This window comes from Psychrobacillus sp. FJAT-21963, from assembly GCF_001420585.1.
In the GTDB taxonomy this organism is placed as follows: Bacteria; Bacillota; Bacilli; order Bacillales_A; family Planococcaceae; genus Psychrobacillus.
This window is the reverse complement of the sequence record NZ_LJIY01000003.1, coordinates 115,343-173,013: the sequence shown is the minus strand read 5'-3', so window position 1 is coordinate 173,013 and position 57,671 is coordinate 115,343. Positions and strand designations below refer to the sequence as shown.

The window sequence follows — 57,671 nt, the reverse complement described above, 5'->3', positions numbered from 1 at the left end:
TGAAAATCCTTTAACTCTTCCTTTATTAAAAACATCATATAATCAGTTAGAGTTAATGACTTGCTACGAATAGCATCTATACCGACCTCCGCAAACATTTGTAACGAACCATATAATGGGGCAGCACTTAATATATTCGGTGTCCCAATTTGATATGCACCTGCATTTGATGACGGTGACATTTCTATTGCCAGGTCAAACTGCTTCTCTTTATGGGAGCCGAACCAACCTGCGAGTCCAGGTCTCTTTCCAAAATGCTTCTGATTCACGAACAATCCCCCAACTGCACCTGGTCCTCCATTTAAATGCTTATAATTACACCAAAACGCAAAGTCTACATCCCAATCATCCAAATTGTGAGGGAGAGATCCAATAGAGTGACATAGATCAAATCCAATGATAATATTTCGTTCGTGCGCAGCTTTAGTAAGCGCTTTCAAATTTAATATTTGTCCACTCCGATACAGCACACTTGGTAACACGATTAGAGCTATATCGTCTGTCATCGATTCTATTATGTCTTCTTCTAGTAGAGTATTCCCATCATGGCTTTTCACGAACTTCATATGTTCTTCTGGGTTATATCCATGCAACGATAACTGACTACTAATGGCATACAAATCAGAAGGGAAGTTCAATTCATCCACCAATATTTTAGTCCGTTTTCCATGGGGATGATAGAAACTAGCAACTAACTGATGTAAATTCGTAGTAGTTGAACCTGTAATCATCACTTCTTCTTTCAATGCTCCAACAAGAGGTGCACACATTTCACTCAACGTTTCCGAAAAATAAAACCAAGGATGCTCACCTTGTGTCCACCCATCTATTCCGTATTTCTTCCATGAATCAAGTATAGATAACAGCGACTGCTCCGCTCTCTTAGACAATAAACCCAAGGAATTCCCATCCATGTACATGATATCTGGCAGCAAATAAAATTCATCTCGATAGTGTTTTAATATATCCTGTTTATCTAATTTCCTCGCATATTCCAATGTAATATCCATTCGTTGAGACACCGTCCCTTATCTAAATTTTCTTTCTATTAAAATAAATCATAGGCATTAAGATAAGTAGTGTCAATAAGACAAGGTAAACTATCAAGTCCATTTTACATAATGAATTCTTGCTACTTCTAAATCTAAAAGAGCAATGGTGTAAATTGTATGTTTCAGAAAAAGTTTTTTGTGGAAAAATAAAGCTAAGGGGAATCTAAAACTAGTTTTAACGCATACTTATTATATCGTTTCAACAGAGCCTTAAATTTATGTGAAAGAGAGGAGTTCAAAAAATGAGTTTAACTCCTAAGCAAAGAATTGAGTTACATGGGTTTAATAACCTTACAAAGACCTTAAGTTTTAATATGTATGATATTTGCTACACAAGAACGAGAGAAGAACGAGAGGCTTATATTGACTATATCGACGAACAATATAATGCGGAACGTTTGACAAAAATTTTAACGAAAGTGTCGGATATTATTGAGGCAAATATTTTAAATATTGCACAGCAAGATTATGAACCACAAGGAGCAAGTGTAACCATTTTGGTTTCTGAAGGACCTGTTGACGATTCTCCAGCGGATGCATTTAAAGAATCACCAGGTCCACTACCTGAATCAGTAGTCGGCCATCTGGATAAAAGTCATATAACCGTTCATACTTATCCTGAGTATCACCCGGATGAAGGAATTAGTACATTCCGGGCGGATATTGATATTTCCACCTGTGGAGAAATTTCTCCTTTGAAAGCGCTGAATTATTTGATTCATTCATTTGAGACAGATGTTATGGTGATGGACTATCGTGTACGAGGCTTTACTAGAGACGTAACGGGACATAAATTATTTATCGATCATGACATTAATTCCATTCAAAACTATATTCCAGTCGGCTTACAAGAGTATTATCAAATGATCGATGTAAATGTATACCAAGAAAATATTTTTCATACAAAATGTAAACTTAAAAAATTTGATTTAAATAACTACCTATTCGGTTACACAGAAGACGAGTTAACCGATGAAGAAAAGATATCCATTACGAAGAAGTTAAAAACAGAAATGGATGAGATTTTTTACGCTAAAAACATGGCAAGAACAGAATAAATGTGAGGACCAAATTTTTGGTCCTTTTTTTATGCTCCAGCTACCAATGATTGAATAAAATTTTTATCTACATATGTAAAATATAATTGACATATTGTAAAGTTAACAATACACTGTGTATAAGAAATTTTACTTTTTTAAATTTTCAGTTAAATGAGGTAATGTGGATGTCCTATCAAGAAAAGAAAAATATCGTATCTTTAATTAGCACTTTATTAATTTTTTCGCTCTATTCCTTGTATGTGTTTTATATGTACGAAGAAGGAAAATTTCAAACAACAGATGTTTTCAGCTTTTGGGGTACCTTCATCGTCATTTTGATAGCAATATCGATTGTAGCAAAAATCATTATTTATATAATTTTCAATATCATCTATCGAATAACTACCAATGAAAAAGAGCCTACTTTTTCTGATGAACTAGACAAATTAATAAAAATGAAAGCAACAACAATCTCGCACTATGTTTTTGTAGGAGGCTTTTTTCTAGCAATGGGATCATTGGTGTTGAATGTCTCACCGTATGTCATGTTCATCATACTTATCTTTTCAGGGGTTATCTCTGAAATGGTTGGGATGGTCACGGAGATATATCTTTATCGGAGAGGATTCTAAGATGGGAAAATGTTTAATAAGCAATAACCTTCGGAGCTTGCGTTTTAACCATGGTGAAATGACGCAACAACAACTAGCAGATTATGTAGGTGTTACACGACAAACCATCTTTGCAATCGAGAAAGGAAATTACTCCCCTTCTTTGGAATTAGCTTTTCGCATTGCTTTTGTCTTCAACTTACCGTTGGAGGAAGTATTCTCTTTTGAATTAAAGAATAATAATTTGGAGGAATTGAATTGACTAATGGTATAGCTGAAAAATCACTAGCAATAGTGGCTTTTATTTAATAAAATCCTAAAAAATCCAGTGTTCTCATAATATTAATAAAGGAGGAATAGTTACGAAGGCAATAATTTCTAACAAATATGGTTCACCTGACATTCTAGAAGTGAATGAGGTAGAAACACCGATTCCGGATGACAATCAAGTTCTGGTAAAAATTCATGCAGCATCTTTAAATTACGGAAACTTAGTTCTTTTGAAAGGGGAACCGTACCTTGCCCGCTTTGCGTTTGGTATATTGAAACCAAAATACTCCATACCTGGAGGTGACTTTGCAGGGAGGATAGAATCAGTCGGCAAAAATGTTAACCATTTTAAGCCAGGTGATGAAGTGTTTGGAGACTTATCCGGTTGTGGTTGGGGAACTTTTGCTGAATATGTCGTAGTACCTGAACATGTATTGGTATTAAAACCGTCTAATCTTTCATTTGAGGAAGCTGCTGCAGTGCCTATGGCAGCTACCACTGCCCTTCAGAGTTTAAGGAATAAAGGTAAGATTGAATCAGGACAGAAAGTTTTGATTAATGGTGCATCTGGTGGTGTAGGGACTTTTGCAGTCCAGATTGCCAAATCATTCGGGGCGGAGGTGACTGGGGTATGTAGTACGAGAAATTTAAATATTCTCCAATCAATTGGTGCAGACTTTGTCATTGATTATTCAAAGGAAGACTTCACCAAAACTGCACAACGTTATGACCTAATTCTTGCTGTGAACGGGTATCAACCTATTTCGGCTTATAAACGTGCTCTTCGTCCGAAAGGAAATTATGTTATGGTCGGAGGTTCCGGAGCCCAATTAACTCAAGCTATGGTTTTAGGACCTTTCTTTTCCATGACTGGGGGTAAAAAGATGGGTAGCTTTTTACAAAGAGCAAATCAAAAAGATTTGGTTTTTATCAAAGAACTAATAGAGGCCGGTAAAGTTAAACCTGTAATTGATAGAAGTTATAAGCTGAATGAGGTTCCCGAGGCTTTTAGGTATTTTGAAGAAGGTCACAATCAAGGAAAAGTAGTCATTACAATGTAAAGAGAACATCCAACCTCCAAGCAGCTATGCAAATTATTAAACTAGCTTGCGAGCTGCTCGAGGTTGAGATTCATAATCATAGTTTAATTGTACTGTTGAGTTGAAGAGGAACTACTTGTTGTTGCGGTGTCATACGCAATAAGCGTAACTCCAAGTTTTTCTTCTAGCTCATTTAGTTCCTGCAACTGCTCACGGTCTAGTTCTGCAAATTTGGTCTCGTTCATTTCATCATTCATCCTTTCTTTAAAAAATAGTTTATCCTGGATGAATTCGATTATACAAAAATGTATCCTTTCACCATAACTGAATGAAGAGATTTCTACTGTATATATTTAAAAATAATACTTAAATTTAAAAACGATNTGTATATATTTAAAAATAATACTTAAATTTAAAAACGATTATATTCTTTCAACATAGTCAATTATGTAAAAAACGGCACCCATTATAATAGTAAAGAATCCAAAGCTTCTTGCTCCACTTCCAGGATTTAATATAAAGGCAATACCAAAAAAAGTCATGGCAATTGCTATTCCTAAAAATCTTATATGTATTTTACCATCTTTAGTTTTCTTGTTACTAAGTACTAAAGCACTCAATATACATAGAACAATTCCATATAGATGCAATATAACATTACCTATTTTTCCGAAAGAATCAATAGATAAACTTACGAAGAAAACACCAAATATAATTGTTATCACACCAATAAAAATTCTCATGCTTCCTCCGATAAATTATTGTAGAATTCAAAGCAAACTATCATCCTCTAACAATTATCCCATATTTAGGAACTGTTTACATTATAATTTTAAAATACAATAAAAGACCTGTCACAAAGACAGATCTCTCTTACTTTAAGCTTCCTCTCCAAGCCCTTTCGAGATAATAACCTCTGTCACCTTACTTAACAGTTCCTCAGCATCTTCTCCTTCGGCTGAAATAGTGACAACTGATCCGGTAGTAATAGATTGAGCCATTACACCCATAATGGATTTTAAGTTTACCGATTTTCCATTATACGTAAGTTGTACCTGCGAATTAAAAGGTGTAACCGCTGAAACTAATAACGTGGAAGGTCTTGCGTGTAGACCTTCAGAAGTTGTAATCTTAAAGATTTTTTCCATTTATCAAGTCTCCTTTTCGAATACGATTTGACCTCTGCAAATTGTTATTTGAACATGTAAGTCCTTGTTAAGCAATACTAAGTCTGCATCTAAACCTTCCGCAATAGATCCCTTATTGGAAAGCTTTAATTGTTTCGCAGCATTTGTGGAAGACATGGAGACTAACTCCGTAAAAGAACAATTAGTTGCCTGTCGGAAATGACGAATTGCTTGATCCATCGTCAGCATGCTCCCAGCTAATGCTCCGTTCGAAAGATGCGCTCCCTTCTCTGTTACACTTACCATTTGTCCTCCTAAATCATAGCTTCCATTAGGTAGCCCTTTTGCTCTCATAGCATCTGTGATCAGAATTATTCCGGAGGCTCCCTTTAATCGATATGCCAACTTAACTGCATTCGGATGACAATGAATAAAATCTACAATAAGCTCCGTTTTTATTTCATCCAAAATTAATGCACTTCCTACCACTCCAGGTTCACGGTGGTGAAATGGGCGCATTTGATTATATAAGTGAGTTGCTTGTTTTACACCTAGCTTTACCGCTTTTTCTACTTCTTCGGATGAAGCATCGGAATGTCCTATGGAAACAACGATCCCCTGACTACTAGCTGTCTCTACAAATTCAAGACCCCCTGTTACTTCGGGAGCAATGGTAATTTGCTTGATACGGTTATTACTTAGAAGCTGCCAACGATCAAACTGCTCAAAAGTTGGTTCTATTATATATTCAAGTGGTTGTGCCCCAGCTCGTTTAGGAGAAATATATGGGCCTTCCACATGTATTCCTAGAACTTCCGCTTCATCGGTCTTACTAACAAAACTTGCGATATTCTTTAGTGCAGTCTCTATGGCATTAGTTGTTTGTGTCATCGTAGTAGGTAAAAAACTTGTGGTCCCTTCTTTAACTAAAGAACGTGCCATCCCTCTTAGCGCTTCCTCTGTTGCGTCCATCGTATCAAAACCAGCGGAACCGTGAATATGCATATCTATAAAACCCGGGAATACAATCCAATCATTAGAAGCTCCGTTTATATGAATATCTGCTTCGTTCGATAACTGTGTTCCTATTTTTTCAATCTTTCCATCTTTAAGAAATAAGTCCGCAACTACTTCTTTATCATGATTTACGATTGTTACGTTGGAAATGAGTATAGTTTTTGGCATGATTCACTTCTCCTTGGTATTAATATGTATACCAATTATAATAAATGTTTAGTAGAAAAAAAGCTGTTTATGAAAGGAAACATCTCCTTAAACAGCTTTTTCTACTATTTCTAATTCCTAATTTTTTCGATTTCGTCCGCCACAAATTGCACACTAGTTCCTACAATTACTTGAATACTCGTTGGTCCGACAACGTTGATACCAGGAACGCCAGTATCTTTTATTTTCTTTTGATCTACCAGAGCCATATCTAATACCTCTACACGTAAACGAGTAGCGCAATAGTCTACAGAAGTGACGTTTGCATCCCCACCTAACCCATCGTAAATAATAGATGCTAAGATGGAGAATTTACTACTAGATGAGTTGTCAACAACTTCCTCGATTTCTTCCTCATCCTCTTCTCTACCTGGTGTTTTCAAGTCAAATTTCACGATTAAGAATCGGAATAAGAAGTAGTAAATAACAGCAAAAACTAAACCTTGAACAACTAACATTAAAGGTAAATTTGCAATTGGAATTCGAAGACTTAAGAAAAAGTCTATGAACCCTGCACTAAAAGTGAATCCTGCTGTCCACTGGAAGGATGCAGCAATGAACAATGATAGACCAGTTAACGCAGCATGCACTACATATAAAGCTGGAGCTAAAAACATAAATACAAACTCAATTGGCTCTGTAACCCCTGTAAAAAAAGACGCAAAGCCCGCTGCAAGCATTAGGGAAGCCACTTGTTTTTTTCTTTTCGTCTTTGCTGTATGATACATCGCCAGTGCAGCTGCTGGTAATCCAAACATCATTATTGGGAAGAACCCAGCCTGGTACATCCCTGTAACACCTTTAACACCGGAACCATCCCAGAACTTCCCGATATCGTTTATACCAATTGTATCGAACCAAAATACTGCATTTAATGCATGATGCAAGCCAGTTGGTATTAACAGACGATTGAAGAATCCATATATACCTGCACCTGCTGCACCTAGGCTGCTAATTGACTCACCAAACGAAACTAACCAGCCATATACGATTGGCCATATAAAGAATAATGCTACGGAAACAACTAACATCGCTACCGCAGATACAATCGGAACAAGCCGTTTTCCACTAAAGAATGCTAAAAAATCAGGTAGCTTTACATGACTGAAGCGATTAAACATTGCAGCTGCAATAAGTCCAGAAATGATACCAACAAAAGCATTATCAATCTTCGCGAAAGCTGCATTTACATTAGCAGCATCTATACCTTGTAACAAAGCAACCGAATTAGTGGATAACATAGTCGTTACAACTAGAAAGGCAACTAAACCACTTATTGCAGCAGAGCCGTCTCTTTCTTTGGCCATTCCAAATGCAACGCCTACCGCAAATAGGATTGGAATATGGTCAAGAATAGAAGCTCCTGCTTTAATTAGAAATGCGGCTAATACATTTCCAGAACCCCAGCCTGTAGGGTCAATCCAATAACCAATACCCATCAAAATTGCAGCTGCCGGTAAAACAGCTACTGGTAGCATTAAAGAGCGTCCGAGCTTTTGAATATATTTCATCATGATATGCCCATCCTCTTTTCTTATTTATAAGATAATTAAGATATAAAAAAATAAAATGATTGCAGTCTACAGAATAAAGTCTCTTAATCTATTAAAATTACACCTCCTTTTTCGCTTTATTTTGGAAATACTGTCATCAATAATGTTTCACCCACAATACCTTCTTTTGAATCTTCGAATCGTATAACTCTTTCTGCACTATTTGTAATAACTATTGGTGTGACTATTTTTTTATCTTGAGCACGAAGCAAATCCCAATCCACTTCTACTAGTGGTTGCCCGACAGAAATCGATTCATCCAGTTTAACCAAAACCGTAAAGCCACTTCCCCCTAATGATACCGTTTCCAATCCAATATGAATCAAAATCTCCGTTCCATTTTTTGAACGAAGGCCGATTGCATGTTTGGTATCGGATAGAAGAATGACTGTACCTTCTATTGGAGAGTGAACCTTGCCTCCAATTGGTATAATAGCAAGCCCTTCTCCCATCATCTTTTGACTAAAGACGGGGTCTGGAACTTCTTCGATTGGAATTATTTCACCGTTTAGCGGGGCATAAATTAGTAGTTTCGATTTAAAAAAATTGGACAGCATTTGCATTGGCTCCTTTGTTATGAAGACTCAAAAAAATTGTATTCCTAATATATATTGTCCAAACTTCAAAGGCAGAACATAAAAAGCATGGGGCAAATGAAAAGAATAAAAAATTCTTTTCAATTTACCACTATGCCAGAACAAGCAATGTGTATATATAATTCTAGGCTTTGACGTATGAGAAATTAACAGAAGTAGTAGAAAGACTTTATAACCCTGTCACTGTGGATCATGTCAATCATATTGGCTTAGCCAATACACATAAAAGGCTGAAAGTTACGTATGGTGAACAATATGGACTAGTTATACGTAGTAAGGCTGGATGGGGTACAGTGATTCGAATAGTAACTCCGAAATAATATTTACTTTAAAAACCTACTAACTCTTTAAAAGTTAGTAGGTTTTTTATCTATTAACATATCTTTACTATATAGAATTGTTATTTATCTATCTTTCGATGTTTAAATTTCCATTAATTCCCGTGACAAAAGCATAAATAACTATCGTACAATTAGGTGAAACGAGATAGGAGGATATCAGTGGATAGTTTATTTTTAGTAATATCGATCGTTAGTCTGTTTGCAATTTTTATTTTCGGAATAATTTCATTCGTTTCGTTTATTAAGAAAAACGGGACAAAAGGTAAAAAAATGCTTATATTTAGTGGTATTTCTGTATTAGTTATGATTATTTCATTTTTTGCTTTTGGATTAACTACCGATACCACGACAACAGCCGAAACGGAAAGTGCAAAAGAGGTTGAACCAGTTAAGGAAGAAACTGCGGAAGAGAAAGCAACTCGTGAAGCAAAAGAAGCAGAAGAAAAAGCTGCTGCAGAAGAAAAAGCTAAACAAGAAGCAGAGGCAAAAGCTAAAGCAGAAGCGGAACAGCTAGCAAAAGAGGAAGCGGAAGAAAAAGCAAGACAAGAACAACTTGCAAAAGAAGCTGCAGAAAAGAAAGCAAATGCCCAAACAATTGAATACGCTCAATTGAAAAAGAATCCAGACCGTTATAGCGATGAATACGTGAAATATACGGGCGAAATCGTACAAATATTAGAAGGCGACGGTATGACGAATATTCGATTGTCAGTAACAAAAGAGTCATATGGTTATAGTTTTAATGACATTGTATTTGTCGAATATGTAGGCTATACAGATTTCGTTGATAATGATATTGTCACGATTTATGGAACAGTATATGGAGAATATACATATGAATCACAAGCAGGATATAATATTTCTCTTCCAGGGATTATAGCAGATGAAGTACTACCAGCTGAGTAAACTAATTTAATGCACCAAAACAAAACCCTCTCCCGTCTTTGAACGGGGGAGGGTTTTGAAATGGTTTAGTAACGGATGCCATTTCCTTTTTCAGCTATTTCGTGAGCTAGAAGAATGGTTGAAACAGCCAACTCTGCGTAAGTCACTTCTTGAGCAGGATTGAATTGATTTTTTTCAACTTTAAATAATCCCATGGAGTTTGCTAAAGCTACATATCCTATATACTCTTTTTGTACCTTACTTGCATCTGCAAAGTCTAGTTTATAGATGTTACTATGTTTAGCTGCATGCTCTAAACCTAGAACTCTAATATACCACGCTGCTAGTTCTTCTCTTTTGATAGGTGCATCCACATCAAAGTTCTTGCCAGATGGTTGAATTACTCCCATACTTACCGCACGTTCTACTGCTGAATATAATGGATGTTTAGGATCAATATTATCAAAAGTTTGTTTCATATTTTCGGTACTTTGATTGTACATACCATCATAAAAATAAGTAATGGAATTTAATAATACTTTTAAAGCTTCCCCTTTTGAAATTGAAGCATCCCCGTTAAAGCTTTTAGCATCCTTAACTTCCAGGACTTTTGCGCTAATGAGGTAATTTAACTCCTCTTCAGCCCACGGATGGGAAATAACAACAGGACTTTTCCCATTTTCTATGCTTTTCCATTCACCTGTAGTAGCATCTAAATAGCTATACATGTCTTCATTAAATACTGGAACATATACGATGTCATAGTGATTTTTCTCTTTATCGTTACCTTGCTTTAGATAATTTAATTTTAAGTTTAGAGCGTTATTTAATTTAGTTAAAGCATCTTTTTCAGAGATGACTTTATCGACTGCTGGCCATTTTTCTATTTCTGAATAATTGATATATAAATTGCTTAAAGAACCATCACCTGCAATACTAATTTGAATTTGATCTCCAATGACAAGAATGCCATTTACAACCCTTGGGAATGAGAAATTATATGATTCTGACATTTCATCATAATAAGCTTCTTCTATTGGCATTGCATAATTGTGTAGATAAGAAGGTATCATATCTTTTGCATATTTAACTGCTTGAGCGAGAGCATCTTTTTGAGTTAGCTTGTTCTCAACAGGTTTTTCTCCAAATTGTCTTGAGATGTCTCGATCAATATTGTAGTACTGTATGATTTCGCCAGTATCTTTATTAATTACTAAACCAGCTCCGTGACCGCCATTCCGATATTCGTACATATAGTCAACACTAATCACTGACTGACCATTACCATTATAATTTTCAACTTCATTTATTGATTGTATCGTTACTTTTATGTCGTCTGATTTAGATTTAATAAATTTTTCTGCAATTTTTTTAGCTTCTTCTAGAGTGACCCCATTATGTTTAGGTGGAAGCGGAGTAGATGAAATCTTCTCAACTTTAGTTTTAGCCGGAAACTCTTCCGAGAAATCGTTAGCAGTCATCCATTTTCCTGTTAACGCATGAACTCCTCGTACTTTAGTTGATGGTTGATATACTAGCTTCACATTACGGTCACCATTTCTATAATCGTAATCAATTTGATATTGCAGATTAATCGATAAATTTTCCTTATATTTTTTCAGCAGCTCTTCTTTATCTAATATTTGTTTCATATCATCAAAAGTAGCCGGTTTTTGAGTATTTGTCTTATAAAATTGCACCACTTCTCCATTACCTAAAACAGTCACTTCAATCCTTTGATCCGAAATAGATACTTTATCCTTGGTGCGAGTAAAAGTAAAATTATAGCGAATAGGCTCTGTTAATATTTGCTGAGGATAATAGTTATACGGGTTTTTTTCTAATTGATACTCTCCAACACCATCAAACTTTTTCAAATATTCGTCTGCAATCTTTCTTGCTTCCTCTTCAGATACTTTAGCAGGAAACAGTGCCTCTTTTTCATTGGTTGGTTGGAAGTAAAAGTTCTCTAATTCTAATTTTTCTCCCACAAATCCAACGCTTCCATGCATATATTTTCCATTAACTTCTTTGGAAAAAGATAAGTTATAACGGACTTCCTTGTCTGTAGCATAATAATATCCACTACCCATGTGAAAATCATTATTGGATAAAAAATCATACTTCTTAGGGAATAGTTCTTTAAATCTCTTGATTAAATCGTCTTTTGTAAAAACTTTTTCTGTTTCTGCAACTTGAATTTGAATTTGGGGTTGCTCATTTGCTGTAGTTGAAGCACTTGCAATGGATGAAAACATTCCTAACGTTAAAGCTGAAGATGTTAATACAATTCCAAATTTCTTTAATTTAGCCAAAATAATCCTCCTAAAATTGTAATAGTTAAAGTGTACACTAAATTCTGTAAATTGTGAACAATATTATTCCATTTGGAAATTGTAAACAATTCTATAGAGTCTATGTTTAGTTTAGGAGGAAAATGCCTTATAATATTAAATCAGGATTAAAATTAGTTATTTTTACATTACTAATAAGACTTTATAAGCAGGCAAAAAGTTTCTTTCTAAATATTGTCCTTACTTATATAAAAATAAAAAAGATAGGATAGCATTGTATTTGCTATCCCTATCTTTTTTAGGTTGATGATATTTCTTATGTTCCACAAAACGTACGATAAGAACTGTTTTCTTGGTCAGGCAGTTTAGTGAATTCATCTTGTTCAGGAGTATGGGCGTATGGTCTTGATAAAGCGTTTAGTAGCCGCTCCATCACACTGTAGTCACCTTGTGCCACAGCTGCATCCAGAGCCTCTTCTACCCGATGGTTTCTTGGAATTACAGCAGGATTACTGTTTCGCATCAAGTCATGAGAGGATTCTTTCGATTCCTGCTGTCTACTTAACCTTTCCTGCCACTTCTTTTTCCACTGAGTAAATTCAGGTGCTCCAAATAATTTAGTATCCTCATTCGTATCGAAAGTTAATGCACGAAAAGTATTGGTAAAATCTGCACCATTCTTTTGCATCATACGGAGAAGTTCATCCACGAGTGCCTCATCTTCTTTTTCCTCATTGTATATCCCCAACTTAACTCTCATCCCTGATAGCCAATTAGTGAAATACAATTTAGGAAAATCTTCAATCGCATTCTGGGCTAGTTTAATTGCTTCCTCTTCATCTTCATGGAGTATCGGTAATAGGCTTTCAGCAAATCGTGCTAAATTCCATCCAGCAATATTCGGTTGATTGCCATAAGCATAGCGGCCATTAACATCTATAGAGCTAAAAACAGTTGATGGATCATAGGCATCCATAAACGCGCAAGGACCATAATCAATAGTTTCTCCACTAATGGCCATATTGTCTGTATTCATGACTCCGTGAATAAAGCCAACCAGTTGCCATTTTGCAATTAGCGACGCCTGACGTTTAATCACTTCCTGAAGAAGGAAAATATAACGATTAGGGGAAGTTTCCCCTCCTGGATAATGTCGTTCAATTGTATAATCAGCCAGGTCTCGAAGATCTTCAAAAGTTCCCCATTTCGCTGCGAATTGAAAAGTACCAACACGCAGATGACTTGCAGCCACGCGGGTCATAATTGCACCAGGTAGATTAGTTTCACGAATGATTGATTCACCGGTCGTTACCACCGCTAAACTCCGTGTAGTAGGTATACCAAGCGCATGCATGGATTCGCTAATAATGTATTCTCTTAGCATTGGCCCTAGTGCCGCACGTCCATCTCCCCCACGAGAATAAGGAGTTCTACCAGAACCTTTCAGTTGAACATCAAATCGCTCACCTTGAGATGTAATTTGTTCTCCAAGCAAAATAGCTCGGCCATCTCCTAACATGTTAAAATGTCCGAATTGGTGCCCGGCATAAGCCTGAGCAAGAGGGAAAGCACCTTCTGGATTTCGGTTTCCAGCAAGTTGTGCAACACCTTCTTCACTTTTCAGAGAATCTATATCTAACCCCAAGGATTTAGCCAACGAATCATTAAGAATGGACAATTTCGGTGAGCTCACAGGGTTAAGGGAGAGGCTAGTAAAAAATATGTTTGGCAGACGGGCATAACTGTTATCAAAGTTCCATCCTATTAGTTCTTCTCGGTTTGTCATCTTATCTCCTTTGCTTCTTCTGTCATTAAGTCTATGTTTTATCAATTTTCATATGCTCACAATACTTCTATTTTAGTGTCCTCTGCTGCTACTTTATTATACCCTTCCGACACCAATAAAAGTTTTGACTTGTGTATTTCCACTATCCGTTTCCTACTATTTTTACAATGAATTTTGCAAACATTATTGATCCCATTGCAAATGGAGTTTGTAAAATAAAACCTAGTGCCAAATAAATTAATATTTGCTTACATGTTATTAAATTTACTAAGAGAAGCTTTTTAATACTAAACAAACAAAAAGGGACTAAAATAAAAATAGAAGTAATGACACCAGGTACATATTTTTGAAAGAAAATACTTTGCAAAATATGCCCAATACCATTAGCTAAAAAAATACCAGCTACTAAGATCGAGAAGTATTGTATAGGTCCTAACCCTATAAAGTCTTTATTCGTTGCTGCAAACATACAACCAATAAAAACAATCAACCATAATATACTAAAAGCCAAAATGAATTCTACTGTTGTAACTTTAAAAGGGAGAACCATCGAAAAATATTCAACAGTTAAAATTTCTTCAAGGTCATGAATAAAAAATACAATTGGAAACAACCATATTAACCATCTAATTTTTAATAGTTCCATCATACACCCCATTATTCTTTCGAACAAATAGCTATACTTCTCTATAATTGACTGTATATTTATTATATCAATAAGGTCATATTTAAGAGATAACTATAAGCAAGTGAGGTGAGAAACATGTCCATTTTACGTTCTATTCGAAAAGCCTATCAATTTTTTGTAGATATACCATTGAAAGCAGGTACAGTCTTGAACCAACAATATGAGGTTTTAAATGTTATTGGTACAGGAAGCTACGGCATACTTTATCGATGTAAAGACCTAAAAACGAATGATTACAAAGTAGTGAAACAGCTAAGACTAAGTAAGCAACGTTCTAAAAAAGAAATAAAACTATTTGAAAATGAAATCTCCATTTTACAAAAGTTAAACCATAACAACATGCCTAAATTTTTTGAGGCTTTTACACATAACGAGCTACTATTTTATGTTATGAACTATATAGAAGGAGACAATTTAGAGGACTTGATTTTTTATAAAAAGGTTACTTTTAATGAAGAACAGTCTTTAAATTTGCTAGCGGACCTCCTTGTTTTAGTTGATGATTTACATAATAAGAACGTCTATCACGGAGACTTGCGTATTCCGAACATTATGATGAATAACAACCATTTATTTTTAATCGACTTTGGACTGTCTGAGCAGAATCCCTCCAGTGGTGAGATGAAAGAACAGGACTACTTTGATTTAGGTGAGATACTCTTATATTTACTTTACACAACCTATCCTACAAGAAATAAAAAAGCTCTTCCTTGGACAGAAGAACTTTCTTTAAAAAATGAAACAATTTATTTACTTAAAAGACTTTTACAAATAAAAGAACCTTATACAACTACTAAAGACATCTTGAAGGATCTACAAGCTGCCCTTCTCGCCAATAAATAGTGAAAGATTAACTACTGCTTCGGCCCTTGCGTTTGTAGTAGTTACTTCCACTCATTGGATTTCTTCTATAATTACTGCTACTGCTTCCACGCTTATAATAACTCTTTCTTCGATCGCTGCTACTACCTCGACGATAATGACCATGTCTACGCTCGCTACTACCTTGAGAAAGTTGTTTGATTTGCTTTAATATTTTTTTAAACATATTACCCTCTTTTCATGTTTTTATTTGTTTTCAGTCTAGCACAGAGGAATGAGAAATCTAAATAATTTGCCTTTTGAAACCGAAAGTAAGGGAGAGGTGATTAGAATTGGATTTGTTTCTTGAATATATTCTTTGGATTACTCCTGGATTTTTAATTCTTTTAGTGACATATTTACTATTACCTAAAAATGCATTCTCCACAAAAATATTTATTCTCATTCTAGGTTTTATCTTAATTAGAGACAATATGACTACGTTTGATTTTTGGCATTTTGGAACAACAAACAATCTTCCTTGGATGAGATTCACAGAGAAGAGTAGCTTACTTATTTTAATGGGTGTAGTTTCACTAATAATAACAGGTGGAATCATCTATCTACAAAAAGACATGCGACACTTACTTTTCTGGATAGGAAATAAAAAAGTATTATCTCTTTTTATGGGAATCTTAGGCGCTATCATTGTGGTACTTCCTTTCTTCTTTATATATCAAGGGATTCCTCTGGAAAAAAGAGGCGGTTTTTTTCCTACAGAGGTTCTACCCTTATTATTCTTTTTCGCATTATCCGGTAATTTGATGGAAGAAGTACTATTCCGTGGTTATTTACAGGGATATTTGGAGTCAATCACTGATTCTATTCGTGCAGCACTTCTTTCAGGTCTGATGTTTGGAGTAGGTCATGTTTTTCTTGCAACAACAGTTACCACTTTAGGATTACCAGTCATTTTATTTACTTTTTTCGAGGGAATTATTTGTAGCTTTGTTCGCCTGAAATACGGTATTTTTCCTTCAACACTTACTCATGGTCTCTCTATCTTTGTTTTAGCTTCAAGTATTTTTTAGTTATTAACAGCGTTTATAAAATTTATATGAAATGAAACAAGTAAATATCTCATTTTTGCTCATCCTAAATCAATAACGATATAGGAGGCCTAAAATGCGAATATCTATCAATAAAATCATTCTGACAATTATCCTTGGTATTGCTACAGTAGTCCCAATTGTAGCGTTTAGTCCACACTTTGCTTCCACTGAATTCGAAAAAATGAATGCACTTGAGACACAAGTTTTATGGGGTATCGATGCTGATAATATTTACGACAATATTAAGGTTTTATCAAAAACTCCTCGTGTTGCTGGTACTGCTCAAGAGAATAAGGCAGTTGCATATATAAAAAAACAGTTTGAATCATATGGTTACGAATCTGAAGTTCAATCTTTCCATTTTAATAGCTATACACCACCCCAGACTCTAACTTTATCTATAAAGGGTTACTCCCAACGTTTACAGCCTATTGCATTTGAATATTCAGTGAATGGTGATATATCAGGTGAAATTGTGGCAGCTGGACTTGGAAAAATGGAAGATATAAATAAACTAGACTTAAAAGGAAAAATTGCACTCATCCAACGTGGAGAAATTACCTTTGCTGACAAAATATCAAACGCCACTGCCAAAGGTGCAATAGGTGTCATCATTTACAACCAAGAGTCAGATACGATTAATGCAAGTTTAGGGGACACAACTAAGACAAGCGTTCCAGCTGTTTTTTTAACAAAAGAAGAAGGGGACGACTTAATAAGCCATCTGAAAAAAAATCCTGGGTCTATCGGGCAACTTAACATAAAAGGAGCAAGTTTCAATCAAAATACTTCTCATAATGTCATCGCTATAAAAAAACCAGTGAAATTAAACAACTCAACGAATAATATCATTGTGATCGGTGCACATCACGATTCCGTTGCAGGAGCACCTGGTGCAAATGATGATGCTTCTGGTACTGCGATGACATTGGAACTCGCTCGTGTATTAAGAAATATTTCTTCCGATACAGAGATTCGTTTTGTCACGTTTGGTGCTGAAGAGTTAGGTTTACTAGGTTCTTCTCACTACGTAGAAAGTTTGTCGGAAGATGAAAAAAATCGAATCGTTGCAAATTTTAACCTAGATATGGTAGGAAGTAAAAATGCAGGTAATTTAATTCTTCAAACGATAGACGGTAAACCTAATCTTGTTACAGACCTTTCCCAGGAGGCTAGTGAAAAGTTAAATGGAGAACCAACTCCATTTAACCAAGGAGAACGAAGTGATCATGTGTCATTTGCTGAAGCTGGTATTCCTGCAGCACTCTTCATCCATCATCCAACAGAGGAGTGGTATCATACACCACAGGATACAATAGATAAAATAAGCAAAAGTAAGTTACAAGATGTGGCTGAAATAGTTGGTTTGGCTATACTAAATCAGATTGTTTCTGAAAACCAAAGTTCAAAATAATCAATATCTCTGAAAGATAAAAATTTAGTTTAAGCATCAAGAAAGGGTCATACTTAACCTCTAGTATGACCCTTCTTTTTATTTTATTAAAACCTTCCTAAAAGATCTCTTTATTAAATATTTTTTAGAAGGTCATCAAGTCGTTCGTATTGCGAAGAGGTTCCTTGGACTACCCCCATATCTAGTACTTGCTGAAGATTTTCTAAGGTAGCGAATTCAGACCGAGTAATGAGTTTTGTCTTATCTCCATCTTCAGTAAAAATCATTGAAACTAGTAGTTCAGGCATGCCAGCAATCGCATTTCCTTTATCATCTGCAAACATGTCTGTGTAAACAATTTTTTCAGGAGCAACTATCTCATGATAGATAGCCATCCCCCAAGATTCTTGTCCATAAAAGTCTCCTTGATTTTCATCTTCGCATGTCATGCAATAATGCCATACTCCTTCTGGCTTAAACTCAAATTGGCGATTTATGGTCTTCCATCCCTTTGGTCCCCACCAGCTCTCCAATCGTTCTGAATCTGAAAATGCTTCAAACACAAGAGAACGCGGTGCGTTAAAAATCCTCTCCATGACAAGAACTTTTCCTTCCGTGAACGTCGTTAACTCGTTTGTTGATTTATTCTCTGACATTTTAATCCCTCCATCTTTTTCGTAGATTTTTGCAGAGGCAAGGTTGGTAGAATAATGAATTCCATCCGACCCTTCCATATTAAAGCGCTGAATACCGCCTTGGTCTTATACTAATTTCTATAGTTGCAACAGAAAATCCTTTTGGTCCCCAAAATAATCTTTTGAATTATTTATTCATAATAAAAAGCATTACTTCAATTGAAATAATGCCCTTCTATAATTATTGATTTCAATCTAATTATTATCCTCGTTAACTTCAAAAATGTATGCTTTTTCTACTTTAGAAATCCTTACTGAGAAGTTTTTATACCATTCAGATTTACCTTTTTCCTGCGCCACTTTATGCGCAGAATTGTCTTTCCAGCTTTTTATTGCTTCTAAAGAGTCCCAGTAGGAAATGGTTATTCCCAATTCATGATCACGAGCACTTTCTATACCTAAAAAGCCTTTCTGCTGTGATGCCAATTCTTCCATTTTTTCTGCCATTCTTCCATAGCCCTTATCAACATTTGTACGCTGCGATGTAAATATCGCTGCATAATAAGGAGGTTGGGGAAGCTTTGCTATTCCACTCATCTTTGGACACTCCCATCATTTCTTGGAATTATAAGTATGATGGTACATTAATAATCTCTATTTAGATACATAAAAATAAAACAGAGGAGAAAAAATTCTCCTCTAACGTTATAGTGGCAGGCAGCCCAGTAATCTATTTCTACTTCTCGAAAGATTAGATGTTCTTCTCGGAAACGGGTTGCCGCTTTCAAAAAAAAATTGAATTCAAAAAAGAAGAGCTAATTTTGCTCTTCCTCTTGGTTTTGATTTTTTATTTATTGCTAGCTTCAGCAAATGCAGCAGATACTTTTTCAAATTCCTCGTCAACCTCAATAAAAGACAATTCTCCCTCGTCTTCTATACGGAAAAAGAAAACATCAATGTCATCTTCCGTTTCTGCTTGAATATCTTCTACAAAGCCGACTGCAGCGTAATCAACTTCCTCGACAGTCAACAGACCAAGCACTTCCATATCTTGCTCCTGATCATTTTCATCTAGCACCGTAAAGATATTACCTACTTCAATTTTCCCTTGATTTTCTTCCATTCTAAAAACCTCCTTCAACTATTTTTTTCAAATTAATCTTTCGACTTTCAACTAATTATCCGTTAAAAATGAATTATTAGCAAAAAGAAAATCTATTTAGTTTTCTCATGGATAAATTTTATACTAGCGCCTGTTTTTAATCTTCTATTAGCTCTTCATTGACGCCTTGACCATAAGAGATGCGAAATATTGCAGAATTTACATGTTCTTCTTGAGCATGTCCTCATTAAGGTCGGGGACCAATATAAAAATCTCAATTGATCCCCATTGAAATACCTTTTTAAAAACTGTCATTCTGTTTATGACGAACAAAGTTCAAACCCATTAGTACCGTTTATTCTAAATCTTCTCTTGCTTCAATAAAGGCAGTAGATACTTTTTCAAATTCCTCGTCATTATCGATAACACACAATTCATCCTCTTCAATTCTCAAAAGGTATACTTTTAAGTCTTCTTCGGAATCCTCTTGGTTATCTTCCGCAATTCGGACAGCAGCGTATTCTGTATTATCGACAGTCATTAGATCCAGCACCTCGATCTCTTGCTCTCGATTATTTTCATCCATCACTGTAAGAATTTCCCCAACTTCAATATTATCTATTCTCTCTTCTATTTCTTTCAGCTCCTTACATTATTTAAGACATCGATAATCATCCTACCCTTTCGATTACCGCTTTACTCATTGTTAATGTATTCTGCATGATAGGAATTTTCTCCATCATGAACAAATAAGAGTATATCTGCATATCCAACAAGTCTGTTCACTAGTTCTTCGTCGATACTATAAACGAGATAGCTGAGCGCTCGATTATTCCTTTACTGCGCATCTTCTAAAAAGCAATTCAATTGTGTACTCTCTTATCCTTTACAAAAACAAAATGAATTACACTCGCCATTGCTCCTATTCAAAAAAGTGCCAGTTGCCATGTCAAAAATGAATTTGATGATTTGGCACTGACACTTTAATTAGTTTGAGTTTTCGGCTAACCAGTTACCAATCATAGGATGAATTTCATTAATCGCTTTACTTCCCGTCACTACAGAAACATGGCCAGTATTCACTAAGTGATATGTCTTATTTTTACTTGAGACTTTATCATTGAGCGGTTCGACTTGCCTTGGATTAACAATGACATCCTTCTTCCCAGCAATATTTAAAAGGTTTGCTGTAATATTTCCTAATTCTACATTCTGCCCTCTTATATAAAGATCGTCGTTTATTAACTTATTTTGTTGATATAATTCACCAATCCATTGTCTATAAGCTTCACCAGCAAAAGGGATTCCATCCGCAAGCCACTTTTGCATTAGCTTCCAATTTGTAACGAACTTTTCATTTTCCCCACGATCGACAAGACTAATATATGGTCCGTAATAATTGCCAATCGGGTTCAATAATTTGTTTCCAAAATCAATCATATCAGGAGGAATTAAACCAAGTGTGTCTACTAACTTATCCACATTAAAATAACGTTCATCCAACCAATTTGTATATAATCCTGCATCAGAAAAATCAATAGGACTCGTCAATAATACTATGTTTCGAATAGGTAATTCTGGGTGTAGTGCCGCAAATATTGTAGTCATCGTTCCGCCCATACAATAACCTAACAAACTGATTTCACTAGCATTAGACGTTTTGAGAACTTTTTTAACGGCTTTCGGAATATAATCTAAAATATAATGATCTAGCTTCATATGCCTATCCTCATAACCAGGTGCTCCCCAGTCAAGTAAATAAACGTCGTGGCCTTGATTAGTTAGATATTCAATTAAGCTGTTACCAGGAGACAAATCTAAAATATATGGCTTATTGATCAATGCATAGATCATCAGAATTGGTAAACGGTTCGTTTTCTTACTTTGCGGTTGATAGCGATACAATTTAGCTTTGTTCTTAGTCCAGATGACCTCTTTGGGAGTTTGACCAACTTGTGGATCTGGTTCTTTTGTAATAACATCCACTACTCTTTTATATCTTCGATAACTATTTTTCACATCGTCTGGTAATGAATTTAACCAGCTATCTAATTGATTTATGTTGGAATACACGATGGTTTACCCCCTATTATTTTTAGGGGAACTCCTTTTGGAGATCCCCCGTTATATATGAAATTACAGGTTACATATATAAGCCGCCATTTACGTTAATCGATTGACCTGTAATATAATTTGCGTGAATAAGGAATAATACAGCCTCGGCAATTTCATCCGTTTGTCCTAAACGCTTCATAGGTATTTTGGAAACGATATTCTCTCTAACACTTTCAGGCATTTCTTCCACCATTTCAGTCTCTATGAAACCTGGGCACACAGAATTGACAGTTATTCCGTTTTTAGCTGTTTCTAAAGCAAGGGATTTTGTTAAACCTATAATGCCAGCTTTAGAAGCTGCATAGTTTGTTTGTCCGAATCCTCCCGCCTGTCCGATAATTGAGCTTATATTAATAATTCGACCATAATTCTGTTCCAACATGTGGTTGATCACTTCGGAAGTTGTATAAAATACACTGTTTAAGTTAACATCAATTACCTCGCTCCATTCCTCATTGGACAGTTTACGGAACGTTCGGTCTCTTGTAATTCCAGCGTTATTAATAAGAATATCGATTTTACCATAACGATTAATCACTTCTTCTATAAGATTCTTTACGTCGTTCGGCTTTGATACGTCAGACTGGATTGCACAGGAAACTCCTCCTTGCTCTTCAATTTCCTTCACAACCGCCTCTGCACGGTCCATTCTTAATTGATAATTAATGACAACATATGCACCATTTTTTGCTAGTTCTTTTGCGATTGCAGCTCCGATCCCACGAGAGCCACCTGTTACTACCGCCACCTTACCTGCTAGTGGTTTATTAATCGGGTTTAATATAGTTAATTCAGCCTGACTCATTGTCATAGACTATCATTCCAATCCTCTTTATATTTTTTATTCCATTATTTTTCAGTAACTTCAAGAGCAATAAGAAGCTTATCGATTTTTTTGTCTAAGCTAGAAACCGCTATTTTTAATTGATTAATCTCCTCATCCATTTCATCAAGTGCGTCCAGTTTGCTTTCTACGTTAATGACGAGTGATGCAACATCTGCAATTTCAGTACGGGTTGGCAAATTGACACTTTTTAAAAAGGTTTCCGTTTTCTCATTCATTAGCTTTTGAGCTTGAAGGTATTGGTTTAATGTCTCTCCCATCCCTTCGGAGAAAGATTCTTTTTTTAACATTTCTTGAATTGCACCTGACCAGTTCGCTTCCGTTTGTTCATAAAAGTTTTTCCACATGCTGAATGGATCAAATGGCAATGTTTTTGTCAAAAATCTCATCTCCCTACAATTAATTTAGTCATAAAAGAAGTTCTCTGAACGACTTTATTACTCTATGAACATATGCCCAAACATATGCATGAAAAAATTAATCTTTTTTTTTATTTTTAAAGTCATATTTTTTATTCCCTATGTGTAAATTACATGTATGGGATACGCCTTATTGCCCTAGCTTTGGAACATTTTTTTACTCCTATGTGTACATTACATGTATGAACATTCTTTCGATTGGTGGTGAAAACAGCTGGAAACAAACAAGGAGTCCAATAATAATGAAAAAAACACTAATTTAGGTACTCCGAAAAACTTCCTTGTACCAATCATGCTTTTACATCTTCGAGATTTTAATTCCCACGGTTATGAGCTAATGCAAAAGATTACGCAATTCGGTTTCAACGCGGTGGATCAGGGAAATCTTTATCGGATTTTACGACAACTGGAAAAGGATGGGAAGGTAACATCTGAGTGGGATACAGAATCAGAGGGTCCAGCAAAACGGATATATTCGATTACAGATGCGGGTGAACAATACTTAGAGGTTTGGGCAAGTTCACTTGCAAACTACCAAAATATGATCAATCAATTTTTTAATTTGTACCAACCTTTTTTTCCCTTTCAGCAGAACACGAAAAAAACAGATACAGAAAAGTAAATAATGGTACCAATGCGCTTTGGTGCATCTCATATAACGTAATTCGGTTACAATTAAAAGGAGGAAAATGGAATGAGTAATGTAGAATCGAAGAATCAAAAATCGAACGGATTAGATTTAATACTGGATGGATGGTTGAACAGCTTTAAAGTATTTCAATCTTTTCAAACGGAAATTGCAGAAAAATCATTACAGCATCTTCATATTCAAAGAGACATCCTAAATTCTACTCGAGAGACATTCAGTAAAATAGAAGAAGATAAAAATAAATTTGAAGAAGAGTGGAAAGCTGTATTACAAAATACGATCAAGTCAATCAATAATGAACAAATTGAACGATTATTATCTGCATGGGTCAACCAAATCGAAGAAATAAACAGTTCCATAAAAGAAATTTCTGGATTGCCTAATCAAGCTATTTTAGACTTATTTGCACAATCTCATGTTCAATTGGAGACCAATGTGAAGGCGGCACTTGAGCAACAACAAAAAAACAGTGTAGAAGTCTTCCAAAAAGTTGAGTTGCTTACTGAGCATATAAAACAAGCACATCATGTATTACTACCAACAGTTTAAAAAACATAAAGACTACCTCCGATTTTCATTAGGAAGGTAGTCTTATCTTGTGTTACTTGCTTTCATTCGATTGTAATATGCGTAACCTATAGGAATTCATTGCAGTCTCTCCCAGTTGGTCAAGTAAATTATAATTGGCAAATGCCCCAACCACTGCTCCAATACCAGGAACTAATTGAAACATCTTCACTAAATCTATATAGTCCCGATACTCCTGTTGAAAATCACGCCAATCCATATCGGCAATCACATGCTTTTGTTGTTCCCAGTTTTCAATGATAAATAAAGTCTCTTTTCGCTTTTCCTCACTTGAAAAAGCCAACAGGAAAATATGCAAGATAAAGAGGCGTTCTTCATAATCCTTTGTGTCATATCCGTAAATAGAAGCAGCTTCAAACAAAAACTTCATTTTAATGGATAAAAGCAATGGAAAGTCAGCGAGACCAAGAAGTATACCTCCTGCTCCAGTACCAGCCCCTTCCACAACTGCTGTTTTTCGATAAGTGGAAAGCTTCTCTCTAAGTAGTTCATCTTTTTCAAAAAGACCAATGTCCAATGTTGATCTTTTTTTCGTTGTAATATTTGATCCTACGAGTGTTGCTTTCACCATATTTTTGATGCTATCAGTCATTACTTGATGAAACTTTTCTGGAATAAGACCGTTTATCTTTGTCTGAGCAACCTTCGATACACGACTGATACGACTAGATCGTTTGGTCATTTTGCGCTTCCAAAAATCAAGTTCCCTTTCTACTTCCATTATATAATCGACCATATGCCCTTCCCTTTCTAAACAATTCCTCATTACATTCTAGTATAAAGTATTAAAGTTTCATTCCAATGGACGTAAGCTGTGTTTGCATATAAGACTAGAGTCGTAGGTGTTTTATTCACTTCATATTTATTATGTCCTAACTCATAACATCTTTCTTTTGTAATTACTTTAAATGCTACCGATTCCTCCCTTGCAACTTCATCTCGTTTTTAAATACACTCACGTAGTTCTTTTCTTACATTATTCATATTATGCTTTTTGGATCAATTCCAAATAAAAATTGTATCCTACCGATTTAACTTATATAATAATGAAGAAATAGGAAAACGATCTTGTAGCTCAGTTGGGAGAGCGCCACCTTGACAGGGTGGAGGTCGCTGGTTCGAACCCAGTCGGGATCATCTTTTTATAAAGCTTGTAAACGTTGATTTAACCAAAAAAGACATCCAATTAGAATGATCATTGGATGTCTTTTTTTGTTGAAACTGCTAAACAGTGATTCAACCGTGCCAATCTATATTAATTTTATTTCTTGTTATTATTTTTGATATTAGCCAAGCGAATGAAGTTTTCATCTCGTTCTGTAATTCTTCTTTGAACATCGTCATTGCCGGCATAAGTGAATAAGCCATTTCCTGTTTTTGTTCCAAGATTTCCGCTTAGAACTTTTTCTTCAACAAATTGCGGGATTTTTTCTTCTTTGGACAATACAGGTGCAAGGTTTTCAACCACACTCTTCCAGATGTCTAATCCTCCAAAGTCTGCTGTTTCTAATGGACCGATGAATGCCCATCTGAACCCTGGTCCAGTAGTAATAGCCAAATCTATATCTTCAGCTTCCGCAACACCTTGATCCAATAAATAAAATGCTTCACGAACTAATGCAGCTTGTAGACGGTTGCCAATTAGTCCAGGGATATCTTTTTTTAAGACAACTGGTTTCTTGCCGATATTTCTCAAAACTTCTACTGTACGATCAATGATATCTTGCGAAGTTTCTGGTCCTTTAACGACTTCTACAAGTGGAACTAAATGTGCCGGATTGAAGAAGTGAGTAATAATTAGACGGTCTTTCTTTTGGACACCTTCAGATAGTTGTTGAATGGAAAACGTAGATGTATTAGAAGCAATAATTGTATCGTCCTCTACGACTTCCTCTAACTGTTTGAATAAGTCGAATTTAATAGTTAGATTTTCAGATACTGCTTCAGTGACAAATCGTGTTCCGTTAATCGCTTCTCTTAAATCAGTAGTAATAGAAATTCGTTTTAATGTATTTTCTTTATCAGATGTTGTGATGGAATTTTCTTGGATTAACATGTCCAAATTATCTGAGATTCGTGTGATCGCTCTTTCCAAGAACTCATCTTTAATATCATACATATATACGTCATAACCAGCTTGTGCATACAGTTGCACAATTCCATGTCCCATAGTACCTGCGCCTAATACTGTAACTTTCTCTACCATTATAAACTCCCCCTTCTTTAGTAGTTTATCACCTAAAATCGGTATTCCCAAAATTGATTGCCGAATTCTACTTGATGTTTTGGACATAAAAATAGACCATCGAAAAATGATGGTCTTGTTTAACTAAAGCACCCGTTAGTTTAAGTGAAAGGTTTCACAATCTATCATAAATACATAGGTATCAGGATTAACCCGTTAACTTTAATTGAATAACCTCGCTATTAATTTCTTCTGGATAAAAGTTCTGTCTCTTAGCCACTAATAAAAACACACCTTTATAAAAACAGTATCATAATTAATACAACATTTTACGTGAAAGACGTGATATTTTCCATACAAGTACATTTTGAAATTTATCCTTCTCAACATCAGATATCGATGTTTTCTTTTGCTTTCATCTTTTTGTGTATATGTCCCCCTGTATTGTACTTTGAACATTACCGTACATAAAATAAATCATTTTCGGTAGAAAGAAATTAAGGTTCATGGTAAAATCACATTAGGAAAATAAAGGCAATGTAACCTTTGGGTTCAACCTCGCTGAAAAGTAGGTTGGACCCTTTTTGCATTCTTAAACCTAAAGGAGGACTTTTAATGTTGAGAACAGAAATGCTGTTGCATCGGCTGGACGAGATCGGCAAATCGCTCGAAAGAAGAGGGGGTGCACTATTATTGTTAGGTGTCGGTTCCGTTGGAATCGAGACTGCTCGGCTGGACGATTATTCAGATTTGGATTTCTTTGTCATTGTAAGGCATGACCAGAAAAGCAGATATATCGACCATTTGGATTGGCTAGAAGAAGTTCACCCTTTAGCTTATTCTTTTAAGAATTCGGAGATTGGCTATAAAATTCTGTTCGAAGACGGCATTTTTGGTGAATATGCGGTATTTGAGGAATCGGAGCTGATTAATGGTTCTTATACGGAAGGGAGAGTCGTTTGGAAGGATCCCTCCTACAACAATACGGGAATTTCAAAACCTTCCAACCCGATACCTAGCCCCAAAAAAGACTCCTTAGACCATCCTTTGAACGAAGCTTTAACTAATCTCTATGTGGGACTCGGCCGCTTTGCCAGGGGAGAGCGCCTATCAGCGACGAGGTTCGTACAAGGTTATGCTGTGGACAGGATTTTATCCGTACTTCATTTGATAGAGCAAGAGGTGGATTACTTTCCTGATCCTTTCGGAAACGAGAGGCGCATGGAAAAAAGATACCCTCGTTTCGCGAAAATGATTGCAGACATGATACAGGGATATGATCATGTACCTGAATCTGCACTTCGTATTTTAAGCTTCATAGAAGAAGTGTATCCAGTTAATCGAAAACTAAGCGATGAAATACGACGTTTAGCCAAAATATCCTGCCGTTAACAAAGGAGTTGAATCTTAACATATAAAAATAGCTATCTATTGTCCCATTTCTGCCATTACTTGTTTTGCATAAGCAGAATAGATCAAAAATAGAGTTAACCTCTCAAAAAGAGCCAAATTTCTCTATCAAGAAATTTGGATTATTAGTTATACCTCGAAAGTCCGTTAAACAAATTGCTGACTAGGCTGTTTACAAAAAAACTCACCACACGTTGTACTGGGCTTCCATTGTTTGTTTTGTATCTAATAGTGAGGTCCAGTGCATTAAGGAATGCTCTCTAATACATTCTTCACCGCTGAAGTATTTCCCCTAATTAAACTAAACTGCTGCGTTAGTTCAATAAGAAAAATGAGTTGCTGATGAACTCTATCTTCAACTAAAGCACCCGTTAGTTTAACTAGAAAAGTCAATATCTATAAAAGCTCTGTTAAAGAATAGTGTTGAAAATATACCTTTTTAAAGGGACTCAAAATGAGTTCATTTGATTCATGTTTTATAATAGTGTTTATTGCTATCTTTTTTCAATCGCCATACGTATGTTCGAGATGACACCAAAAAGCAATATTAACGACATAACCATTTTTTCAAAAGGTGTTCCTAACAATTGTTGTATAAATCCAAAAGACCATAGTACTACAAAAAACCAACACATAACGGTTATTCCTCTTTTGTATTTATATAACATATTTCCGCCAACAAGTAGTGTAAAAACTCCTCCTATAATAGAAATAATAATATTGATAATAGATATTGGTAGCTGAGTTGCTAAGGATTCTGACCTTCCACCATTAACCCATGTAAATGGAATAATCTCACTAATAATAAAAACTTGTATTAAGAATGTCATAGAGTAAAAACATATCCCCATATATACAGCCGTTTTCATATTAACTTTTCTAAGCTTTTCTAACATACAATCACCTCATTTCTTCCCGTTATCATTTTATTTAATTTGTTTTTGTTCTATTCCTTTATTTTTTGCCGTATTAACACGTTGCCCTTTTTAAACTCAACCTCACAGAGCCCTCCCTTTAATTAAGTTTTTTTTTTTTAAATGGAAAATCCTTATTCAACTAAACTGCTTCGTTAGTTTAAGTGTAACATTTCACAATGGACTTCTGAGAATTACTTGATATGTTGGACGTAAAAAATAGACCATCGAAATGATGGTCTTAATTAACTAAAGCACCCGTTAATTGAAGAAGAATCAGAAAAGTAAATTTCCACAATCGCGCCCGATTGTGGAATAACTTTATCTACTATACGATGTCCAAATTTTATATATATCTTTACCTTCTACCTCAATCTTATCTCTATACATTGTAACATTTACATTCGTGTATTCCGCCCATTGTGGTATCAATTAACTTTACATCAGGAGTTGCATAACCGATATTTTCTTTTCTCAAAAAGCCATTTGAGAAATCTTGATATAATGAGTTCGTCATTCATAAACCTCAAACTGTGAATCAAAAACCCATGATATTCTACTAAAGCACCCGTTAGTTTAAGTACAATACTTCACAATCTTTTTTTACATCTTCATAAACTTAATTCCTTATATGTTTTAGCCATGCAAAAAGAGGCCATCTTATTAAAGAAAAGTGCCCGATTGTGGAAGATCATTATAATAAAGAAAAGCAAGTTGGAAACTTATAGGATTAAGAAACTTCGATTATTTTATGCTGTGTTTTTATTAAATAGTGCTATTCTATGACATTTGTTGGTGTTGCGAGGGTTGACAAGGAAGAGTCTTAAATGCCTTATAAAATCTCTCAATATAATTTGTTTGATCTCCACTAGCTGTTGGAACAAAACATACCTTCGGTAAATTGTTCTTAACTTGAGCTAAAATGTATTTATCAAGTAAAAGGTTTTCTGGCTCCATAGAAAAACCACCGCCGCCGATAGCAATAATCTGTCTCATTTCTTTTTCCCTTCCGTATTTTACCTCATAGATTCTACAAAGGGTGGTTATAACCCTTCTTTCTTTATCAACTCTTCTTCAACTAAACTGCTGCGTTAGTTGAATAAGAACTCCCTCTTGAAGTCTCCTGAAAAAGTTTCATCAACAAGATAAAAATCGCTTAATTTTCTAAGTTTCAAATAACAACTCCACATTCTCTTAGAATTAAATATTTCATTACAAATGCTCTTCGTGATAATCTCAACAGTAAATAGAATAGGCAGCTTTTCGCTTGTTAAAGACCAATTGTTTCAAAGGTTTTTAAACAAGCTAAAGCTGCCAATTGTTTAAATAATAATTTCTATTTCCAAACCACCGTGAGTCATATTCGCAAAGGGAACATGATCGGATTCCTTTGTTGGCTTTATACCTATAATGACACTTGCATGCGCTACTTGATGACTGTATAAATAATCTATTGTATGACCATCTGCTATAAGTCCATTTTCTCCTGTTTGAGTGATTTTTACCATTGGATGAATACCAGGAGAGACATTTTGAAGCTTGACCTCTAACCCTTTTGGATTACTTTCAACTAAAGAAACATAGGATTGCCCACTCTTAAATTGAATGCTTCCATTTCCGTTATTTGCTACAAGGCTGAATACAATAGGTTGACCCTGAAGAGGCTGGAATGCTGCATTACCACCTACTAATGTGTTATGTGCTACTGCCCCAGTTGTTTCTGCATGGAGTGGTACTCCTTCGCTCCCCATTTTAATCGTATTTCCAACAGCTCCAACATCCATACAATTCCATAATCTCAACCCGTATAGAGTTAAAGGGTTAGGGGTTTTTATCGTGTTGCCTTGAACCGATCCATCCTGTAAATTACGGACTAATATTCCTCCTGCTATTCTTGGATGGTCTACCTCTATTACATTATTGGACACATTTCCACTAAAGTTCGGTTGAGTAGGAATGGAATATCCAGCATAAATCACATATGGCACAAAAATCGTGTTAGCAATGTCCAGCTCATCTGGAACGCCGTGAATAATATTCCCGTCGACAATCAATCGATCAAATGAACCGATAAAAATAACACCGTCTGTACCAAAGCAATTTTTAACATGATTATTAGTCACTATTGCATTCGTCTCTTGATTGACCTTGGTTTGCCTTTGAACTCCTCCAATGTATATTGCTCCCAACGGATTTTTAGCATATCCACAATTAAGGATTTTATTGTTAGCTACAATACAATCTTTTGTATATTGCTCTACATTTGTCCATTTATAAAAGACCCCTCCAACCATGGAGTCAGATATAAAATTATCTGTTGCTATTAAACCACCCCCTGCGTGGCCATCTATAGCTTTACGTTTGTTACCTCTAAGCGTGCACCCGGTAATTAAAAGGTCATTGGCTTTTGGAAATAAAGTCCCCAGTGAATTGATCCCGTAGCCAGGGTCTACATAAGTATGATATTTGGAGGCCTGTGGATGCCCAGCTCGATCGCTTATGCTATTAATTACCCGTGGTCTTTCTACTGCCGAAAATACATAATTGCTAGAGTAATTATCATGAGCATTACATTCTATAAAAGTAATGTCCGCATTATCTTCGTATTGTAAGTCGGTTGGTAAATAGTCCCCTAAATGCCCTACTGCAAATCCTGAGTAATTAAATCCGCTGCTCTCACAAGCTCTGAAGATAATATTTTTACAGGCGCGATGCACTAAAACTCCGCTTCCTACATTTCCTATAAATCCTCCGCCAAATAACCCAAATGGCTTACCATCATTTCTAGCACGCGCACTTGTATCGAAGCTATTGTTTTTTCGGTAATTCCAAAATCCAGATGTTGGATAGCCCCCTGCAGTGGTACCTTTTTCCCCATAACCAGTTACGGGATCTATTTCTGGGAAATCACCATACCCCTCAAATTTGATACCTTCAATAATACAATCCTCACAAAGCTGAAGCTCTAAGATTCCCTGAGCATGAGTTCGAGTGAACAAAACAGCTCCATAACCTATCAAATGAACTCGCTTCTTCCCTCTCAGGAGCAAACAAGGTTGGTCATTGTTTGGAAAATCATCTAGCTTTGTATTCTTTTCTAGCCAGTAACGTCCTGGTGGCAAAATTAATGTATCACCATCATTTGCATGATTAAAAGCTGCCTGTATAAAATCCTGTATTCTAGTCTGTCCAGTTGTGTCCGCCTTTATAGTCTTAGCCGATCCACCTTCTATTTCATCTAACATTTCAAAATTACGTGTTATCCCCTGCAGGAAATCCTTTGAAAGTTTGTCCTCGATATTGGTTGGAATATAATATTTTTTCTTGGGCGTATAATTTGTCATTTTTTATATCTCCCCTTCAAAATTTTTCTAAGATCAGTAGGCTTTCTCGATAAACTTTTTAACTCTTTAAAAATGCTAGAAAACGAATACCCCCCTCTACATCCAGATTAATAATAACTAATTCGATAAGAAGAGGGGCATTTCCTTTACAAATTTTTGAATAAATTGTATACAGTTAAAAAGACCATCTTATGCCATGTGTATATCCCTATCCAATTTTCGAAAACCAGGATTTATGACCCTCTAAATTTTTAACTACCAGCCCGTTAGCCTAAATCTAAACGGAGAATCGGGTCAAGAGGAAAAGGAGCATCACACTCTCTCATTAAAATACAATGGCTGACAGTGAAAAGGTTCAATAAGTGGATTTGGGCAAATTTATGGGGAAAATTATGTATGGCATTTGCTTTTGCATACTATTATTAGCATTACATTGGTATACTTCACACCTTGAAGTCCTGTATTTTTATAGATTTATCTACTATATGATCTATATGTTCGATATATAAAAAAGGGAACACCTGCTAACATCAGGAGTTCCCTTTTTATTTCGTGAGATACTTCAAAATAACACTTTGAAATTTTTTTAAACCGACAACTATTACATTACCTACTGAATTTGCTTCTATCTAAAGCACAACTAAACAGGAAAAATTGCAATAACATTCCAGAATTAATAATAGCTCCTAGAACCTAACGACCAATATAAACACTTTCACATGTTCCAGGTGCTGGTTCATAATAACAATGATTTTTATATTGCCCAGCTAAAGGTTGATCATACCATGTTGGAGGACATGGAGCATATGGATTAAAATACCAAAGTGCATATTTCCCTGGGTGATCTCTCCAATAATCCAAAGCCTGTTTTGCTAATCTTTTTTCAGCAGATCTCGCTCTTTGATAAAATAAATTACCTTTTTGAACAGCTTCAAAAGAATAATTTCCTCCTTGAATTTGAAAGATGACATCTTCAATTGTTCTTACATCTTTAAAGTCTGAACAATCTGCTTTAGCACGATTAACAATTACATTTCCAACATATAACATCCCTTGTTTGCCTTCACCTTCGGCTTCTGCTCTCATCATCCTTGCCATTAAGTCAACATCTGAACTTTTGTAATTTACTCTTGGCATTTTTTCACCTCAAATATATAGTATGAAAATATGCCATTATTGATGTCATTCTTAATAAAATATAATGCTTAGTTTTTAATGCTTGCAGTTTTTAAGTTGGATGTAAACTATTGCATTCTTCTTATACCTTTAACAATCAACCCTCAGATGTTAAAAGATTGTTCTCGAAATAAGGCTATTGTTTAACATCTTACATATTTTCGTTTGAAACCAATCCTACCTTTATCAACTTCCTTTTGAATATTTTCGGAAGCTAGTAGGAAACTGCTTTTTTTCTTGTCCCGCTTTACTTCTACTGGACCTACTGCTTTTGCAGTCTCTACCGCCTTTTCATGGAGCGGCAAATATGAAATCCCCACTGTGTATATGAAATTATTCATAGCGGATTTAGTTCGTTCTGGAGAATCATGAATCGTTTTTTCCACAATTTCAAGCATATTGGCAATCTTGCTTTCCGAAAATTCAACGTCCATTCGATTACCCAAAAGCCAACAGTAGCAACTCCATCCCGCAGACATTTTCAATTCTTCCCCACTTGTAATCCATTTATCAGCAACGTCTTGTGCAATATCTGCTTCTGCTAATGTTACTGCAACTACATAATCGGATAGCATATAAAAATACGCTCCATCGATCCAACGCTCAAAATCCGTCTCAGTCATTGCCTTTGGGTCTGCGATTATACCTGCAAAGTACATTGCGTCGTAGTTCCCTGTAGAGTATAGCTGTTCAGCTAAAGGTTGATTTACTTTTATTTTCTTAGCGATTGGCTTCATAGCACCTGTAGCAACACCAAAAAGAGGCTCGATTGCACCATTTGATTGGTAGATTTTTTTGGTCCGCTCTTTGCCGAGGGCCTCAAGTTCCTGCATAACCATTTGTAAATTCATCGTTTAACCTTCCTTTTTTATTGTAGTTTTTTCTGCCTAAATATTTTACCCATCAATTCCATCACAATTATCCTATAACAAACCTTTACAGCAAAGCCGGCATGTACAGCATGTATGAAAGAACACAAGGGGTTAGTGGTTTATACATTTAATTTTAAACTCTTAATTTTAAATTGGAAGCAATTTCAATAACTTGACGTCATCCATCTTTAATAACTCGCTTGTCTCTAGCAGAAATTCCATCATGACCTTCATTTTTTTCCATTACTTGTTCTTTTATAGTTTTTTGTCAAATGGGACATAAAAACCCACTAAACTGCCCATTAGTTGAGCAAGCACCTTCTTTTTTAATGTAAATAATGTTCGAAATGTAGACTTATATGGGGTGTTAACATTAACAACATATCTATTTGTTGAATATTATATAAGACAACCCTAGGTTACTTTCCCATTGACAATCTTTGGTTGAATAACCCCTTAATAGTATCATTTCTTGTAGTTTGTCTATACTGGTAAAACCAGTACCAAGATCAGTTGGGAAAGTCTGATCTTGGTTTTTTATTTTTTTAGGTGCTTATTACACTATTAATATTTTGAATAAACTATAGAAGGGGAAACTGAGAAGAATTTAACCTCTACTCCCAGTTCCCCCCTGTTACTTTAAATCTATTTTTTATCTTAATTGAATAATTGTTACTGCAAATCTCTATATCTTTATTCAAGTATTATATGCCTTTATTATTTTACAGTGTCATTAAAGATCTTAGAACTATATGAAGGAGTTCGGTACCCATGGAATTGATAGTTCATGAAATTTATCGGTTGGTAGATGATTATTACAAATGTGATAATTTCCAAATAAAAGAACAAATAATTAGTGACATTATTTTCTTATCAGAAGCTTACCTTCTCTATGTTGAAAAGGAAGAATGATTACATTGACGATATTCCTTTTTCAACTAATCTGCCCCAAAGTTGTACACGAAAAAATTCACAGTCTCAACTAAACCTCTTCTTATGTATGTTCGGTAATGGAGATGAAAATTTCCACGACCCAATATACTCTCAGGTGATGTTTATTAACCCATTGCAAGTGCCCCAAAAAACATTAACCATAAACTTATACAGACTAATAACATCATTACTAATATGTTGGATGTTTGAAAAAAAGCTATTATTATAAACGAATAAAGAAGGGCTATTATAAAACTACTCTTAATAAATCCCCTTTTACTTATATCCGCTTGAACTATTATGAAAAATATTGTGATTATAATAGGAACTAATAACAAAAAACCACCTCTTTTGTTTAGATAGGGTCATATAGCAATTATAACAACACCTTTATTAGAATGATTCGCTGTCATTTTATCATTTTCATTTGGACTAACCTGCTGCGTTAGTTTAAGTCTTTCTTAATTCATAAATTGAATGTATCCCGATAATATTCCATTTATTTTTTATCTTTTATATAGATTTTCGGTGTATAAAATCTCAATATATGTATGAGTTGATCTCCCATATACGAAGATGATTGGATAAAATCATTGTCAATCCATTCTAATATTAATCCAATAATGCCATGTATCCGATACGTGCTAAAAAGGTTTATGTCAATATTAGGATCTATCTCTGTAAACGAAAATTCAAACTCTTCTCTGAATAACTGATCTAATCTTTTTCTCATTTTTTCATGAAAATTATAATTTGTAGTTGGACTAAACATCAGCTTATAAAATTTTTTATTTTCTAAGAAATGATCAAATAAGACAATTGAATTAGAAGGGATTTCATTGAAATCTACAACTGATAAATTGAGATATGGTTTCCTATAAGCTTCGGTCATTTTTTCAAACATCTCTTCAATTATCTCATCCAATAAATCTTCTTTTTTTTCATAGTGGGCATAAAAAGTTCCTCGATTGTAATCCGCAGCTTTTACGATTTCTGTAATCGTAATGTTATGAAAGCATTTTTCTTCCATCAATGTTAATAAGACTGCTTTAAAAATCTCTTTTGTTCTTTTTACACGTTTATCAGGATAATTAATTGGCATAAAAATGCTCCTTCTTATACTTTTAACTTACAAAATCCATTCATTTGTTCATTAACGTACACTTCTCTCATTATTGCATATTGAAGCCCTTCCATGAATGCTTTATGCTTGAGATGTTTTAAAATATCTCAATATCAAGATATATTCCCTTATATTATGAACCATTTTTAGGAGGAGAAGATCAATATGACAAGATTAGCAGGAAAAGTAGCAATCGTAACAGGTGCAGGTTCTGGTATGGGACGTGCGACTGCAAAATTATACGCAAAAGAAGGCGCTAAAGTTGTTTTAGCTAAGTTTAACGAAGATTCAATGAATGAGACGCTACAAGAAATTAAAGCAGCTGGGGGTATAGCTGTTGTAATTAAAACAGATGTATCGAAAGAAGAAGATGTAGATGCAATGATTCAAAAAGCATTAGATGAGTACGGTAAATTAGATATTTTAGCAAATATTGCTGGAATTTTTGATAACATGGCATCAGTTGAAAACACTTCAAACGAATTATTTGAACGTGTAATGGGTGTTAACTTAAACGGTCAATTTTATGCATGCCGTTCTGCAATCAAAGTATTTAAAGAACAAGGATCTGGCGGAACAATCGTAAATGTTGCATCAATTGCTGGTTACCTAGGTGCTCGTGGTGGTGCAGTTTACACTATGTCTAAACACGCTGTAATCGGTCTTACAAAAAATATAGCAGCATTTTATGGTCGAGAAAACGGTAAGATTCGTGCGAATGTAATTGCACCAGGTTCAATTGCAACTGGTATGACAGCTAATATAACAAAATTAGATCCACTTGGTGCAGAAACATTTGCAGATCTTGGACCATTTAATGGAGGGGAAGCTGAAGATATCGCAGCAACCGCATTATTCCTAGGTTCAGACGAATCTAATTTCATCAATGGTGAAGTCGTTACAGTTGATGGCGCTTGGACAGCGCGCTAAGAATTTCAATTGCCAAAAGGTAAAAACGTTTATTATAGAAGGAAAATATACAAAGTATTTTCAAAAACACGCAATCTAGATGAAAAACTACAATCTGAGAGGATGAGTGATTGAAATGACGTTTCCAGTACTAGAGGGTAAAGTAGCAATTGTAACAGGTGCAGCAATGGGTATGGGACTTGCTACAGCAAAACTTTTTGCAGAAGCAAAAGCTAAAGTAGTAGTTGCCGACTTTAACGAAGAAAAAGGACAAGCAGCAGTTTCTGAAATTGAAGCTAATGGAGGAACTGCATATTTTGTAAAAGTTGATATATCTAAAGCAGATCAAGTTAAAAGTATGATTGATGCTACCGTAGAAAAATATGGTCGTCTTGATGTAGCTGTTAATAATGCAGCTTTAACACCAGATGATAAACCAGTTGCAGAGTTTGATGAAGAATATTGGGACAAGTTAATCTCTGTTGATCTTAAAGGAACAGCACTATGTTTGAAATATGAACTTCAACAAATGATTAAACAAGGTCAGGGTGGATCTATTGTTAACATCTCATCTGTTAGTGGATTCCGACCTCAGCCAAACAATATTGCTTATGTTGCCGCTAAACATGGTGTAGTAGGAATGACAAAGGTTGCCGCATTAGAAAATGGCGACAAAAATATTCGAGTTAATTCTGTAGCTCCTGGTGCGATCGATACACCAATGCTACGTGGTGCTTTAGAACAGTTTGGCTATACGGAAGAACAATACGCACCTCAACTTAGTCTTTTAAACCGATTTGGACAAGCAGAAGAAATTGCTCAAGCTAGTCTTTGGTTAGCATCAGATCAGTCATCTTATGTGACTGGAACAACTATACATGCTGATGCTGGTTACACTAGTCGTTAATCAAAACTAAATGGTTCACCATGAAGGAGGCTAACTCAAAGGTAAATGGAATAACTACCTTTTTGAGTTAGCCTTTCGCTTTCTTACTATTTTTGAGTATTATGTTGCTCGATTCTCATTTTACCGAGTAATTCCTTATGTCCTAAAAGGCATGCAGAAACGAATTGGTTAGCTCTATAACATGTATCAAAGCCCTTTAAAAGAAAACTAAAAGTAATGTTCCAACGATAAAACAATAATAGGTGAAATAAACCAACTTACCATTTTTCATTATTCCCATAAACCACTTCATCGCAAAATAGGTCATTAATAGAGTTGCAATAAATGCAGCTAAATAAGGGATTGCTAAGTCTATTTTATTCGGCTCATTCAAAAAATCAGAAAAACCTAGAATAACTCCTCCGATGCTTACAGGAATATACAACATAAATGAAAATCGAAGTGCTGTATCTTGTTTCATTCCAATAGCAATTGCTGAAATTACCGTAGCACCCGAACGGCTAATTCCTGGGGTCAATGCGACAGCCTGACTTAATCCAACAATGAACGCATCCTTCATCGTAATATCCCGCTCGTCTTTTACACCTTTTATATTGCGAATTAACCACAAGGCAAACCCTGTAATAAAGAGCATCACCGCGATCGTTGTCATACTTACATTTTCTGCAATATAGTCATTTAAAAAAATCCCAAGAACACCCGCTGGTATAGTACCAATGACAATAAAGCAAACAAACCGAAAGTCACTCTTATAGCTACGATTTTTCGTTATTAAATAACGAATTGAATTGGTTGCAAGCCTGACGATATCTTGTCTATAAATATAAAGTATTGAAAAAAGTGACGCCGTATTTGTTAATATAGCAAAAGTAAATCCTTGCTCACCTAACCCCAAAATCTCACTGACAATCATCACGTGGCCGCTAGAGGACACTGGTATTGGTTCTGTAAAGCCTTGAACTAAGCCAATTATTATCATTTTGGTTATTAATACAATGTCTAGTTCTCCCATTTTTACCTCCCTTTAAACACTCATTCCAGAACAACGTCTGTTAATTTTAAATATATTAAACTGAATTCAGATAAACCATCGATTAATCTAACAATTTGATGGACTAATGTTACATTTTCGTCACCGTGTCTTTAATTAAAAGTAAAAACCAATAACAAAACAGCTCTTTGCCTTCCTACTAATATTCCAAAGCTAGACGTTCATCAATTCGCTCCATCACACTTTTAGATGGTCTTTGATAAAATTGGTACCAATCCATTCTTTTATCTCCTACCTCTTCGATTAAGTCATTCACTGTAAAGACTAGCTTCCGTAAATCTGTATGTAATGCTGTTAGCTCCTCCTCATTTAGAGAATTTACCGTATACAATTGATGGTTGGTTTCCCTTAATAGACTAGCTAATTCTTGATGGTGAATAGTAAAGGAAATATCCGATAAAAAGTAAGGCTGATATAGAAAAAGATTAGATTCTCCAAATGCCTGTAGCTCTTTAGATGACATCCTCGATAAAGCCTTTAAATAGCCACTTGCCTGAAGCATTTCTCTTTGATATTGCTCACCTAGCTCCTTTTTCAATTCAATATTCTTCATAAAAAAAGCACTACTTATAACAAGTATCGATACATCTAAAATCAAAAGCGGTTGTAAGCCTGGCTTCCTCACAATAGCCCCTCCCTAGATAAAATACATTCCTGCCACTTTAGTTCAACAAAAAAGAGCAGTAATCCTTCTTGGACCAATGCTCTCATAAACTGATGAATATTTACTAACCTTTATCGAACTCAAAGTAAGTGATCGATCATAATAAACAGCTTTTCCTTAAACCTCTTTTCAATTAACTATGTTAATCAATATTGTTACTATTCTAACCCTAAGGATATTACTCCACAATTCAATTAATCATTAACTTTATTTTTATATTTATTTGCTAAATTCAATGCGAAGAATTGAGGAATCAAGTTCAAAAAACTAACCAACATTAATAATTGATAGGTTGTTAACGGCTTAAAATAACCATTCCATCTTTCGTTTCCCGTCATCTCATGGATGAAATAAAATGAAGTTATTACAGATAATATATTACCAATAATAAATGGGATTGAATTACTAAAGAATTTCCCGAAAAATGCAAGAAGTGAAGTCACAACAATCATTATCAAATACCCAAGCATTGAACGGTTGGCAAAATCTTGATACATAGAAAAATAAACAAATGGAAAACAGTATAAAATGGCCATTAAGATGGTAATTCCTATTTTTCTAATATTTTCACCTCTTTTGTGGATGTCTAAATAGACATTTAATTTCTTCGTGAACTACCCCATTAGTTAAAGAGAATAATGATAAAAAAGACGTTTAGTTATGTAATATTTTTCAGCCAGGTAATCACACGAAGAATTTGAAAAGGTTCATACAGAGAGACTAAAAATAAGACAACAAAAAAAGTAACAAGTGGAATGTATTTAGCACCACCTTTTTCCTTTTTAGCTATGGCGATAAAACCTATTATTGCCCCTATAATTAATAAAATGAATCCTATAAAAATAAAAGGTTCACTGTATCCGTCTATCATCCAACTCATTAAATAAGATAATATTCCGATAACAACAAAAACAAATGACCAAATACTAAATGTTTTCACAAATATTCACTTCCTTCTTTTAAATCATTCAAGATATCGAAAAATTAATCATGTCTATAACATTAAAATTTCTTTAAGTCTTTTTTTAAATAGTAATGTTTATAGTCTCTGCCTACATTATCTAAGCTCCCGTAAACTTGATAACCATTCTTTTCGTAGAAATCCAATGCTTGAAAACTCAAAGTATCTACCTTTATAAAATCACATTCTTTTTCTAAAGCTATCTTCTCAAGTTCTAAAAGTAATTTAGTTCCAAAACCCGACTTTCGTATATCTTCATCTATCATAAAAGTTTGAATTTCTAACCAATTCCAACACGCTTCAGCAAGTATTCCGCCACGGACAATGCTGTTTTCGTCCTTTATAAATAAATTGATTTCTTCGTATCTGCCTGCTAAATCTTCTGGAAAATGTTTTAAATTAAACTTATAAAGCTCGTCATGAATGTATTGTTTATCCTTTTTATTAAATTCTTTCGTAATATGCAGACTCATTATTCATTTCTCCTTTTGGATACTTTTTTGGGCTTATACTGGAATTATATATAAAATAACCCTTTTTTTGAATACAATCTTTTCTTGTTTACCTAAACTACCCCTTTAGTTAAAGGAGAGATTTTCTTCTACATCATATTTTCTTTTTAAGACTCAGAAAGATAACTATTTTATTATTATAGGACAAATTGTTCAATCTCTTTTTATCGATCATCATAGTTTATAAATGAGGCTAGATTTTAAATGCCAGAAGGGAGGGATTGAATATGTGTTCTGAATGTAGAAGATTAAGAGAATCTGAAAATGAAAGAGATCGTGATCGTGATAGAGATCGCAACAGAGATCGTAACAGAAATCGCTGCGAAGGTTGTGTTTGTGACCAATTAAGACGATTAAGAATGCAGACTGAGGTTGATGTTTTCTTAAAAGGTGGTCGAAGATTAAATAATGTATTTTTTATTAACTTTGATCGGGATACTTGCTGTGCAATCTTTACTGATAATGGTTCAACAATTATCGTAGACTGCCAAGACATTCAAGCGATTCGAATAGAAAGAAACTAAGTTATAAGGGAAGGGATCTCATCTGTAAAGATAGAGGTCCCTTTAAACCTTGCTCGTACAATTAATTGTTAAATATTACTTATATTTATATATTTNTTAAACTATGTTACTGTAATATTCGATTACAGGTGAAAGGAGGAATATATTATGTCAGAAAACACGAATTCAGAAAAGAATTTTGTAGCAGCTTTACTACTTTGTTTCTTTTTAGGTTCATTAGGTGTTCATAGGTTTTATGCTGGTAAAGTAGGAACAGGAATTTTAATGTTGCTTACACTAGGTGGACTAGGAATTTGGACAATAATTGATTTTATTATAATTGCTATTGGGAAATTTACAGATAGTAAAGGGAAATTAATTAAAGCCTAATAATAAAATTTGCCATACATATCTCTACTTCCCGAATGATAGTTTTAAACCTAAATAGTCATTACATCTAAGTTGAAATTATACTAATATTTATTACTAAAGTGAATGATGTCCTAAGACGACGGCCTACATAGCAAAATACAATGGTCAATGATTACGCTCTAAGGTATACAAGAATTGAAGTTTAAACTTAATATGGGACGTAGAGATAAAATTTGGCGTTATCAGTCCCGTGGTGCGTGTCATTAATATTATTCTTATACATATCGGTATTTTTCTGAGTAGCTCCCTCTTTGGAAAAAACCTAGCAAAAACACCTTGAAACGGCGATTTAACCATCTCAAGGTGTTTATAAATTATGAAGTTAGATCAGAAGAATCTGGAACAACTACAGGCTCACCTGCTTTTAATAATACTTTGTCTCTTCCTAACAATAGGCTAAGTAATAACATTAGCACTCCCGTACCCAATAGAATCCATTCAACTCTCACAATATCTGCCATTGGTCCGAATATGAGCATCCCTATTGGCATCATTGAAGTAGCAATCATCCCAAAAACACCAAATATTCTACCCAAGTAATCACCCTCAACTCGTTCTTGAATTAGTACAGTTGTAGGTGTATTGAAAACTGGCATTGAGACCCCGAATATCGCCATGAAGAGTAAATATGCCCAAAATATTGGCATAATCCCAAGCGCAATCGTACAAATTCCCATTATAATACTGGCAAGTGTCATCGTATGCACCTTGTTTGCAAAACCTCCCCAAGAAGCAATAATACCTCCGCCTGCCATCATTCCAACCGAAAAGGCAATTTCGATTGCAGTTAATCGCCATACATCATCGCCAAAGCTTCGAGTCACTTGTAAAGGAGTTAAAAATGCGGCTGGCGCCATCAAAACAAAAAACAACGCGAAAAACAAAAAGAACTTTTTCAAAAAAGCATGGTTATTAATATATGTTAAACCTGCTTTAAAATCATTAAGATAACTTGTCGTTTGTGCTTCGGAAGCCTTTGCATGTACCTTAATTTTTAAGAATACGAGTAAAGTTACAATCGCTATAGCTGCAGTTACCACATCTATAAAGAAAATGATTTCTAATGTAGCCATCGTAAGCAATGCCGCACTCACCATAGGAGACACGAACATTATAATAGCCTGTATACTTCCGTTAGTTCCGCTTACTTTCGTCAGCTTATCCTCTGGAACAATTTGCGGCAAAATAGCCCCTACTGCTGGACCTTGAATACCTGTTCCTACTGCTCTAATAGCTGACATGGCAAACAATAGCCAAATAGCCTCATATCCCATTAAGAAGACAATTGCCATTACGAGAGTTGCTATAGCAATCAGTCCATCTGATAAGATAATGAGTACCTTCCGATTGTATCGATCTGCCCACACTCCAGCAAAAGGCGATAAAATAAATGTAGGGATGAATCCACATAATATAAATAGTGTCATCATCATTCCTGATTGTGTAGTGAGTGTTATATGCCACATAATTGCATATTGAACCAGTGAGGAACCAAAAAGGGATATCGTCTGGCTACTTAAAAAGATAATAATATTCTTTTTCCAATTTTCATATTCCGTATTCATCTTATTCACGACCTTTTCTATATATTTCCTGCATTTAAAGTAAATGGTTAAGGTCTTTTTTGCTCAAATCGAATAATTACATACACTACTATTTTTAGACAACAAAAAAAGAGGGTAGATTCACCCTCTCTTTTTTTGTTAAACGTAAAATAAAGTTTTCCTAAAGAGACAGACTAATCCCATTTACTCCACACTTAGGCAGAGCCCTTGACCATATTCAATTAACGGTTCAAAGTTTGGTTTCTTAGTCTCATAGATGCTGTCAAAAGGAAAACCTCCATTTCTTAAAGTGAATTTCATTTTACCATAGCTTTTCTTACTATACAATAAATACTAATTTGTACCGATTTCGTTTTACTTTAAATACACGAAAAGAACTGCACCTTCTTTTTGGTCCAGTTCAATAATGATTTTCTTATTGTTCAACTAAGCTCGTAACTGAAACACTTTCCTTTTTATTTGGATCATTAATGAAATGAATGGTTGCCAAATCCTTATCTCGGTCCACATGTTCAATATAAACCCTTTCTCCATTAAATGTTACATTAGACATACTTTTCGAAAAAGCTATTTCTTGAGCTCGTTCAGCATTCATGGATGTCACCTCCTTAATTTCTATAAATCCTATTGTTCCTCCATTGATGGGGTTAATACCGTTACTTTCGGATATATTATGTAAAGTAATGAGTAAAATTTAGGAGAGATAGTTAATGGAAATAAATGAAATACAGAAGTTTATATTTCACATGGAAAATGAACAAAGACAAATCATACTAAAAGGGGAAATCGAGGGCCAATCTGAGGTCCCTGGTTTTGATGACATTAAATTTAAAGGGGTCCTTGCGTTGCTTAATTCTATTGATAAACAGAATTTTAGCGAATCAGGTAACAATGCGGTATTCGACCAATACCTAATGGAAGTAGAAGAAACAATAAATGAGATGAAAAAATACAATCGGTTTCAAGATAACACAGGTTGTCGCGAAGGATTATAGCCATCATCCTCTCGATAATAATAGAAAAGTTGCAATAAAAAAAGAGGAATGTATCCTCTCTTCAGATTGTTGGCAAAAGAAATTTGGCTAACTGGTCTAGTTCATTATTCTGACTTTCTGTCATATTTTCATTTAAGTCAAGATTATTCTACCTAAGTTGGTTTGGAGAAGCGTCCGCTCGACTCCTGCGGGAAAAGCGAGACAGACGAGACCCCGCACGAAGCGAGAGCTACGGAGGAGACTCGTCGCTCGCCCGCGGAAAGCGAGCGGTAAGCTTCGGAAAATCAATCTATCCTATATAAAGATAAATTCGAGTTTGTCAACAGTCTGAAGAGAGGAGTATATCCTCTCTTCACAACTGTTTATTCATCTTCTTCATCAAAGTCTTCTGCTTCTTCTTGTGCTTCTAAAAATGCCGCGGATACTTTCTCAAATTCAGCGTCCGTCTCTATTTCCGCTAGCTCCTCACCATCAATAATTTGGAAAAAGAACACATCCACTTCTTCGACTGTTTCTTCTTGCGCATCATCCGCAAATGCAACTGCCGCATATTCCTTTTCTTCAATAGTTAACATACCAATCACTTCAATTTCTTGTTCACGATCTTCTTCATCGAGAACTGTAAGAATTTCTCCAACTTCAATGCCACCCATTTTATCGTCCATTCAAATTCCTCCTTACAATAGTTAAAGCTCATCAATTATTGTACCCTGTTAATAATCGATTAACCCAACAGAGGCTAATATTTTATAAATATCACTTTGAAAGAAAAAAGTATAAGTATATTTATCCCACTGACCTATATAACAAAAGTCCTCACTAGCTATTTACAAGTCATATCCTTTCACCTGTTTTTTCAAAATTCAAATAAAATACAAGGATTAAGTTTTCAGTTATCTAAAATTTTTTATACAATTAGTAAAAATAGGATATTTTGAACGAAAGATTTGCACGTTAGGAGGTAATTATATGCGAAGTAACAAAAAAGCCTTAGCAATCGGACTAGGCATAACCGTATTAATAGGAGGATGTAACATGGATACTGAGAATACAAAAAGCTCTGAAAAAGAACCAGTAGCCGCAACAGGAGGTCACGGAATTGCTTTAAAGACTGAAAACCTAGTGAGCGTTCAGGAGTATACAGGTGAAGGATATGCATTGAGGAATGGTAAGGAAACGGATAAAATCGCAGAAGCAAATCGTGATGAAATTGAAGTAGCAGTAAAAAAGTTCTTCAGTGAAAAATATAAAACGGAAGTAATTGTCCATAACTTAGTAGGTGCGGTTGATGGTGTTTCAGTATTCGTAGAATCAGTGGGAGAACCAAATTTTCAAGCATTTGCTATTGTTCCGATAGATGTACAAAGTAAAACAGTAAAATCAGACAGCGTGTGGTCACAGGAAGGCCAAATAGAAAATGCCTTATCAGGCGGATTATTCGCAATGGCTTATGACGAGGAAATGGCCAACTTAAATAATTTTATGAACCAAATAACGAAAGAATATCCTGTTGTTGGTAAAACTAAAGAGGCGGTAGAAAAAACGGATTCTGGTTACTCGACCCCCTATTACTATATGAGTTTTTTTACTGACGTTTTCGACCATCTTAACTCTATGTACTTAGAAAACCAAAATGTAAGTAAAGAAGAGCTCAGAAATTTCCTTGATGAAAATAAATTTGAAACAGAAGCTGTAAAAATTACTATAAATCTATTCATGAAAGAAAAGGATGTCGAACCAGATAAAGTTACCTATTCACAGATAGTATCTGAAATCGAAAGTATGGATGGTTTGCCAAGGGGTGCTTATACTCTTTTATTACACGATAATTTAATTAATAGTAAGTACGGACATGGTTCAAAAGATAACAGTATAGAGGAAACTACGATTAATGAAATTATGAAGGAATAGGAGAATATAACCTATGACTATTATAAATAACGTAACTCGTCCGAATACGAATGACAAAGATTTAGTGGAGCTAGCAGGCTATCATGCATACCAAAAATACGAAGTTAATGATATCCTACAAGTTAATGGAAAAGAATTTTATGTTATTCATACTCTTTACGATACATCCTCCGGGCTAGATGCATTAACCATTCAAAATTTTGAAACGAAAGAGCTATCCGTTGTATTTGTCGGGAGCGAACAACTTGACAAAGACTGGATTGGGACTAATACAAAGCTGTTAAGCGACGTTCCTCCCGCTCAAATTCAAGATGCAAAAGCTTATTTTCAGCATATGAACAATAAATATGGGGACATTTCTTCTGTCTCAGGAAATTCACTTGCTGGTGCTTTAACGAACGCTGTAGCCATCGAAAATCCTCAAGTAAAAGCCGTGACGTTAAATCCTGCAATACTTCCATCTGGTATGGTCGATCCTACTAAAGATTATACCAACATTACAAATTACTATAGTAAGTATGATTTTCTAACTGGTACAGAAGAGTCTATTGGAATGGGAGATCGAATTCCAGGCAATAAATACGGAATAAACAATGGAATACCAATGTTCTCAATGCTAGGGTCCAATCATACTGGCTACGTAGAAGCAGATACAGAAGGAAATTTTAAAATAGAAATAGGCATAAAAGGTGAGCCTGGACATGGATTTATTTACGTAGGAGCTGATGATCATATTGTAACTAGTATATGGACCGGTTCTCCTTTGTATAGCGGACAGACTGAAAAGATTCTAATAAACAAGGAAAATATGCTGTTGCTTTCCGATGGAATCAGGGATCATGTAAAAGGCCGTATCACTAATGTCAGAGATTATATCGGAAATTCTGTAAGCATAGTCTCGGATGAAAGTGCTCGATTTCATCAACGAGTTACGAGGCTGCAGGAAACTTTTCAATATATGTTTGAAGAGCTTGCTGGCGATCCGGTATTTAATGGTATTGCTAAAACAGGAATGATTATTAAAGAGTGCATAAATGAGCTTTTATTACTTCTAGATTCAGCAGAGGCTAGGTGTAGAGTTCTGAATAGCATTTTAAACTCAAAGCCAGCAGAAATAATTGAATTTATCTTTTCGATTGATATAGATGTTGAAGGCCTCTTTGCTCCTGCAAAAGCATATTTACATCAGTTAAAAGTAGATGTTGATAACTTAGTGGCAAACGCACAGAACATTGTTCAGCATGATATTCCAAAGTTATTTGAAGGAGGGAAAGACCTCTTTGTTGATGCGGTTGTAGGGGAACTAAACGCTCACTATAACATCGTCAATGAAAATAAGGATAAAGTATATAAACAATTAAATGCTTACGAGACTCAGGTTCATGACATAGCAATTTCTTTTCACAACAAAGACCGTAATTTGGCAAGTTCTATTCATTCAGGTTCTACTTTAGAAGATGGCGTAGATTCCGTGCAAAATACAGAAGTTTTTAAGATTGAGTCTTCTTCCTATGTAGTAGTTGGAATGAAAATAAAAGAGATTCAAGTGGAGCTAGCCCATAATCATATGAATGCAATCGGAATATCCATATTAACTCCAATACTATTGGGCTTAGAAGCATTGCTATTTTTAATAGAAACTGCATTGTCGGCAATTATTATCGCAGTTAAGGCTGCTTTAAACGTCGGTTTGTATGGAAACCCTGTAAGCTTACTCATTAGTTTGTTCACTAATTACGAGGAAAGAGTTAGAAGAGCTGTTCAAAGTGCGTTAGAACCTCTTGAGGAGATGGAAGTAACTGTGGAAGGTCTCCGAAAAGGTTTTGGTAGAATGATTGCGAATCTTCCCGAAATGCTGAATAATTTTAAACCATATATCGATACAGCCATTTTTGAACCTGGGAAATATGAAAATGTACGACTATATAATGTCTCCGCTTTAGCTATACTAGATGAGATGGAGCTTCTATTTAATGACATTATCTACCAATTATCAAACGAAAAAGCTAATGCAATTGAAGCTACATTAGAAATCTCACAGAACGTACTTGGAAATATACAGATTTTAAAAGAACAGGTGCATCGTGTAACACTATAGATTATAATGACTGAAAATTTAGATATTATTTTTAATAAAGAAAAAGACAAAGGGGGTTTACTCCTCTTTGTCTTTTTTCCCGTTATTCGATTTTTCCTTGTCGTTATTTCCTTGTTGTTTAGCCTCTGCTTCTTGTTTCTTTGCTGCAGCATTTGAAGCCTCTTCTTCAACTTTCGCTGCTGCTTCTTTTTGTTTAGCCTCAGCTTTTGCTTTCGCTTCTTCAGCTTTAAGCGCGGCTTCCTTTTGTTTAGCTTCTGCTTTTGCTGCTGCTTCTTTTTGTTTAGCTTCTACTTTCGCTACTGCTTCTTTTTGCTTAGCTTCTGCTTTTACTTTCTCTTCTTCAGCTTTTTTAGCTACTTCTTCGGCTTTTAATTTTGCTTCTTCCACTTTTTTAGCGGCCTCTTGTTTTTTCTCCTCAGCTTTCGAAGATGCTTCTTGTACTTTTGGTGCAGCTGGTTTCTTAGTATCTGTAACTTTAGGTACCATAACCGCTGAAGCAGTTACTGGTTGTTGCGTAGATTCTTTTTGTACTTCATTTTCCTCTTCTAGAGGTACTTCTTCTTTTGAATCTGTTGTGTTTTCATCCGCAACAGCATCATCTGATTCTACTTCTTCTATCGGTTCCTCAGATTCAGTGGCTTCTTCTTCTGAAGTTTCTTCTTTCTCTTTTTCAAGCTTAGCTAGTTTTTTCTCTATCTTTTTAGCCAATCTTTCTTCCGCTTTTACAACATTTTTAGCAAGTGCTTCTTTAGCTTTTGTATTTTCTACTTTTTCTAATGCTGCTTGTAAAGCAAGAAGATTTGATGAGAATTTTGCTTCTAAATCAGCATAAGCCGAATCTACTTCGGATTCTTCTCCCGTTGCATCATCTTCAACAGCAGGATCATCTTCATTAGCATCTTCATCCGGATTGTCTTGTTCTACACTTTCTTTATACTTAGCTAAAGCTTCGTCTTGTTGGTCAATCGCTAGTTGTAGTGTTTCAATTGCTTTCTCTTCATCACCTTGTTCAAATAATGCTGTCGCTTCTAGAATTCGCTCTTCCGCTAATGCGCTAAGCAATTCTGCTTCTTTCATGTCATCGAATGTGAAAGCCAATTGAACACTTTCTTGCAATGATTTAAGAAAATAGAAAAAATCACCGGGTAATAATGCAGGTTCTTCCGTATCATTTGTATCATCCGTAACTCCAGATTCCACTTCTGAGTCATCCTCTACTGTTGTCGTGGAATCATTCGTTTCTGCAAATGAAGGACTAACACCTACAAGAAACACAATGAAAGCAACAAACATAAATGCAAGCAGTGTTTTTTGCAAATTCCCTTTAAAATTGGACATAAAAAAACTCCTCTCTCCTATTAAAAATAGAAATACAAGGAAGAACTGTGAATTGAACTTTATTTCAAGTTTTCATCCATATTCTTCGGTAGTTCAGCCACCATAGCCGTTAGGCGTTAGGTCTGAAACTTTGCGTCTTCATCTTTCGACAAATTTGCCTTTTTCGGAATAAGTACCTACATCTAAATAATGCAAGTCCCTATCAAGGATAATTATATATTACTAGATTATAGATATCTATCTATTTTTAACTAATTTTCCTGCGTACTTTCGGCTAGGAAAAAAGCACCCCCATTATTTGTGAGTTACAACGGTTCCAGACAAAAAGCGAGTATGTGAACGATTTCGTTCACATACTCGCTAAGAGATACCTCGAAGAGTTTTTCAGTTGCCCTCATAGGGTGCTTTTTTATACGTAAGTGCAACTATGTTACTGTTCCATTAAGCTTGTGACAGAAACACTTTGTTTATTTTCTGGTTCATCAAGGGAATGGATTGTCGCTTTTCCATTTTGTTTGTCTACATGTTCAATATAAATATTTTCACCGTTATAGGTTACATTAATCATATCAGGCGAAAAAACAATTTCTTCTGCGCGTTGTGCATTCATTGCTTCTACCTCCTTTTAAAATTCAATCGTTATTATATTTACCCAATCTTACTTATATATACTTAACAAATCAGCATTCACTTTGCCCTTTCTTTATTTCTTTAGAAACTTTCTTCAACGCTTTTTTAGATCCTCTTTCCATGTCATGTTGGAATTTCCGTTCTTTGTAACTTATAAATAAAGTACTGACATCATATCCTTCTGGATAAAGCTCTGTAGCTTTTACTTCAAGCTCTATTCTTTTTGCATTCACCTTTATAATTTCATTATTATAGAACACTAATACATTATTGAAATTGTCCTTTTTCTCATACACAATTCCCGAATCGTTCTGTTCCATTATTTTTACTCTGTCCCCCATTTCAAATTCATAAGTGTGCTCTTCCCTAGTTGTGATTTGTACCGGCTTTTTTACTTTATTGTCTCTTACCCGTTCTAAATCATAATTTTTATTTTCAATATAGTGCTGTGCTTTTTGAAGTACCTTTTCACGTAAATTCATTTTCTTCGAAATCCAAAGCGCGTTACTATCTCCTGACTTACCTATTAAAAGCTTATACATCGGCTCTAACGCTTCACTGTTAAATTGCATTGCTGCATTTATGAAGTCACTATGAATTTCCGAATAGCGTTTTATTTCTCCGTAATGAGTGGTAGCCACTGTAATACACCCCATTTGATAAAATTCCTCCAGGATAGCAATGGCTAGTGCAGCTCCTTCATTCGGTTCGGTCCCACTTCCAATTTCATCAAAAAGTAGTAGCGTGTTATTCGTGGACGCACTCATAATCTCTGAGATATTTTTCATATGAGATGAAAAAGTACTAAGGGAGTTTTCAATGCTTTGATTGTCACCAATATCTACATAAAGATGATCAAACACTGCTATTTCTGTACCTTCATCGGCCGAAATATGAAATCCTGACATGACAGCTAATGTTAATATTCCAATCGTTTTCAAAACGACAGTTTTTCCACCAGCATTTGGTCCTGTGATAATTAGGCTACGATAACCTTTTCCTATCTCGAAATCTAACGGCACAATATTTCCAGACAAAAGCGGATGCTTACAATTCGTCAGTTTAATATATCCATGATTATTTAACCTCGGCTCGATTCCATCCATTCTTTTACTAAACTTCGCCTTCGCAAAAATCATGTCATACTGACCAATCAGTTCAATATTGATGTTTATTTGTCTATTTTCCTCTAAAACACTACCTGAAAGAGTCGCTAAAATTTGGTACTCCTCTATAGACTCCTCTGCTTTAAGCACAGCCAATTCTGCATTTAGTTTTGAAATTGCAGCAGGTTCAATAAACACCGTAGATCCTTTGGAAGACATTTCAACGATTGTACCAGCTACCTGATTTTTATAGGAAGCTTTTATAGGAATTGTAAAACGATCATCCTTTTTGCTTATAAAAAATTCTTGAATATACTCTTTATTAGCACTACTCTTCAAAAACTTATTTAACCTTTCTTCAATTTTATCTTCGACTTTATCTATTTGATTTCGAATTCGTTTCAATTCTTTACTCGCTTCCGAATCTACTCTATTCCCTTTTATAGAATAATTAATATTTTCTTCGATATCTCTAAATTCCATCATGGAATGAGAATAAGAATGGAGAACTGGAGCAAAAAACTCCTTATCCAACATAAACTTCTTTATCGTTCTACATCCTCTCAAGAAGTCAGATATAGCAACTAACTCAGAAGGACCTAAAATCATTCCCTTTTCAAGCTTTTCCATTTGCAAGTTTATATTGGAAACACCTTTTAGGGGAAGATGACTTTCAGCATCCAATAGCTTTCTTGCCTCTGTCGTTTCATTTAACCTGTCTTGTACCACCTTAATATTCGTGCTTGGTTGAAGCTTATCAAGTAATTCCTTGCCTAAACTACTGACACAGTGTGATTTCACCATTTCCTTTAATTCGTCATATTGTAATTTTTCATATGTCATCATATTCATGTGTAACCCTCCTTAAATTTAAAAACAGAAAGCTCCCGTTTAGTTGCTAGCCCCTGCGGAAACGCTCCTCTGCGACAAGCTTTGCGCAGGAGCAAATTGGCATTTGACCTTGGGCGACAGCGCCTGAACAATTTTCTGAGTAAAACACTTGCTCGTCATTAATAAAAAAATGCCCGCAAGAATCTCACCTACCATTCCAAGTTCACGTTAATTCGTAAAATGGATAGAAAGCTCCTGCGGGCATTCGCCTAGTGATTTGCACCAGGCATTTAATCATCAACTAACAAGCAATGAAAGATAAAAAAGCATGGCAGGACAAATCCCGCCATGCTTTTCGATCTAACATACTAGTATGTTAAACGAATATATGGAAAAGGAAGCAGTCTTTAAGGTAGGTATTCACAATGCTCATAGACACTGTGAAACAAGGCATACTTAAACAAACTGGAATATAACCAGTTCTTAAAAGCCTTATTAAACTAAATCAGTATTAGTTCATACCTACTTCAGACATACTTCACCACACCTTTTATAAGAATATTTTCAATATAGCATCATTTAAAACGAGAGTCAATCGGGCACATTATAATCCCCAATCTAATTTTAAGACATCTTTGAAAGCCAATAGAATCCATTAGGCAACAGATTTACCACTCCATTCAATTTTCTATGCAAACATCTTAATTGTTATTAACACTTCTTTATGAACGATATAAAGAAGTGTTTTTCGATATAAACAGTCTTTAATACTTATACATTAGTATCTTAGACTCAAAACTAATAAGATTCCAAAGTACTATTTTTACCAACTATACCCATTTTCACTTGCATGCCATAAAATTTGGTAACTATAATTATAATATGAAAATAATTAATGATATGGGGATGAGGTAAATGAAGAAGGCGTTTTTGTTTTTAGGGGTATCAATAACCATGATTTTAGCAGCATGCGGTGATACCAAAGAGTCAACGGAAGATAAAGAAGATTCCGATGCAAATGTTTCAACAGAAGTTTCAGCAACTGAAACAGTAAATGCAGAAGACAGTGATCAAAAAGATGAAACAGAAAAGACCGAAAATAAATCAGAGGATAAAGCGGACGGTACTAGTACAAAAGCTCTCCCTCAAGGAGAAAATCTGTTAAAAGAGGATATCGTATTTGAATATGAGGACGGAGATATAGTCATGACCATCAATCATGCCGAGTTCACGAAAGAATTTGCATCCTCTACAGGAGATGACAAGCGAAGTATCATTTCTGATAAAGAAATTTACCTTCATTTATCAGGGACTATCAGTAATGACACACTAGATTCATTCAGTTATGGTCATCAATTAGGAAGCGTTAAGTTTAAGGCAATTTACGATAACAAACATGAATTTGATTTCCTAGCTACAACAGAATCATTAGACGGATCTAAATTGGAAGGTGCAAGTATCGACTCCTTACAAGAGCAAAATTTCCACTTATACTCACAAGTCCCTCTTCCAGTTTCCGAGCGAGATAACTCCCTAGTTCTTGTTGTAATCGATAGTGAAGGCGAACACGAAATCGTCCTTCGTTAATAACAAAAAGCATCAAAGCCTTCACAAGGAACTTTGATGCTTTTATCTTCACTTTAATGCTTTTTAGCAACTCCAGAAACCTCATCCAACTTTGATATATATTTTCCTACGAAAACTGTGCGATCAAGGTATTTATGGAAAAACCATTCTCCTAATGCTATAACAATTGCAGATATGATAGCACCAACTGCTAGATTCTCATTAGCATCTGTTAGAGCAATTAACATATACCAAATGACAAGGAAGCCTATGATTAAATCAGCAATAGTAGCCATAATATTACGCAATCGTTTTGGAGCCAATCTAAAGAGAATAAAATCACCCAATACATATGCGAAAATGGTTAAAACTAAACTAGTCCATATGGTATCCATGAAAGGAACATCGAATAACAGGGTTAATATAATTAAAAGAACCGCTGCAATCATAACAAATTTGATACCGAGTGCTTTTAAATGTTCCATTATTCTACCTCCTTATTATCTTCTCCTATTCTTTACCCTGTACTTAGTTTCATGAATCATAATAATTTAGACATTAGAAATATAATCACTTTTTTTTACTAGAATATTTTCACATAAGCTACAATCTCCTATATGATGAGTATAAGTGTGCTTAAGAAAGAGAGTTGAAAAATTTTGAAAGTGAAGATTGTCCAAACTAAAGAAGAACTAGACACGGTTTTTGATATTCGGATAAAAGTTTTTGTCCATGAACAACATGTACCGATTGAAGAAGAAATAGATGAGTACGAAAATGATTCAGTTCATTTTCTACTATACGATGCTGAAAACTCGATAGGAACTGGTCGGTTCCGTATAGTAAACGGTATAGGTAAGGTGGAACGTATTTGTGTTTTATCTGAAAAGCGAAAACGCGGTAGTGGTAAATGTATAATGCAAGGAATCGAAGAATACGCTAGACGACAAAATATAAATAAATTAATGCTGCATGGTCAAACGCATGCTGAAAAATTTTATAATCATTTAGGGTATAAGACAGTTTCGGACGTCTTCTTTGAAGCAGGCATTCCACATGTTGTAATGGAAAAAGAAATTATTTAAACAGATTCAACCTTTACATACTACTTTTCATAAAGAAAAAAGAGATTATCACTATTTCAATTAGTGATAATCTCTTCGTTTTTGGAGTATAAATTTTTTGACATAAAAAGAGCCTCACTTCTTCAACAGTGAGGCCTCCAATTCCAATGCTATGGAATTTCATGAGAAAAACGAAGGGAGATCTTCTTCAGTTATCAACTGTTTCTCATATTTATATTTTACCCCAAAAAAACATAATACTAACTGGCAATATTATCTATTAGATTAATTAATTAGAATCANAAACAATGTATTTTTTTTACAAAACTACGAAAACCATATGATTTTTTAGAATGCGAATAATTTTATACATACTATTTACCCAATTTGGACATACTAAGTTTGAAGAGAGAATCTTATGGTTATTTCTTCTAAATTTTAAATTCAACTTTAGGGGGTAGACGGATGCCGATTGTAGAAGTTAACTGTTCTGTAGCAAATTGTGTATTTCATGCGGAAGGAAATATTTGCGGAGCTGATCAAATCAAAATTGATATTGATTCCCAGTCAAAGTATGACTCAGAGTTCGCTCAGGAATTCGACTTTTTCAACCGTACGGAAGAAGCAATCCATTCTGCAGATACATGCTGTAAAACGTTTAAACCAAAAAACAAATAATTTATTATTTTCCACATTCTATTGGAATCTATTTATCTGTCAATGATAAGATATCTCAATAGATAGCAAAGAGGTATAGAATTGTTATAAAAAAACTCCCAAATTGAATTTAATCTTTTTGAAAATGGTCAACCAGCTTATTTTTGGTTGGCCATTTCACTTTGTTGTTCACACATGAAAAAGGGGGGAATGAACATTCTCCTTTTTCATTCCCCTTCCTCTTTTTATTCAGTTCAAAGCCATTATACTCTTATACTACGATCGATTATGCTAGAGAGTCCCTCTTATTTTAGGAAGTTTATAAGGTTAGAGAATGAAGCTGCTAGGTCTTGATAGTATCCAATCATTTTATCCTTTAAAGAGATTTGGTCGGATTCCTTTTCTACCTCATTTTGACTGATTTGTTCTGTTTCAGTAGCCAAACTTACTTCTTCATTTACTGGCTGTACTGGTTCCTCAAGATCTGATACTGTATTTTCCACTGATTCTACAGTTTCTTGCTCTGGTGTTTCTACATCAGAAGGTTGATCTTGATTTTCTACAACGACTGGGCTTTCTAGATTAACGTCAGTATCATTTGTTAGACCTGTATTTGCATTATCAACAGAGATGTCTTGGGATGTATCTGCCTCTAAAGTTGTTGTATCAGTTTCACCAGCATCAGCAGATATATCGGATACTACATCAATTGCTTCAACTTTTTCAGATTCTTCACTTGTTTGAGCTAATTTTTGTTCAATAAGGGTTTGATAGTATCCAATAACACTTTGATAGCCATCACCGATAAATTGATAAGTTTCATCTACCCATGTACTAGAGTCATCTTCTTGATTTTGTGAACCATCTACTTGGCCTTCTTCAGCTGTTGGTGCTTCTGTTTCTTCAGCTTTTCCTTCTTCTTCAACTGTTTCTGTACCATCTTCTACTTGACCATCTTCAGTTGTTGGTGCTTTTGTTTCTTCAGCTGCTTCGTCTTCTTCAACTGCTTCTGTACCATCTTCTACTTGGCCATCTTCAGCTGTCGGTGCTTCTGTTTCTTCAGCTGCTTCGTCTTCTTCAACTGCTTCTGTACCATCTTCTACTTGGCCATCTTCAGCTGTTGGTGCTTCTGTTTCTTCAGCTGCTTTGNGTCTTCTTCAACTGCTTCTGTACCATCTTCTACTTGGCCATCTTCAGCTGTTGGTGCTTCTGTTTCTTCTGCTGCTTCGTCTTCTTCAACTGCTTCTGTACCATCTTCTACTTGGCCATCTTCAGTTGTTGGTGCTTCTGTTTCTTCAGCTGCTTCGTCTTCTTCAACTGCTTCTGCACCATCTTCTACTTGGCCATCTTCAGCTGTCGGTGCTTCTGTTTCTTCTGCTGTACCTTCTTCAGCTGCTTCTGTACCATCTTCTACTTGGCCATCTTCAGTTGTTGGTGCTTCTGTTTCTTCTTCTGTTCCTTCTTCTTCAGTTGCTGATGCATCATCACTTATTTCGCCTTCTTGTTGCCCATCATTATTTGTTTCATCTATATTATCATCTGGATCATCATTAGTTTTGCCGGAATTTTCTTGAGCTAGTTTGCTAACTAGTTTACCTTTTTCAGGAGAACCTGGTAGACTTTTAGCTAATGCAGATACTTCCTGACCATGATTTTTCACTTGTTCAATAACTTCAGGATTAACACTCTTTGTATCAAGCTCTGCTGCAGAAGTAGGTGCACCAGCTGCTAAAAAGGCTGCAGCCATCATTGATGTTGACATTACTAGTGGCGCTACTTTTTTCGACAAATTTTTATTTGCTTTCTTAGAATCCATTTGTTTTTTATTCATTACTTGATCTCTCCTAAT

61 protein-coding genes, 1 tRNA gene, 1 pseudogene and 1 riboswitch (1 of these 64 cut by a window edge) are annotated in these 57,671 nt (G+C 35.1%); of the genes and pseudogenes, 24 read left to right on the top strand and 39 right to left on the bottom strand.

Features of this window, described 5'->3' with window-relative positions; all coding sequences use genetic code 11:
- Positions 1-1,010, bottom strand: partial view of a kynureninase gene (gene kynU / locus AN959_RS10470; RefSeq protein ID WP_056830586.1) — the 5' portion only. The gene continues 262 nt to the left of window position 1, outside the view; 1,010 of the gene's 1,272 nt are visible here — the first part of the coding sequence; it begins with the start codon at positions 1,008-1,010; its stop codon lies beyond the left edge, outside the window.
- Between the two features lie 284 nt (positions 1,011-1,294).
- On the opposite strand from kynU, the gene speD reads away from it, so the two are divergent.
- The 4 genes from speD (at position 1,295) to AN959_RS10450 (ending at position 4,034) form a co-directional block, all read left to right on the top strand.
- On the top strand, positions 1,295-2,110 hold the full coding sequence (gene speD, locus AN959_RS10465; RefSeq protein ID WP_056830584.1) for an adenosylmethionine decarboxylase: 816 nt from the start codon (positions 1,295-1,297) through the stop codon (positions 2,108-2,110).
- Between the two features lie 167 nt (positions 2,111-2,277).
- The gene (locus AN959_RS10460) at positions 2,278-2,724 is read left to right on the top strand and encodes a hypothetical protein (protein WP_056830582.1); all 447 of its coding nucleotides are present in this window, start codon (positions 2,278-2,280) and stop codon (positions 2,722-2,724) included.
- Position 2,725: 1 nt separating this feature from the next.
- Complete coding sequence (locus AN959_RS10455; RefSeq protein WP_056830580.1) at positions 2,726-2,965, top strand: helix-turn-helix transcriptional regulator; 240 nt, start codon at positions 2,726-2,728, stop codon at positions 2,963-2,965.
- 148 nt (positions 2,966-3,113) lie between these two features.
- Complete coding sequence (locus AN959_RS10450; protein ID WP_253278906.1) at positions 3,114-4,034, top strand: NAD(P)-dependent alcohol dehydrogenase; 921 nt, start codon at positions 3,114-3,116, stop codon at positions 4,032-4,034.
- 83 nt (positions 4,035-4,117) lie between these two features.
- Here AN959_RS10450 and AN959_RS21320 read toward each other — a convergent pair whose 3' ends face one another.
- The 6 genes from AN959_RS21320 to AN959_RS10425 all read right to left on the bottom strand — a co-directional run bounded on the left by AN959_RS21320 (position 4,118) and on the right by AN959_RS10425 (position 8,474).
- Positions 4,118-4,258 (bottom strand): hypothetical protein, encoded by a 141-nt coding sequence (locus AN959_RS21320; protein ID WP_172794354.1) that lies wholly within the window; start codon positions 4,256-4,258, stop codon positions 4,118-4,120.
- Positions 4,259-4,435: 177 nt separating this feature from the next.
- Positions 4,436-4,756 (bottom strand): hypothetical protein, encoded by a 321-nt coding sequence (locus tag AN959_RS10445; protein WP_056830577.1) that lies wholly within the window; start codon positions 4,754-4,756, stop codon positions 4,436-4,438.
- 135 nt (positions 4,757-4,891) lie between these two features.
- On the bottom strand, positions 4,892-5,161 hold the full coding sequence (locus AN959_RS10440) for an HPr family phosphocarrier protein (RefSeq protein WP_056830575.1): 270 nt from the start codon (positions 5,159-5,161) through the stop codon (positions 4,892-4,894).
- A gap of 3 nt (positions 5,162-5,164) precedes the next feature.
- The gene (nagA, locus tag AN959_RS10435) at positions 5,165-6,325 is read right to left on the bottom strand and encodes an N-acetylglucosamine-6-phosphate deacetylase (RefSeq protein ID WP_056830573.1); all 1,161 of its coding nucleotides are present in this window, start codon (positions 6,323-6,325) and stop codon (positions 5,165-5,167) included.
- Between the two features lie 110 nt (positions 6,326-6,435).
- Positions 6,436-7,878, bottom strand: a complete 1,443-nt coding sequence (gene nagE, locus AN959_RS10430; RefSeq protein ID WP_056830571.1) for an N-acetylglucosamine-specific PTS transporter subunit IIBC — start codon at positions 7,876-7,878, stop codon at positions 6,436-6,438.
- A 116-nt stretch (positions 7,879-7,994) separates the two neighbouring features.
- Positions 7,995-8,474: a PTS glucose transporter subunit IIA gene (locus AN959_RS10425; RefSeq protein ID WP_056830569.1), complete on the bottom strand. Its 480-nt coding sequence runs from the start codon at positions 8,472-8,474 to the stop codon at positions 7,995-7,997.
- 170 nt (positions 8,475-8,644) lie between these two features.
- Here AN959_RS10425 and AN959_RS21040 point away from each other — a divergent pair, with 170 nt between their 5' ends.
- Both AN959_RS21040 and AN959_RS10420 read left to right on the top strand, forming a co-directional pair.
- On the top strand, positions 8,645-8,833 hold the full coding sequence (locus AN959_RS21040; protein ID WP_156350772.1) for a sensor histidine kinase: 189 nt from the start codon (positions 8,645-8,647) through the stop codon (positions 8,831-8,833).
- Positions 8,834-9,013: 180 nt separating this feature from the next.
- Positions 9,014-9,760, top strand: a complete 747-nt coding sequence (locus tag AN959_RS10420; protein WP_056830567.1) for a hypothetical protein — start codon at positions 9,014-9,016, stop codon at positions 9,758-9,760.
- Between the two features lie 65 nt (positions 9,761-9,825).
- Here AN959_RS10420 and AN959_RS10415 read toward each other — a convergent pair whose 3' ends face one another.
- From AN959_RS10415 to AN959_RS10405, 3 genes are all read right to left on the bottom strand, one after another.
- Positions 9,826-12,054 (bottom strand): S-layer homology domain-containing protein, encoded by a 2,229-nt coding sequence (locus tag AN959_RS10415; RefSeq protein WP_056830565.1) that lies wholly within the window; start codon positions 12,052-12,054, stop codon positions 9,826-9,828.
- A gap of 295 nt (positions 12,055-12,349) precedes the next feature.
- Entirely contained in the window at positions 12,350-13,819 is a 1,470-nt protein-coding gene (locus AN959_RS10410; protein ID WP_056830563.1) for a YdiU family protein, read from the bottom strand.
- A 142-nt stretch (positions 13,820-13,961) separates the two neighbouring features.
- The gene (locus tag AN959_RS10405; protein ID WP_056830561.1) at positions 13,962-14,465 is read right to left on the bottom strand and encodes an HXXEE domain-containing protein; all 504 of its coding nucleotides are present in this window, start codon (positions 14,463-14,465) and stop codon (positions 13,962-13,964) included.
- A gap of 117 nt (positions 14,466-14,582) precedes the next feature.
- On the opposite strand from AN959_RS10405, the gene AN959_RS10400 reads away from it, so the two are divergent.
- The 3 genes from AN959_RS10400 to AN959_RS10390 all read left to right on the top strand — a co-directional run bounded on the left by AN959_RS10400 (position 14,583) and on the right by AN959_RS10390 (position 17,834).
- Positions 14,583-15,350 carry a protein kinase gene (locus tag AN959_RS10400; RefSeq protein WP_056830558.1) on the top strand — a complete coding sequence of 256 codons (768 nt, stop codon included), beginning with the start codon at positions 14,583-14,585 and terminating at the stop codon, positions 15,348-15,350.
- A 311-nt stretch (positions 15,351-15,661) separates the two neighbouring features.
- Complete coding sequence (locus tag AN959_RS10395; RefSeq protein WP_056830556.1) at positions 15,662-16,399, top strand: CPBP family intramembrane glutamic endopeptidase; 738 nt, start codon at positions 15,662-15,664, stop codon at positions 16,397-16,399.
- A gap of 94 nt (positions 16,400-16,493) precedes the next feature.
- Positions 16,494-17,834, top strand: coding sequence for a M28 family peptidase (locus AN959_RS10390; RefSeq protein WP_056830554.1), 1,341 nt, complete (start codon positions 16,494-16,496; stop codon positions 17,832-17,834).
- Between the two features lie 113 nt (positions 17,835-17,947).
- Here AN959_RS10390 and AN959_RS10385 read toward each other — a convergent pair whose 3' ends face one another.
- The 7 genes from AN959_RS10385 to AN959_RS10355 all read right to left on the bottom strand — a co-directional run bounded on the left by AN959_RS10385 (position 17,948) and on the right by AN959_RS10355 (position 22,889).
- Positions 17,948-18,469: an SRPBCC domain-containing protein gene (locus AN959_RS10385; protein ID WP_056830683.1), complete on the bottom strand. Its 522-nt coding sequence runs from the start codon at positions 18,467-18,469 to the stop codon at positions 17,948-17,950.
- A gap of 234 nt (positions 18,470-18,703) precedes the next feature.
- Positions 18,704-19,045, bottom strand: a complete 342-nt coding sequence (locus AN959_RS10380; RefSeq protein ID WP_056830552.1) for an antibiotic biosynthesis monooxygenase — start codon at positions 19,043-19,045, stop codon at positions 18,704-18,706.
- A 250-nt stretch (positions 19,046-19,295) separates the two neighbouring features.
- Positions 19,296-19,571 (bottom strand): DUF1292 domain-containing protein, encoded by a 276-nt coding sequence (locus AN959_RS10375; protein WP_056830551.1) that lies wholly within the window; start codon positions 19,569-19,571, stop codon positions 19,296-19,298.
- Between the two features lie 334 nt (positions 19,572-19,905).
- Complete coding sequence (locus AN959_RS10370) at positions 19,906-20,172, bottom strand: DUF1292 domain-containing protein (protein WP_053591824.1); 267 nt, start codon at positions 20,170-20,172, stop codon at positions 19,906-19,908.
- A gap of 365 nt (positions 20,173-20,537) precedes the next feature.
- The gene (gene phaC, locus AN959_RS10365; protein WP_371256538.1) at positions 20,538-21,611 is read right to left on the bottom strand and encodes a class III poly(R)-hydroxyalkanoic acid synthase subunit PhaC; all 1,074 of its coding nucleotides are present in this window, start codon (positions 21,609-21,611) and stop codon (positions 20,538-20,540) included.
- Positions 21,612-21,693: 82 nt separating this feature from the next.
- On the bottom strand, positions 21,694-22,470 hold the full coding sequence (gene fabG / locus AN959_RS10360; protein WP_056830681.1) for a 3-oxoacyl-[acyl-carrier-protein] reductase: 777 nt from the start codon (positions 22,468-22,470) through the stop codon (positions 21,694-21,696).
- A 44-nt stretch (positions 22,471-22,514) separates the two neighbouring features.
- Positions 22,515-22,889 (bottom strand): hypothetical protein, encoded by a 375-nt coding sequence (locus AN959_RS10355; protein WP_056830547.1) that lies wholly within the window; start codon positions 22,887-22,889, stop codon positions 22,515-22,517.
- 253 nt (positions 22,890-23,142) lie between these two features.
- Between AN959_RS10355 and phaQ the strand changes: the two genes are divergently transcribed.
- Both phaQ and AN959_RS10345 read left to right on the top strand, forming a co-directional pair.
- Entirely contained in the window at positions 23,143-23,550 is a 408-nt protein-coding gene (gene phaQ, locus AN959_RS10350; RefSeq protein WP_056830545.1) for a poly-beta-hydroxybutyrate-responsive repressor, read from the top strand.
- Positions 23,551-23,622: 72 nt separating this feature from the next.
- Positions 23,623-24,126 (top strand): hypothetical protein, encoded by a 504-nt coding sequence (locus AN959_RS10345; RefSeq protein ID WP_056830544.1) that lies wholly within the window; start codon positions 23,623-23,625, stop codon positions 24,124-24,126.
- A 52-nt stretch (positions 24,127-24,178) separates the two neighbouring features.
- Here AN959_RS10345 and AN959_RS10340 read toward each other — a convergent pair whose 3' ends face one another.
- Complete coding sequence (locus AN959_RS10340) at positions 24,179-24,901, bottom strand: EcsC family protein (RefSeq protein ID WP_056830542.1); 723 nt, start codon at positions 24,899-24,901, stop codon at positions 24,179-24,181.
- Positions 24,902-25,229: 328 nt separating this feature from the next.
- Between AN959_RS10340 and AN959_RS10335 the strand changes: the two genes are divergently transcribed.
- Positions 25,230-25,302: transfer RNA gene (locus AN959_RS10335), tRNA-Val, on the top strand.
- 124 nt (positions 25,303-25,426) lie between these two features.
- Here AN959_RS10335 and AN959_RS10330 read toward each other — a convergent pair.
- A complete protein-coding gene (locus tag AN959_RS10330) occupies positions 25,427-26,371 on the bottom strand; it encodes a 3-hydroxyacyl-CoA dehydrogenase family protein (protein ID WP_056830540.1) in 945 nt (314 codons plus the stop codon).
- A gap of 594 nt (positions 26,372-26,965) precedes the next feature.
- Between AN959_RS10330 and AN959_RS10325 the strand changes: the two genes are divergently transcribed.
- On the top strand, positions 26,966-27,742 hold the full coding sequence (locus tag AN959_RS10325) for a hypothetical protein (RefSeq protein ID WP_056830538.1): 777 nt from the start codon (positions 26,966-26,968) through the stop codon (positions 27,740-27,742).
- 512 nt (positions 27,743-28,254) lie between these two features.
- Here the strand turns inward: AN959_RS10325 and AN959_RS10320 are convergent.
- The 6 genes and pseudogenes from AN959_RS10320 to AN959_RS10300 all read right to left on the bottom strand — a co-directional run bounded on the left by AN959_RS10320 (position 28,255) and on the right by AN959_RS10300 (position 34,045).
- Entirely contained in the window at positions 28,255-28,656 is a 402-nt protein-coding gene (locus tag AN959_RS10320; RefSeq protein WP_056830536.1) for a hypothetical protein, read from the bottom strand.
- Positions 28,657-29,056: 400 nt separating this feature from the next.
- Positions 29,057-29,191 (bottom strand): hypothetical protein, encoded by a 135-nt coding sequence (locus AN959_RS21880; protein ID WP_256363923.1) that lies wholly within the window; start codon positions 29,189-29,191, stop codon positions 29,057-29,059.
- A gap of 284 nt (positions 29,192-29,475) precedes the next feature.
- Positions 29,476-29,670, bottom strand: a pseudogene (locus AN959_RS10315) (Type 1 glutamine amidotransferase-like domain-containing protein); the annotation flags it as partial.
- Between the two features lie 326 nt (positions 29,671-29,996).
- Positions 29,997-32,018: a right-handed parallel beta-helix repeat-containing protein gene (locus tag AN959_RS10310; RefSeq protein ID WP_056830532.1), complete on the bottom strand. Its 2,022-nt coding sequence runs from the start codon at positions 32,016-32,018 to the stop codon at positions 29,997-29,999.
- A 693-nt stretch (positions 32,019-32,711) separates the two neighbouring features.
- Entirely contained in the window at positions 32,712-33,155 is a 444-nt protein-coding gene (locus AN959_RS10305) for a cell wall hydrolase (RefSeq protein ID WP_056830530.1), read from the bottom strand.
- Between the two features lie 182 nt (positions 33,156-33,337).
- Complete coding sequence (locus AN959_RS10300; RefSeq protein WP_056830527.1) at positions 33,338-34,045, bottom strand: DNA alkylation repair protein; 708 nt, start codon at positions 34,043-34,045, stop codon at positions 33,338-33,340.
- 792 nt (positions 34,046-34,837) lie between these two features.
- On the opposite strand from AN959_RS10300, the gene AN959_RS21310 reads away from it, so the two are divergent.
- Positions 34,838-34,978 (top strand): hypothetical protein, encoded by a 141-nt coding sequence (locus AN959_RS21310; protein WP_172794352.1) that lies wholly within the window; start codon positions 34,838-34,840, stop codon positions 34,976-34,978.
- A gap of 520 nt (positions 34,979-35,498) precedes the next feature.
- On the opposite strand, the gene AN959_RS10290 is transcribed toward AN959_RS21310, so the two are convergent.
- Complete coding sequence (locus AN959_RS10290) at positions 35,499-36,101, bottom strand: TetR/AcrR family transcriptional regulator (RefSeq protein ID WP_056830525.1); 603 nt, start codon at positions 36,099-36,101, stop codon at positions 35,499-35,501.
- A 186-nt stretch (positions 36,102-36,287) separates the two neighbouring features.
- Between AN959_RS10290 and AN959_RS10285 the strand changes: the two genes are divergently transcribed.
- Positions 36,288-37,052, top strand: a complete 765-nt coding sequence (locus AN959_RS10285; RefSeq protein WP_056830523.1) for an SDR family NAD(P)-dependent oxidoreductase — start codon at positions 36,288-36,290, stop codon at positions 37,050-37,052.
- Positions 37,053-37,167: 115 nt separating this feature from the next.
- Positions 37,168-37,938, top strand: coding sequence for an SDR family NAD(P)-dependent oxidoreductase (locus AN959_RS10280; RefSeq protein ID WP_053591805.1), 771 nt, complete (start codon positions 37,168-37,170; stop codon positions 37,936-37,938).
- A 196-nt stretch (positions 37,939-38,134) separates the two neighbouring features.
- On the opposite strand, the gene AN959_RS10275 is transcribed toward AN959_RS10280, so the two are convergent.
- The 5 genes from AN959_RS10275 to AN959_RS10255 all read right to left on the bottom strand — a co-directional run bounded on the left by AN959_RS10275 (position 38,135) and on the right by AN959_RS10255 (position 41,087).
- Positions 38,135-38,950, bottom strand: a complete 816-nt coding sequence (locus AN959_RS10275; RefSeq protein ID WP_056830521.1) for an undecaprenyl-diphosphate phosphatase — start codon at positions 38,948-38,950, stop codon at positions 38,135-38,137.
- A gap of 178 nt (positions 38,951-39,128) precedes the next feature.
- A complete protein-coding gene (locus tag AN959_RS10270) occupies positions 39,129-39,614 on the bottom strand; it encodes a hypothetical protein (protein WP_056830518.1) in 486 nt (161 codons plus the stop codon).
- A 233-nt stretch (positions 39,615-39,847) separates the two neighbouring features.
- Positions 39,848-40,189: a hypothetical protein gene (locus AN959_RS10265; RefSeq protein WP_253278905.1), complete on the bottom strand. Its 342-nt coding sequence runs from the start codon at positions 40,187-40,189 to the stop codon at positions 39,848-39,850.
- A gap of 122 nt (positions 40,190-40,311) precedes the next feature.
- Complete coding sequence (locus tag AN959_RS10260) at positions 40,312-40,593, bottom strand: hypothetical protein (RefSeq protein ID WP_056830515.1); 282 nt, start codon at positions 40,591-40,593, stop codon at positions 40,312-40,314.
- A gap of 62 nt (positions 40,594-40,655) precedes the next feature.
- Positions 40,656-41,087 carry a GNAT family N-acetyltransferase gene (locus AN959_RS10255; protein WP_056830513.1) on the bottom strand — a complete coding sequence of 144 codons (432 nt, stop codon included), beginning with the start codon at positions 41,085-41,087 and terminating at the stop codon, positions 40,656-40,658.
- A 266-nt stretch (positions 41,088-41,353) separates the two neighbouring features.
- Between AN959_RS10255 and AN959_RS10250 the strand changes: the two genes are divergently transcribed.
- Together AN959_RS10250 and AN959_RS10245 are read left to right on the top strand one after the other, a co-directional pair.
- Positions 41,354-41,650 (top strand): DUF3915 family protein, encoded by a 297-nt coding sequence (locus AN959_RS10250; RefSeq protein WP_056830511.1) that lies wholly within the window; start codon positions 41,354-41,356, stop codon positions 41,648-41,650.
- Between the two features lie 147 nt (positions 41,651-41,797).
- On the top strand, positions 41,798-42,019 hold the full coding sequence (locus AN959_RS10245) for a TM2 domain-containing protein (RefSeq protein WP_053591798.1): 222 nt from the start codon (positions 41,798-41,800) through the stop codon (positions 42,017-42,019).
- Positions 42,020-42,375: 356 nt separating this feature from the next.
- Here the strand turns inward: AN959_RS10245 and AN959_RS10240 are convergent, their stop codons facing one another.
- Positions 42,376-43,626, bottom strand: a complete 1,251-nt coding sequence (locus AN959_RS10240) for an MFS transporter (protein WP_056830509.1) — start codon at positions 43,624-43,626, stop codon at positions 42,376-42,378.
- 415 nt (positions 43,627-44,041) lie between these two features.
- Positions 44,042-44,221, bottom strand: coding sequence for an H-type small acid-soluble spore protein (locus AN959_RS10235; protein WP_056830508.1), 180 nt, complete (start codon positions 44,219-44,221; stop codon positions 44,042-44,044).
- Between the two features lie 115 nt (positions 44,222-44,336).
- On the opposite strand from AN959_RS10235, the gene AN959_RS10230 reads away from it, so the two are divergent.
- On the top strand, positions 44,337-44,621 hold the full coding sequence (locus AN959_RS10230) for a hypothetical protein (protein WP_056830507.1): 285 nt from the start codon (positions 44,337-44,339) through the stop codon (positions 44,619-44,621).
- A gap of 362 nt (positions 44,622-44,983) precedes the next feature.
- On the opposite strand, the gene AN959_RS10225 is transcribed toward AN959_RS10230, so the two are convergent.
- On the bottom strand, positions 44,984-45,286 hold the full coding sequence (locus AN959_RS10225) for a DUF1292 domain-containing protein (RefSeq protein ID WP_345798826.1): 303 nt from the start codon (positions 45,284-45,286) through the stop codon (positions 44,984-44,986).
- A 304-nt stretch (positions 45,287-45,590) separates the two neighbouring features.
- Here AN959_RS10225 and AN959_RS10220 point away from each other — a divergent pair, with 304 nt between their 5' ends.
- Both AN959_RS10220 and AN959_RS10215 read left to right on the top strand, forming a co-directional pair.
- Entirely contained in the window at positions 45,591-46,532 is a 942-nt protein-coding gene (locus AN959_RS10220) for a DUF1672 family protein (protein WP_056830506.1), read from the top strand.
- Between the two features lie 13 nt (positions 46,533-46,545).
- Positions 46,546-48,630, top strand: coding sequence for an SA1320 family protein (locus AN959_RS10215; RefSeq protein WP_056830504.1), 2,085 nt, complete (start codon positions 46,546-46,548; stop codon positions 48,628-48,630).
- 57 nt (positions 48,631-48,687) lie between these two features.
- On the opposite strand, the gene AN959_RS21035 is transcribed toward AN959_RS10215, so the two are convergent.
- From AN959_RS21035 to AN959_RS10200, 3 genes are all read right to left on the bottom strand, one after another.
- Positions 48,688-49,968 carry a DUF5667 domain-containing protein gene (locus tag AN959_RS21035; RefSeq protein WP_056830502.1) on the bottom strand — a complete coding sequence of 427 codons (1,281 nt, stop codon included), beginning with the start codon at positions 49,966-49,968 and terminating at the stop codon, positions 48,688-48,690.
- Between the two features lie 84 nt (positions 49,969-50,052).
- Positions 50,053-50,137: riboswitch (cyclic di-GMP riboswitch) on the bottom strand.
- A gap of 261 nt (positions 50,138-50,398) precedes the next feature.
- Positions 50,399-50,578, bottom strand: a complete 180-nt coding sequence (locus AN959_RS10205) for a small acid-soluble spore protein H (RefSeq protein WP_053591791.1) — start codon at positions 50,576-50,578, stop codon at positions 50,399-50,401.
- Between the two features lie 70 nt (positions 50,579-50,648).
- Complete coding sequence (locus AN959_RS10200; RefSeq protein ID WP_056830501.1) at positions 50,649-52,556, bottom strand: endonuclease MutS2; 1,908 nt, start codon at positions 52,554-52,556, stop codon at positions 50,649-50,651.
- Positions 52,557-53,450: 894 nt separating this feature from the next.
- On the opposite strand from AN959_RS10200, the gene AN959_RS10195 reads away from it, so the two are divergent.
- Positions 53,451-54,122 carry a hypothetical protein gene (locus AN959_RS10195; protein ID WP_156350770.1) on the top strand — a complete coding sequence of 224 codons (672 nt, stop codon included), beginning with the start codon at positions 53,451-53,453 and terminating at the stop codon, positions 54,120-54,122.
- Between the two features lie 53 nt (positions 54,123-54,175).
- Here the strand turns inward: AN959_RS10195 and AN959_RS10190 are convergent, their stop codons facing one another.
- A complete protein-coding gene (locus tag AN959_RS10190) occupies positions 54,176-54,586 on the bottom strand; it encodes a DUF2512 family protein (protein ID WP_056830497.1) in 411 nt (136 codons plus the stop codon).
- 174 nt (positions 54,587-54,760) lie between these two features.
- Here AN959_RS10190 and AN959_RS10185 point away from each other — a divergent pair, with 174 nt between their 5' ends.
- Entirely contained in the window at positions 54,761-55,186 is a 426-nt protein-coding gene (locus tag AN959_RS10185) for a GNAT family N-acetyltransferase (RefSeq protein WP_056830496.1), read from the top strand.
- Positions 55,187-55,630: 444 nt separating this feature from the next.
- A complete protein-coding gene (locus tag AN959_RS10180; protein WP_056830494.1) occupies positions 55,631-55,843 on the top strand; it encodes a DUF1540 domain-containing protein in 213 nt (70 codons plus the stop codon).
- Positions 55,844-56,972: 1,129 nt separating this feature from the next.
- On the opposite strand, the gene AN959_RS10170 is transcribed toward AN959_RS10180, so the two are convergent.
- On the bottom strand, positions 56,973-57,653 hold a 681-nt coding region (locus tag AN959_RS10170), incomplete at its 3' end, for a hypothetical protein (RefSeq protein WP_371256533.1).
- Between the last annotated feature and the right edge of the window lie 18 nt (positions 57,654-57,671).

What these genes read in the sequence shown, in the direction of transcription:
- speD (WP_056830584.1), top strand. Translation starts at nt 1,295, where the DNA reads ATGAGTTTAACTCCTAAGCAAAGAATTGAGTTACATGGGTTTAATAAC.
- AN959_RS10460 (WP_056830582.1), top strand. Translation starts at nt 2,278, where the DNA reads ATGTCCTATCAAGAAAAGAAAAATATCGTATCTTTAATTAGCACTTTA.
- AN959_RS10455 (WP_056830580.1), top strand. Translation starts at nt 2,726, where the DNA reads ATGGGAAAATGTTTAATAAGCAATAACCTTCGGAGCTTGCGTTTTAAC.
- AN959_RS21320 (WP_172794354.1), bottom strand. Translation starts at nt 4,258, where the DNA reads ATGAACGAGACCAAATTTGCAGAACTAGACCGTGAGCAGTTGCAGGAA.
- AN959_RS10445 (WP_056830577.1), bottom strand. Translation starts at nt 4,756, where the DNA reads ATGAGAATTTTTATTGGTGTGATAACAATTATATTTGGTGTTTTCTTC.
- AN959_RS10440 (WP_056830575.1), bottom strand. Translation starts at nt 5,161, where the DNA reads ATGGAAAAAATCTTTAAGATTACAACTTCTGAAGGTCTACACGCAAGA.
- nagA (WP_056830573.1), bottom strand. Translation starts at nt 6,325, where the DNA reads ATGCCAAAAACTATACTCATTTCCAACGTAACAATCGTAAATCATGAT.
- nagE (WP_056830571.1), bottom strand. Translation starts at nt 7,878, where the DNA reads ATGATGAAATATATTCAAAAGCTCGGACGCTCTTTAATGCTACCAGTA.
- AN959_RS10425 (WP_056830569.1), bottom strand. Translation starts at nt 8,474, where the DNA reads ATGCTGTCCAATTTTTTTAAATCGAAACTACTAATTTATGCCCCGCTA.
- AN959_RS10410 (WP_056830563.1), bottom strand. Translation starts at nt 13,819, where the DNA reads ATGACAAACCGAGAAGAACTAATAGGATGGAACTTTGATAACAGTTAT.
- AN959_RS10405 (WP_056830561.1), bottom strand. Translation starts at nt 14,465, where the DNA reads ATGGAACTATTAAAAATTAGATGGTTAATATGGTTGTTTCCAATTGTA.
- AN959_RS10400 (WP_056830558.1), top strand. Translation starts at nt 14,583, where the DNA reads ATGTCCATTTTACGTTCTATTCGAAAAGCCTATCAATTTTTTGTAGAT.
- AN959_RS10390 (WP_056830554.1), top strand. Translation starts at nt 16,494, where the DNA reads ATGCGAATATCTATCAATAAAATCATTCTGACAATTATCCTTGGTATT.
- AN959_RS10385 (WP_056830683.1), bottom strand. Translation starts at nt 18,469, where the DNA reads ATGTCAGAGAATAAATCAACAAACGAGTTAACGACGTTCACGGAAGGA.
- AN959_RS10380 (WP_056830552.1), bottom strand. Translation starts at nt 19,045, where the DNA reads ATGAGTGGAATAGCAAAGCTTCCCCAACCTCCTTATTATGCAGCGATA.
- AN959_RS10375 (WP_056830551.1), bottom strand. Translation starts at nt 19,571, where the DNA reads ATGGAAGAAAATCAAGGGAAAATTGAAGTAGGTAATATCTTTACGGTG.
- fabG (WP_056830681.1), bottom strand. Translation starts at nt 22,470, where the DNA reads ATGAGTCAGGCTGAATTAACTATATTAAACCCGATTAATAAACCACTA.
- AN959_RS10345 (WP_056830544.1), top strand. Translation starts at nt 23,623, where the DNA reads ATGAGTAATGTAGAATCGAAGAATCAAAAATCGAACGGATTAGATTTA.
- AN959_RS10340 (WP_056830542.1), bottom strand. Translation starts at nt 24,901, where the DNA reads ATGGTCGATTATATAATGGAAGTAGAAAGGGAACTTGATTTTTGGAAG.
- AN959_RS10330 (WP_056830540.1), bottom strand. Translation starts at nt 26,371, where the DNA reads ATGGTAGAGAAAGTTACAGTATTAGGCGCAGGTACTATGGGACATGGA.
- AN959_RS10325 (WP_056830538.1), top strand. Translation starts at nt 26,966, where the DNA reads ATGTTGAGAACAGAAATGCTGTTGCATCGGCTGGACGAGATCGGCAAA.
- AN959_RS10320 (WP_056830536.1), bottom strand. Translation starts at nt 28,656, where the DNA reads ATGTTAGAAAAGCTTAGAAAAGTTAATATGAAAACGGCTGTATATATG.
- AN959_RS21880 (WP_256363923.1), bottom strand. Translation starts at nt 29,191, where the DNA reads ATGACGAACTCATTATATCAAGATTTCTCAAATGGCTTTTTGAGAAAA.
- AN959_RS10310 (WP_056830532.1), bottom strand. Translation starts at nt 32,018, where the DNA reads ATGACAAATTATACGCCCAAGAAAAAATATTATATTCCAACCAATATC.
- AN959_RS10305 (WP_056830530.1), bottom strand. Translation starts at nt 33,155, where the DNA reads ATGCCAAGAGTAAATTACAAAAGTTCAGATGTTGACTTAATGGCAAGG.
- AN959_RS10300 (WP_056830527.1), bottom strand. Translation starts at nt 34,045, where the DNA reads ATGAATTTACAAATGGTTATGCAGGAACTTGAGGCCCTCGGCAAAGAG.
- AN959_RS21310 (WP_172794352.1), top strand. Translation starts at nt 34,838, where the DNA reads ATGGAATTGATAGTTCATGAAATTTATCGGTTGGTAGATGATTATTAC.
- AN959_RS10290 (WP_056830525.1), bottom strand. Translation starts at nt 36,101, where the DNA reads ATGCCAATTAATTATCCTGATAAACGTGTAAAAAGAACAAAAGAGATT.
- AN959_RS10285 (WP_056830523.1), top strand. Translation starts at nt 36,288, where the DNA reads ATGACAAGATTAGCAGGAAAAGTAGCAATCGTAACAGGTGCAGGTTCT.
- AN959_RS10280 (WP_053591805.1), top strand. Translation starts at nt 37,168, where the DNA reads ATGACGTTTCCAGTACTAGAGGGTAAAGTAGCAATTGTAACAGGTGCA.
- AN959_RS10275 (WP_056830521.1), bottom strand. Translation starts at nt 38,950, where the DNA reads ATGGGAGAACTAGACATTGTATTAATAACCAAAATGATAATAATTGGC.
- AN959_RS10265 (WP_253278905.1), bottom strand. Translation starts at nt 40,189, where the DNA reads ATGGCCATTTTATACTGTTTTCCATTTGTTTATTTTTCTATGTATCAA.
- AN959_RS10255 (WP_056830513.1), bottom strand. Translation starts at nt 41,087, where the DNA reads ATGAGTCTGCATATTACGAAAGAATTTAATAAAAAGGATAAACAATAC.
- AN959_RS10250 (WP_056830511.1), top strand. Translation starts at nt 41,354, where the DNA reads ATGTGTTCTGAATGTAGAAGATTAAGAGAATCTGAAAATGAAAGAGAT.
- AN959_RS10245 (WP_053591798.1), top strand. Translation starts at nt 41,798, where the DNA reads ATGTCAGAAAACACGAATTCAGAAAAGAATTTTGTAGCAGCTTTACTA.
- AN959_RS10240 (WP_056830509.1), bottom strand. Translation starts at nt 43,626, where the DNA reads ATGAATACGGAATATGAAAATTGGAAAAAGAATATTATTATCTTTTTA.
- AN959_RS10235 (WP_056830508.1), bottom strand. Translation starts at nt 44,221, where the DNA reads ATGAATGCTGAACGAGCTCAAGAAATAGCTTTTTCGAAAAGTATGTCT.
- AN959_RS10230 (WP_056830507.1), top strand. Translation starts at nt 44,337, where the DNA reads ATGGAAATAAATGAAATACAGAAGTTTATATTTCACATGGAAAATGAA.
- AN959_RS10225 (WP_345798826.1), bottom strand. Translation starts at nt 45,286, where the DNA reads ATGGACGATAAAATGGGTGGCATTGAAGTTGGAGAAATTCTTACAGTT.
- AN959_RS10220 (WP_056830506.1), top strand. Translation starts at nt 45,591, where the DNA reads ATGCGAAGTAACAAAAAAGCCTTAGCAATCGGACTAGGCATAACCGTA.
- AN959_RS10215 (WP_056830504.1), top strand. Translation starts at nt 46,546, where the DNA reads ATGACTATTATAAATAACGTAACTCGTCCGAATACGAATGACAAAGAT.
- AN959_RS21035 (WP_056830502.1), bottom strand. Translation starts at nt 49,968, where the DNA reads ATGTCCAATTTTAAAGGGAATTTGCAAAAAACACTGCTTGCATTTATG.
- AN959_RS10205 (WP_053591791.1), bottom strand. Translation starts at nt 50,578, where the DNA reads ATGAATGCACAACGCGCAGAAGAAATTGTTTTTTCGCCTGATATGATT.
- AN959_RS10200 (WP_056830501.1), bottom strand. Translation starts at nt 52,556, where the DNA reads ATGAATATGATGACATATGAAAAATTACAATATGACGAATTAAAGGAA.
- AN959_RS10195 (WP_156350770.1), top strand. Translation starts at nt 53,451, where the DNA reads ATGAAGAAGGCGTTTTTGTTTTTAGGGGTATCAATAACCATGATTTTA.
- AN959_RS10190 (WP_056830497.1), bottom strand. Translation starts at nt 54,586, where the DNA reads ATGGAACATTTAAAAGCACTCGGTATCAAATTTGTTATGATTGCAGCG.
- AN959_RS10180 (WP_056830494.1), top strand. Translation starts at nt 55,631, where the DNA reads ATGCCGATTGTAGAAGTTAACTGTTCTGTAGCAAATTGTGTATTTCAT.